Below are 57,671 nucleotides of genomic sequence, written 5' to 3' on the forward strand. Positions count from 1 at the left end.
ATATTTAGCGAGTTTAACAGCAGCTAATGGCATTGGCGAACCACTTGCTGCTTTTGCAAATATAAACAAGATACCGTCTTTTGGCTGTTTATCTATAAGCTCTTTTGCAATGTCGACTGTAACTGCAATAGCACCCGTTGTAGTAACTGGCATAACAGAGCCATCCGTTTGCATTTGCTTCTCTATATCAGCGATACGCTCAGAGATCATGCTATAACGAGAATCATTTTTTTCCATACTCGCAAGTAAAACTTCAAATGCAGCTTTGGCTTGAGGCCAATCTTTACGCTCATAAGCAATGAGTGCTAATAACGAAATTGCATCTAAATTGGTAGGCTCTACTTTTAGTACTTTTGAGAGCATACCTGCCGCACGGGTCATATTAGCTTCGCTGCCTTCTAGTAATAAAACTTGGCTGTAACTAATAAGTACCTGCATATTATCAGGGTTCATACGAAGTGCTTTATCAAATGACTGCTGCGCCATGTCAAATTCATTAAGCGACATAGCAACTCGTCCAAGTAGCATCCAAGCAACTTCGTCATCACCTGAGCGGCTAAGCTTTGTACGAAGTGCTAATGCAAAAGCCTGCAGCTCATTTTGGCTAAGCGGCTCACCTTTTTGCATTACAGCACGCTCGCCGTAATCAGCTAAATTATCCATTGCATCATGCCAAGCCGAAATTTGCTGCTGGCTACCCGTTAAACCATAAAAAACACCTGTTAGAGCAAGAACAAATGCGCCACCAGTTAAAGCAAAAATACGATTATTACCTTTGCTGTTTAGTGATTTTTCTGGTGATAACTCATTCAATAAACGGCGTTTTAATTCAATAATTGATTCTGCATGATTTACGGTATCAATACGCTGATTATCTAAATCGGTTTGTAAATCAACTAAACGCTGCTCATAAATGCTAATTAGCTCAGCATTGGCGTTATGAGTAATTGTTTGAACGCGCTCTTTTTTTAAAAAAGGCAACATCACAAACCCAAGAGCAACCAGTGTGAGTAAAGCAAAACACGCCCACATTAAAATCATTTAACTTTGCTCCTGACGTTTATTTTGTTCAATTAGCTTCGCTAACAGCATTTCGTCGTCACTGCTCCACGTTTGTTTTACTGATGCTTTTCGCTGGCGAATAACAATAAAACCAAAGCCGACTATGACAATTAATACAGGTAATACCCAAAGTACTAAAGTCGCTGGTGTAACTGGTGGGTCGTAATGAACAAAATAGCCAAAGCGGTCAATCATGTAATCAATCACTTCGTCTTTGCTCTTACCTTCTTTAACCAATACGAGCACTTTATCGCGCAAGTCTTTAGCAACAACAGCGTCAGAGTCCGCAATGTTTTGATTTTGACACTTAGGACAGCGCAGCTCTTTAGTTAGCTCTTCAAACAATATCGCTTGTTTGTTGTTATCAAATTGATAGCGATCTTGCTCTGCAAACGCACTGATGCTTACAAAAAGGCTAAGCGTAAGTAGTAACCATTTCATTATTTAAGCTCCTGCATAATTGGCGCAAATTTAGCTCGCCATACTCGCGGGTTTATATCGCCCGTGTGATGCAACAAAATAGTGCCGTTTTTATCGACTAAAAATGTTTCAGGCGCACCCGAAACACCTAAATCCAACGACAAAGTACGATGTAAATCCAAGATATTAAATTGATATGGGTCACCCGCACGTTGCAGCATATCGCTCACTTCTGTTCGAAGTGATTGCATATCAAACGGGCCATCAAAGTCGGCGTCGTAACCTTGTACGTAATAAAGCCCAATAATTTTAACGCCTTGCTCACGTAACTTAGTTAAATAACCAAGTTCAACTAAACATGTTGGGCACCAAGTACCCCATACATTTAGTAAGTAAACTTCGCCTTTTAAAGACTCGTTAGTCCACGGCTTATTGTCTTGCATTAAATCAGGTAAATTAAATGCTGGCATTTCTTGACCTAACCGACCCGTTTGAATTTCACGAGGATTAGCAAAAAGGCCTTGGTATAAAAATACACATACAAAAGCAAATACTAAAAGCGGCGCAATAGCTAAAATTTTACGGTTCATAAAACATTCTCCGATGCAGCTCTACGCGCTGTTTTAGCTGATGTGCGGTAGCGTTTATCAAATAAAATCATAAATCCAGCTAGGGAAATAAGCACACCACCAATCCACATCCAACGAACAAACGGTTTATGATAAATGCGAAGTGACCATGCACCTTGGCTCAACTGCTCACCTAACGCTAAGTATAAATCACGTGTAAAGCCTGCATCTATGGCCGCCTCGGTCATAAACTGCATACCAATATCATACTTACGTTTTTCGGCATGTAAGCGTGTTACTAGCTCATTATTTTTAAGCACCGATACAACACCAGCATGACCACTGTAGTTCGGCCCGCGAATAGTTTTAACACCATCAAAACGGTATTCATACTCGTTAAGCTGAACTGTGTCGCCTTGTTTCATCGATACATCACGCTCAACCGAATACGCCGATGTAAGCGTTACACCTGCAATAACAAACGAAATACCAATATGCCCAAGCACCATAGCCCAGTAACTTACACCTAAGCGTTTTAAACCTTCTTTTAAGGTGCCATGCACAGCAGATTTAGTGTAAATGTCGATCCCAGTTGATATGGCAATCCAAACCGCAAGCGTAGTGGCTAGTAGCGTAAGTGGTTTTACTAAATCGTAACTTGAAAACAACCAAGCACAGGTAATCACTACACTGGCTAATACGCCCATTAATATTTTGTTTTGTAAGAAAGCCCATTTATTTTGCTTCCAGCGTAAAAATGGTCCTATACCCATCAAAATAGCAAATGGTACTAAAATTATTGCAAACATCTTATTAAAAAATGGTTCGCCAATAGAAATACTGCCCAAGCCCATTTCTTTATGAACCATAGGTAATAACGTACCCAGTAATACGATTAATGTAGCAACTACTAAAAATATATTATTGAGCCATAACGCCACTTCGCGTGATACAAACTTGTATCGGCCTTCACTATGTACTTGCGATACACGCAGTGCATATAACGCTAAGCCACCACCTACAACGATGCCTAAAAAGGCGAGTATAAATAAGCCTCTATCAGGGTCTGTTGCAAAAGCATGCACCGATACAATAATACCCGAACGTACAATAAAGGTGCCTAACAAGCTTAATGAAAATGCTGCGATAGCAAGTAGTACGGTCCACGATTTAAATACACCACGTTTTTCGGTTACGCTTAATGAGTGTAGTAATGCTGTTGCAACAAGCCATGGCATTAATGATGCGTTTTCGACTGGATCCCAGAACCACCAGCCGCCCCAGCCAAGCTCTGAATATGCCCACCAGCTACCAATTGTGATTCCTAGCGTTAAAAAGCCCCATGCAGTCATTGTCCACGGACGTGACCACTTAGCCCATGTGTTATCAAGTTTGCCGGTTAACAACGCAGCAATAGCAAAAGAGAAAGCAACTGATAGCCCTACATAACCCATGTACAGTAATGGCGGGTGAATAATCATGCCCGGATCTTGAAGTAACGGATTTAAATCACGCCCTTCAACAGGGAAATAAGGAAGTAGGCGCTCAAACGGGCTTGAAAGTAGTAAGGTGTACATCATAAAACCCACACCTAAAAAGCCAAGTACGCCCAATACGCGAGCACGTAACACCCAAGGCAATGATTTAGAACGCGCAGCGACAACGGCGGTCCAACCTGCTTGCATTACTAACCACAGTAAAATAGCGCCTTCATGGCCGCCCCATGTAGAGGTAATTTTATAATACCAAGGCAGTGTGCTACTTGAATGATATGCCACGTACGATACGGTAAAATCATCCGTTACACTGGCATAGATAAGTGCTGCAAAAGAAATTAATACAAAGGCAAACTGCCCTATTGCTAAAGAGGGAGCCGCACGCATTAAGCGAAGATTACCGGTATGCGCGCCCCAAAGAGGAAAAATACACAGTAAAACGCTTAGCACCATGGCAAGCGTTAAAGAAAAATAACCAATTTCTGGGATCATAGCTAATTACCACTATCTAAGTTGTATTTTGGTTTTTCGTGCTTAATACCTTTAACTGCCTCAGCAACTTCTGCTGGCATATATTCTTCGTCATGCTTTGCGAGCACTTCAAATGCTTCAATAACATTAGGTTCGATTAATACGCCCTGCGCTACAATGCCTTGCCCCTCACGAAACAAGTCTGGCAATATGCCTTGATAACGCACGGTCACTAATGGACCTGTATCAATTAGCTTAAAGCTTACTTGTAAGCTCTGTTCATTACGCTCAACCGTGCCTGGTACAACCATGCCACCAATACGTAGCTTTTGGCCAATGAATGGTTTTTCTTTATTAGGCCCTTTGCCATCAATAAGTTCGCTTGGCGTATAAAAAAGATTAATATTTTCTTGAAGTGCATAAAGCACTAAACCAATTGATCCACCAATACCAAACAGTACGGCAATAATTACCAATAGGCGCTTTTTACGTCTTGGATTCATGAGGCTTGTTCCTGTTTAGCTTTTTTAATTCGCGCTTCACGTATTATTTGCTGCTCAACTGAAGCCATAATACGTTTAGTATCTCTTAAAGAGTTCACTAAAATACCAAGTAAAATAAGAGCGCATGTACCAAAAGAAAGCCAGATATAAAACCCATAGCCTCCCATTGCAATAAAATCAGAAAAAGAGTCAAACTGCATAATTACCCCTTATTTAACAACAAACGCACCCACGGTCGGTGCTTTTCGCGTTGTAAAATTTCATTTTTAAGACGAATTAAAGTCACTGTTCCTACAAAAGCAGCAAAAGCTAAAATATTAACCATAAGTGGCCAAAACATACTTGGGTCTATTGCTTTGGTGTCTAGTTTTGTAATGCTTGCGCCTTGGTGTAGCGTATTCCACCACTCAACAGAGTAATGAATAATAGGTAAATTAATTACGCCCACAATCGCTAAAATAGAAGCCGCACGCCCTGCTGACTTCTTATCTTCAAATGCATGGTAAAGCGAAAGCACGCCAAGATATAAAAATAATAAAATAAGTTCAGACGTTAAACGCGCATCCCATACCCACCAAGCACCCCACATAGGTTTACCCCATGCAGCGCCAGTAATAAGCGCTATAGCAGTAATACAAGCACCAACAGGCGCTATAGCAATAACGGCAAGTTCGGCATTTCGTAGTTGCCATACAAGTGCAACAACAGCTGCAATAGCCATTGATGAGTAAGCCCCCATAGACAAAATGGCAGAAGGAACATGAATAAAGATGATACGGTAGCTGTCTTTTTGTTGGTAATCGGCAGGTGAAAAACCAAGCCCCCATACCCATCCAACAATCATACTAACTACAGTAACTACGGCAAAATAAGGCAGTAACGTATTGCATAACTGGTATGCACGCTCTGCTTTAGCATAGGGATGTAACCACTTCCACATTAACTTACACTCACTTTTAAAGCTGACGATATGGCAATTGGTGCGCTAATAATAGCAATAAGTAACATTGCACCAAGGATGGCAAGCTGCCCACTATAATCCAGCGACATGGTGCTGGTATCGATAGCCGACGTTGCAAAAATCAAAACAGGAATATACAAAGGCAGTACGAGTAAACTCATCAAAATACCCCCTTTTTGTAGCCCCACAGTAAGCCCTGCGCCTATTGCGCCAATAAAGCTCAATAGTGGTGTGCCTAATAATAATGTTAAAACAGTCGCTGTTAACGCCGTACTTTCTAGGTTTAACAACAATGCAAACAGCGGCGTCATTAATACAAGCGGTAAACCTGTTACCACCCAGTGAGCGGCTACTTTAGCAAGTACGGTTAACGATAATGGATAAGAGGACGCAATTAGCTGCTCCAATGAGCCATCGTTAAAATCATCTCTAAACAGTTTATCCAAGCCCAGCATGGTAGAAAGTAATGCGGCAACCCAAATAATTCCCGGTGCCATTCTCGCTAGTAAGCCAGGCTCAGGCCCGATTGCTAACGGAAATAATGAAATTACAATTAAGAAGAACAAAATAGGATTTACAATTTCAGCGCGCTGGCGAAACGCAAGTTTTACATCTTTGGTAAATACCGCACTAAATAGCAACCAATAAGAATGTTGACGAGTCATTAGTGACGATACTCCAGTGTAACCGTTTGCAAGTTACTAAAATGGGTCGTTAAATCTTGGTGGGTCGTTAACAAAATAGCTCCACCGTTTAGTAAGTGCTCGGTAAATCGCTGCTGTAAAAAGGCAACACCGCTTTTATCAAGCGCGGTAAATGGCTCATCAAGTACCCATAATTTAGCATCACTTAACCAAAGCCTAACCAAAGCTACACGTCTTTGTTGTCCAGCAGATAACATTCTAACCGGTACATCTTCAAGTCCAACAAGGCCAAGTTGCGCTAAAATGGGATACAAGTCAGGCTGGTTTATGTAGCCATTAATTTGTAACCAGTGACGAACATTTTCAACTGCACTAAGCTGAGTATTTACACCTGTTTTGTGGCCTATAAAGAGTAGTTCTCTGGCATACTCTTCGTAATACTTAGATATAGGCTGTTCTTGAAATAAAACAGTTCCTTCATCAGGCACAGAAAAGCCTGCGATAATACGCAATAGCGATGTTTTACCAGCCCCATTAGGACCCGCTAATTGCATGATTTGACCGCTATTAAGGCTAAAATTAAGATCCGCAAACAAACAACGATCTTGCTTGATGCAGGTGACGGACTTAATGTGTAACAAGATGACGATTCTCTCTGCCAAAAATTAGGCGTTAGTCTACCATAATGATAGGGTAATACGAATATTGCTTTAAAATCGATTCACTTAAAATAGAGAAAACTTGATTTAAAATAATGAATACGCCAACGCAAATAACATTATCTAATTCATTGGTTATCAATCAATCGACAAACCCTCAAACCAATGAGTTATCGCAATTACCTAATGAGGTGCTTGCGGCTAAAAACATTCAATTTTCGAAAGACTCGATTACGCTTGATGTATTTATTGATAAACATTGGCAAACATTAAGACTTGGCACTACAAGCGCACCTCAAAATTTACAAAAAATAGCCAGTGCTAACATACAACTTAGTCCCGATGGCAAACAGCTCAACATCACGCCAAACACTACAACCCTTACTTTAAATCAACCAGTACAATTACAGCGTTTATTAAATTATGTAAGCACGGGCACTGAGGTACAAAGCAAACCAATGGATTTACAAGTGGTTATGTCCCCTACCCCAAAATTAGTAATTGATAAACTTAACGCCAGTATTGCCATAAATAAAGACGTAGCGCAGTTACTTTTAACTGAGCAGCCTTTAAAAGTAGTTGTTAGTACGACTAACAAAGGCGCACAGCTTAATGTTATTAATCGCTTTGCAGATACAATTCATACGCAACCACTTAGCCAAACTAAACTTACTAAATTACTCGTGGCCTTATTACCTAGTGCGCAACTTCAAGCAACACCTAAACTAGCTATTTTGACTCATCCTCAAAAGTCAGGTTCGTTTACAACGCCTATTACTAATCAACAAGTTAGTGAGCTACCTAGCACGCCCATTAAGGTAAATTTAATAAATCAGGCTGATAAATTACTTATTAAAACCGATACTAATAATATAAAAGTGACGCTTAATAACTCATTTTCTAAACCGTTTAACGAGTTACTTTTAGCTCAAAAAAGCAGTGTCTCTGAAATACATTTTTCTGCGTCCACTATTAAAGCAAGCCCACTGCTTACACCTGATAGCCCAATAAAGTCGTGGCTACAAAATAGCTTTAGTGATTTAAAAACGCGAATTAATGATGCAGTTAAATATTTTGAAAGTAAGCCCTTTGCAGCAGCAAATAAATCTGAGTTAATGCCGCCGTCTGCATCATCTGCGATACAAAGGCCGGGCTTAGTTATGCAATTAACAGTATCACCGTTAAATAGAGTGAACATTACCCAAAATGTAAGTACTGCGTTAAATAGTAATACTAGCAATACTTTACCAGAGCACTTTTCAAGACTCCCACCACTTGTACAATTAACTCAGCAAATAAAAGGAAGTGTTAGTGTTTGGCAATCACCTTCAAACACAGCAACAACCTACACGCCAATAACAAATAGCATTACTCAAAATGAAGTGGCGAGCGCTAAGCTAAGTAATTTAAAAGCAAGCCAATTAAAATCCCTTATTACTAGTGAAAACAGTAAATCGAACACCTTGCTTAACCCTACCAATGAAGTAGTCACTAAAGGACTTACCACCTCCTCAGCACAGCTTGCAATAAACGATAACAATCAAAACAACACAAGCACAGTGAACACTAAAAGCATTACCTTGTTAACTGAGCCGTTATCTAATGCGCCCTCTCGTAGTCAAATGCTACAACCAATAGAAGCAAAACTATTAAGTACATTATTAAAGCTTCCTGATGCCACAACCCCTACAGATAGGCTGGCTTACAATAAACAACTTTTAAGCAGTCAAATTACTGATATTACAAATAAGGCAACAAAAGACACCCCTGATTTAACTCGCTTAATTAATCAAGCATTTAACCGTATGGTTTCAAGTAATAACATAAACCCTGCAACCATACAGCGTGAGATACTTGCTACTTTACAGCCCACTCAACTAGCGGGTGATATGCTGCAAAGTAGTTTCACTAAAGGGCTTGAGCAGGTGGCTGTGAGTATTTTAGCTGCGCCTCTGATTAGCCAATCCGTAACGCCTATCAGTTTTAATAATCAAACTGGCTTAGATGCTCTCTTACAAGTACTTATACCTACTTTTAAAATGGGTAACACGGGAGCAAAAATGCTTGAACAGCTTCAACAAGCTCAAGTACAAGCTTTGGCCAGCGAAATCGTACACGTTAAAAACACACTTACCCAAGTAAGTGTCTCAACACCAAATCAACAGTCAGACACAAACCCGCTTGCACAATTTTTATTACCGATGAGATTACCTCCAGAAGCAGCCCAAACAGAAATAACACTTGGACAGTATAAAAAGCCAAGCGCCGGTAAATTAGAAGATAAAAATGTATGGTTTGTCAGATTAAACTTTGATTATGCCCAACTTGGGCAGCTACAAATTACTGCAGAGTTAATGGATAAAGCACTCGATTGCCAGCTATTAGCCTCGAGCCAAGAAGTAAGTGCAATTGCTCACCCTCACTTAGATAATTTAAGATCAAAACTAGCTAAACATGGCTTACAAGTTGGCGAGCTCAATTTAAGGCGAGGCGATGCCAACAATCAGGCATTCTATAAATCTCACGCAATTATTAATATTAAGGTTTAGCTATGAGTGAAACACCGATTAATAAATCGGCCATTGGGCTTTTGTACGAAGCTGGTAACACACCCACTGTAAGTGTTAAGGGGTTTGGTGAATTAGCTGATGAAATAATAGCTGCGGCTAAACTAAAAGGAATTATGATCCACGAAGATGCAGCACTTGCTAAAACGTTGTCGCATTTAGAGTTAGGAGAAGAAATTCCTAAAGAGCTTTATTATGTTATTGCAGAGCTTATTGCGTTTTCGTATGTATTAAGAGGTCAATTTCCGCCAGGTTGGCAGAATTTTCAAGGTAAGTTAAATATTAAGGCTTGAGCCAATTTATCCGCACATAAAAAAAGGCGCTAAGCACCTTTTTGTTTATGTAATGAAAATAGTAATTCGGCTTCTGCTCGTGGTAGTTCGCACTCGCGTATTACTTCATCAAGGTCTGCACCTAACTCAACCATTTTTACAGCACGAGAGTAAATTTTAGCATCAGGGTCATCGTATTTTTGCGCCGCTTGCTGTTGCATTAAATCTTGGTTTTGTTGTTCGACTTCAAGCACTCGCTTACCAATACTTAAGAGCCCGGTTCTAATCTCCGAAATTTCACTGCGCAAAATATGAGTCTGCTCAGAGCTATCTTTAAGCTGCTGCGATACAGCATTAATTTCATTCGCGTGTTTATTTTTTAATGCAATAATTAACGCCAGCGATATAAGTCCTACCGCTAACGCTGATATAGCTATACTAAGTAACACCATAATTTATTTGGTAAAGCTTATATATCGCTTAACTCATCCCATTCGTCATCACTGAGTAACTTATTTAAATCAACCAAAATCAGTAATTCATTATCGCGATTACAAACACCTTGAATAAACTTAGCGCTTTCTTCAGTACCAACATTTGGCGCACTGTCGATTTCAGAGCTGCGCAAGTAAACTACTTCCGATACGCTGTCGGCTAAAATACCAATAACTTGCTCTTCTGCTTCAATAATTAAGATGCGAGAGTTGTCAGTTGCATCAGCAGCTAGCAAACCAAAACGTGCGCGAGTATCAATAACGGTAACAACGTTGCCGCGTAAGTTAATAATACCAATCACATATGAAGGCGCACCTGGTACAGGAGCTATCTCTGTATAACGAAGTATTTCTTGTACTTGCATTACATTTACGCCGTAGGTTTCTTCCTCTAGCTTAAACGTAACCCACTGTAAAATTTCATCGTTATTATCTGCGTTTTTATTTGCTGACAGTAATTTATCTTGATTCATGCTATTACCCCGTAATGGTCATTACTACTGACGGCTATCTAAGCCTTTCTCTAATAATATATTTAAATTATCTACGTCTATCAAAGCACACATTTTTTCTTTTATAACGCCAGCAAGCCATGGGCGCTTGCTTTTATTTGTACGCCATTTTACATCTTCTTTACTCAATGTAATGTTATTTATCAACTTCTCAGCTAATAAACCCCACTGGCTATCACCTAATGTAATCAAATATTGATAATCTAAAGATGCCTCTAATTTATCATCATATTTTTCTGGCATAACCCAACGCGCAGTATCAACAACATTAAGCTTTTCTTCTCTGTTGAGCATAACGCCTTTAAACCATTTTGGCTTACCAAACAAATGATTTACTTCACCTAATTGATGTATTCCACCTAGTGCTTTTAATGGCACAGCCAAGGTCAAGCCAGCAACTTCAAAAAATAGTGCCTGAAATTCACCATCAAAATAGTCTGATTGGCTAGTAGTTACAATCTCCAGCTCTGGCTTTTCTATAGTAGTAATTGCAGGTGCTATTACTTCCTCGTCAACCACTTCATTAACTTTTTCGGTTTCAAACGCTGGCTCAGCTATTGGCTCAATTTCAACATTGAGCAAGTCATTATCAAATGTGCTCTCTGCTGCTTTTAATTGTTCTTTAGGTTTTGAATGAATATGCTTGTGTTGTGAATCATCAGGGATTTGCTCAAGTAATTTTGCAACTGGCTCAAGGTTATCTACAGGCTCATCTTCACATAACAAAGCCCCGAGGTATTGTTTCATTACTTTTTCATTAGCAAACAATTGCTTACTCATTCATTAACCTTGTTCAATTAAATATTCTAGCAGTGCTTTATATGCGTATACACCGCGTGAGCGAGGACAATACTCTACAGGTACTTTTTGTGCAAAGCTTGCATCTCTAAATTTGGTATCCACCGGTATCACACCTGGCCAGACTTTATCACCATATGTACTTTGCAATGTTTTGTATGCCTCTAACGATGCTTTGGTACGTTTGTCGTACATGGTAGGAATTATAGTATATTGATAATCTTTTGCTTGAGAGGATTGCATCAAATCCATAGTACGCATCATTCTATCAAGCCCTTTGAGTGCTAAAAACTCCGTTTGCACCGGTACTAAAATTCGCTCACTTGCTGCAAGCGCATTGACCATTAACACCCCTAAAACTGGAGGGCAATCTAAAATGGCATAATCGTAATGTTCGCTAATTTTTGCAAGCGCTTTTTTTAGTATTAACCCCATCCCTGTTTTATTACCCATACTTCGATCAAGCGTAGCTATTGCCATAGTTGCAGGTAAAATATCCAGGTTTTGGAGTGTTGATGGACACAAAGCTTGGAGTATCTCTTCACTTTGCATACTTGTTCCACGCGCAAAAATATCGTACACACTGACTTCTAAATCCTCGGAGTCAATGCCAAAGTAATAAGTGAGTGACGCATGAGGGTCTGTATCTATAAGCAATACACGCTTGCCTTGTAATGCCAAAATACCGGCAAGACTCACTGCGGTAGTTGTTTTACCAACCCCCCCTTTTTGATTAGCGACAGTCCAAATTTTCACATTACATCCTAATTACTGTTCATTGCGCGTTGTTATGCGAATACCACCATGAGGCAAACGAATTATTTTTATTGTATCGTCATCTGAAGGAAGCTCAATTTCAGGTTCAACCACTGCAGGCTCATCAGTTTGCTCGTCACTTTTAACCTCTTGTTTTGGCGGTAATCCATACTTAGAAAGTGCGATAACAACTTTACGATTTTCTGCGCGCCCTTGTTCTGTATCGTTACTTACAAAAGGTGAATATTGGCCATAACCTTCTATCGCCATTCTAGCTGAATTAATGCCTAATGCTTCCAGCTCTACTAAAATTGACGTGGCTCTAGCTACCGACAGTTCCCAATTTGAGCGAAATATTTCATTACGAATACTTTCATCATCAGTATAACCTCGTACTCTTACATAGTTATCTACTGGTGCAATAATATCTTTAACAATCTTGACGACCTGTTTTGCTCGAGAGTGTGCAACTGAACTACCACTTGAAAATAACATACCTGAGCTTAGCTCTATAATCAGCCAATCTTGGTTCAGCTCTAAACTGGCTTCTCCATCACGGATTTCATCAATAAGCGCTGACTGTAATTTAATTAATAAACTATCAAGAGGTTTGCCTAAATACTTTTGCTGGATGTTGCTTGTATCACTTTGGCCGTCGAGTAGCTCAGGACCTTGCTCTTCTTTTAATATACTTTCGCCATAAAGAACTTCTTGTTCAGGTGTCACTCTATCTGTCAATATTCCATTACCGTTGACACCTTCACCTTGCTGGGAGTATTGGCGAGCTGACTTATCAAAAACCTGTTCAAGGGAATCTGACAATATTTGGAATTGTTCTTCTTTATTAATCGCTATCGCATACAGAACCACAAAAAAAGCAAACATAATAGTCATATAATCGGCATACGATACAAGCCAACGTTCGGTATGTTGACTTTTAGCAGCAGAGTGACGAAGTCGTCGGCGTAACATGTTATTCGTCCACTAAATTAGGGCGCTCTACACGATAGGCTTCAAGCTTTAATTCTATATTTACTGGGCTTTCACCTATGCTTATTGCAATAACGCCTTCAGCAAGCATTTCATGGTAAAGCATTTTTTGCTCTACACGCTGTTTTAACTTATTTGCCATAGGTAAAAACAATAAATTAGCTAAACCAACACCATAAATGGTCGCAATAAATGCCGTTGCAACGCCGGCGCCAAGCATTTGTGGATCGGTAATAAACGACATTGCCTGTATTAAGCCAAGCACCGCACCTAAAATACCAATGGTAGGGCTGTAACCCCCCATTGCTTCATAAACACGCGCGGCTTCAAGCAAACGATCACGCTCTAGCAGTAAATCAATTTCAAGCGTGTCACGTAGTTTTTGCTCTGAGCAGCCATCGACAAGTAAGCTTAAACCTTTTGCTGCATACGCATCTGGGTGAGCTAAGGCTTCATTCTCAAGCGCTAAGTAACCTTCTTGACGTGCTTTATGAGACCATCGTTTAACTTGCTCTATTGCGTCTTCAATATCGTATTGTGGTGCAACAAAAACCCACGAGCTCATATTTAGCATCTTTTTGAATGTGCTAGCAGAGGTTTGCAACATAACAGCGCCAAGCGTGCCACCTAGTACAATAATAAGCGCAGGGCCATTAAATAAAGCTGAAACAACACCGCCTTCTAAAGAATAACCTAGACCTATTGCACTAAGTGCTACCAATAGTCCAAATATTGAGAGTTTATCCACAACCTACCTCTCTCATTATACGCGCTGCAACATCGCTCAATGCTAAGCTTTCACTTGAAAGCCCCGCATTAGCAATGGCTTGGGGCATTCCATAAACGACACAGCTTTTCTCATCCTGTGCCCAAATAGTTGCCCCCGTTTGTTTTAACATTCTTGCACCATCACGACCATCAGCGCCCATACCTGTTAAAACAATAGCAAGTACATCGCCTTGATACGTTTTAGCTGCACTAGCAAACGTTACATCTACGCTTGGTTTATAACTTATTCTCTCGCTATGATCTTCAAATACGCGCAGCGTTCTATTTGCTCCACGCCCCTCTACCATCATCTGCTGTCCGCCAGGCGCTAAATAAGCAGTTCCTGGTTGTAAACGATCGCCTTGTTGTGCTTCTTTCACTTTTATTTGGCACAAACCGTTTAAGCGCGCTGCAAACGCGGGTGTAAATGCAGCTGGCATGTGCTGTATAAGTAAAATAGGGTGAGGAAAATTAGCAGGCAATTGAGTCAATATAGTTTGCAAAGCAACAGGACCACCTGTAGAAGTACCAATAGCTAAAAGTTGATATTGTTTTCCACTTGCTCGCATTGAGGTAACATTTGAACTTGTCGATGCAGCAGGCGCAGCTCTTTGAAAGCTTCTACCAGGCTGCTTGGTTTGAGTTGTTGATGTGCTTGCTCTTTGCGAAAGTGAACTTGTTGGTTTAGTTGAAATGGCTGGTTTAACTGGTGTTGCCGCTCTAAATGTTCGCGGTAAACGTCTTCGCCCTATATCTTTTACTTTACTTTGCAAAAGCTTAATTGCATCTTCATTATTGCGCGCAATATCTTCAAATTTTTTCGGTAAAAAATCCATTGCGCCAGCATCTAACGCATCAAACGTTGCTGTTGCACCATCACGTGTAAGTGATGAAAACATTAAGATAGGAGTTGGGTTACTCGCCATTATCTCTTTAACTGCGCTAATACCATCAAGCACAGGCATTTCGACATCCATGGTGATCATGTCAGGACGCAATTGAGCTGCTTTCTCAACAGCCTCTCTGCCATTAACAGCAAAGCCTATAACTTGTATATCGCTATCTTGCTCAAGGATTTCGCTTACTCTACGGCGAAAAAAGCTTGAATCATCAACAACTAAAACTTTAACGGCCATTTAGCTCTCTTATTAAATTTATGCGTAGGTATATATTAAATATATACCTACTTTATTATTAGCCTGCGTAATGTTTTAACATGTTTGGAACGTCTAAAATCAGTGCAATGCCACCATCCGAAGTTATTGTAGCCCCTGCCATACCTGGCGTTCCTTGAAGTAACGCATCGAGCGGCTTAATCACTACTTCTTCTTGGCCAATCAATGAGTCAACAACAAAGCCTATTTGTTGCGTACCAATTTGTACAATAACGACGTGACCTTTAGATTTTCGCTGAGAACGATCTGAGCCTTTTACTAACCAATGCTCAAGGTAAAATAACGGTATCGCCTTTTTACGCACAATAATTGTTAATTGCCCATCAACTACATTCGTCTTCGTTAAATCCAAATTGAATATCTCACTAACACCAGCCAGTGGTAACGCAAATGTTTGTGCGCCAACAATGACCATTAATGTCGGTAATATAGCCAAGGTAAGTGGTACTTTTATTTCTAAAATAGTACCGACACCAAGTTCAGACTGAATGCTTACTGAGCCATTAAGTTGCGTGATCTTAGTTTTAACTACGTCCATTCCTACACCACGGCCTGAAATATCAGATATTTCTTCTTTTGTAGAAAAGCCAGGTGCAAAAATCAGGTTATATGCTTCGGTGTCAGAAAGTCGACTCGCTTGGTCATGATCGAGTACGCCTTTACTAATTGCAATTTTTTTCAGTTTTTCAGCATCCATACCTGCACCATCATCTTTGATGGTTAGCAAAATATGGTCGCCCTCTTGAGACGCTGATAAAGTAACATTACCTGTTCTAGACTTACCTGCAGCTTCACGGACAGCGGGCATTTCAATACCATGGTCAACTGAGTTTCTAACTAAATGCACAAGTGGATCTGCAAGTGCTTCAACTAAGTTTTTATCTAGATCGGTTTCTTCACCAATAAGCTTTAAATCAATATCTTTATTTAAGCTACGTGCTAAGTCGCGTACAACGCGAGGGAAGCGACCAAATACTTTCTTAATTGGTTGCATTCGCGTTTGCATAACCGCACCTTGAATATCCGCAGTCACTACATCTAAGTTAGAGATTGCTTTACCCATCGCTTCACTGTCTGAGTTAGTCGCTAAACTAACCAAACGATTTCGTACAAGAACTAACTCACCAACCATATTCATAATTTGATCGAGTCGTTTTGTATCTACGCGAACGGTGGTTTCTGCAGCTGGTGGCGCTGATTTTTTTGGAGCTGCTGCTGGTGGTGCTTTAGCTGCTGGCTTCTCTGGCGCTTTTTCAACTGGTTTTGGAGTAGGAGCTTTAGCTGGCGCAGCTTTTTTTACTGGTTCACTCACTTGTTTAGCTGGCGGTGAAACAGGTTCAGGTTGTTTTGCAGCTGGCGCACTTTCTATCGATTTAGGAGCAGTACCTTTACCATGAAGTTCATCAAGAAGCGCTTCAAATTCGTCATCACTAATTTCATCATCTGATGAATTAACTGTATTTGCCGCTGGTGTAGCTGGTTCTACAGGTGTTTTATTGGCATCATTTTGTTCAGGTTTGCTAGTAACTTCACCAAAACTGCCAACACCATGTAACTCATCTAATAAGCTGTCAAATTCATCATCAGTAATATCACCATTAAAATCACTACTACTACTTGCTACTGGTTTTTCAACTGCAGGACCTTGTCCTTTACCGTGTAGCTCATCAAGTAAGCTTTCAAATTCGTCTTCAGTGATTTCATCTATTTCAGCATCGCTAACCGAAGGCGCTCCGCTAAATAGTTCATCAAATGCAAACGGATCTTCATCATCAGCTACCGGTGTATCCACCACTTCATTATGAGGTTGTTCAACCTCTGTTTGTGAAGAGGCTTCATTGGCTTCGGCTTCTGTTGGAGGTAGACCTAAGATATGAAGAGTATGAAGTAATTCAGGATCTGCAGGTTCAGGCTTGTCTCTGTTTTGGATAGTCGCAAACATCTCATTAATGGTGTCTAGTGCTTGTAAAATAACATCCATTAACTCTGAGTTGACTGTTCGCACGCCTTGACGTAGTAAATCAAATACGTTTTCAGCACCGTGACAAGCATCAACAAGCTCTGTCATAGCTAAAAAGCCTGCACCACCTTTTACAGTGTGAAAACCTCTAAATATAGCGTTTAGTAACTCGGTATCTTCTGGATTATTTTCCAGCTCAACTAACTGTTCAGATAAAAGCTCTAGGATTTCTCCAGCCTCTACAAGAAAGTCTTGTAAAATATCTTCATCGACTTCAAACATGCAGTTACTCTCCTCTTAGAAGCCCAAACTTGATAAAAGATCATCAACTTCATCTTGATCAGATACAACATCATTACGCGATTCTTTATCAATAATAGGGCCTTCAGGACCTGCTAAAGTTTGTGTGGCAACTGGTTCTTTTATTTTTTGTTGTTCTACTTTATTCGCGGTGCTGTTACTGTCGTCTTGTTCAGCAAACGCAGTTAAAAGATGCAGTAAACTTTCTTCTACTTCCCTAACAAGTTCAATAACACGGCGAATAACTTGACCTGTTAAGTCTTGATAGTCTTGAGCCATTAATACATTTGTCATTAAGTTTTGAAGCTCATCAGTCTTATGATGAGAGTTGTTCATAAACTTATCGATGCTATGGCAAAGTTGCTTAAACTCACCAAGCTCAATCTCGCGGCTCATTAAACGATCCCATGTCGGTTTGATATGAGATATTTCGTCCGCTAACTGTTGGGCTATAGGAAGACTCGCTTCCACTGCATCCATTGTTTTATTAGCCGCATTTTCTGTCATTTCTATAACATAATTAAGCCGCTTTTTAGCATCTGGAATCGCATCTGTCGTTATATCAGTTAAGCGAGTATCAAGCTCAAAACTTTTAAGAGCTTCGTGCAGTTGACGAGTCAACTTTCCAACTTCAGCAAATAATTCAGATTGCTCTTTAGAAGCAGCCTCTAAAATCAACTGATTTGCTTTGTCTTGCTCATCATTTTCTAAAAAAACAACGAGCTGACGAGCTTGTTCTAACGTTATTTGAGGCGCAGCTGGTGCTGGCATAAGCCTCTCCCCCATCATTAGCCTAAGCGTTCAAATACTTTTTCTAATTTAGTTTTTAATGTTCCAGCCGTAAATGGCTTAACAATATAACCATTCACGCCAGCTTGCGCCGCAGCTATTATTTGTTCTTTTTTAGCTTCTGCCGTTACCATTAATACAGGGATATGTTTTAACTTCTCGTCTGCACGTATTGCTCTTAAAAGATCAATACCCTGCATTCCAGGCATATTCCAATCCGTAACTACAAAATCAAACACTTGATTTTGCAACATAGGCAAAGCTGTAGACCCATCATCAGCTTCTTGAACGTTAGTGAAACCTAAGTCACGTAACAGGTTTTTTATAATGCGTCTCATCGTTGAAAAATCATCAACTACAAGAATTTTCATGTTTTTATCCAAAACATCCCCCAGTGAGGTATTAACCTTTGTTTACTTACTACTAATTTATCCAGTCATTGATTTTAGCTTTAAGCTTAATCATCGCCTGACCATGTATCTGACTTACACGCGATTCACTTACATCGAGTATATGTCCTATTTCTTTTAAATTCATTTCATCGTTGTAGTACAAAGAAAGCACCATTGCATCACGCTCTGGTAATGACTTAATTGCACTTAGCAAAGACTCATTAAACCTATCATTTTTAACATTATTAAAAGGTTTATCTTGTGCTAAATCTTGGCCTACAGGAGTAATAACATCCTCATCTACACCAAGGTCTTCAATGCCTAATATTTTACTCGTATTCGCATCATTTAAAATATGATGGTACTCATTGAGCGAAATTTCAAGTTTTTCAGCAACTTCTATGTCCGTTGGTTCGCGGTTCAGACTACTTTCGAGCTCAGTAATTGCTTCTGCAACTTGCCTGTTTTTACGGTGAACTGAACGAGGAGCCCAATCACCACGGCGCATTTCATCAAGCATAGCACCGCGAATACGAATACCTGCAAAAGTTTCAAAGCTTGCGCCTTTTGTTGCATCAAAGTTTTTCGAAGCTTCTATTAAGCCTATCATTCCTGATTGAATTAAATCATCAAGTTGAACGCTAGGTGGTAATCGAGCAATTAGATGACATGCCACTTTTTTAACAAGTGATGCATGCTTCTCAACAATCACATTTAAATTTTGTGTTGATTGATATCCCATAGCTCTATTCACCAGTGTTGTCATAATTAACCGTTTACTAGTTTCTCAATGAAAAACTCTAAATGCCCAGATGGTTGGTTGGGTATTGGCCATTTAACTGCTTTTGTTGCCAGCGTTTTAAACGCAAGAGCGGCTGGCGAATTTGGAAAGAGCTCTACTATTACTTTTTGACGACGCGTTGCTTTGCGCATATTTTCGTCATAAGGAACCGTTGCTACTAGCTCCATTGACACATCTAAAAAGCGATCGGTAACTTTAGATAGTTTTGCAAACAATTCAGTACCTTCACGCATACTGCGGACCATATTTGCAACAATTTTGAACTTATAAACACCATGCTCGCGGCTTAATACTTTAATAAGTGCGTAAGCATCGGTTATTGATGTTGGTTCATCGCACACTACAACCATTACATCTTGTGCTGCTCGTGAGAAGCTTAGCACCATGTCTGAAATACCAGCGGCTGTATCTACAATTAAAATATCGAATTCGGTATTCAATTCGCTAAACGCACGAATTAGTCCAGCATGCTCCGATGGTGATAACTCAACCATACTTTGCGAACCCGATGTAGCGGGTACAATTTTAATACCAGCAGGACCTTCAACTAAAATTTCGTCAAGCTCACATTCACCAGACAAAACGTGTGACAAATTACGCTCTACACGTAAACCAAGCATCACATCACAATTTGCCAAACCTAAGTCAGCATCCAGTACTAGTACTCTATTACCTTGCTGCCCTAGTGCTATAGCAGTATTTAGAGAAACATTTGTTTTCCCCACCCCACCTTTACCACCGGTTACAGCGATAACTTTAACGCCGTTGTTATTGTTTTGACTCATTTTGCGCAGGCCGCTTGCTTGATCTAATACTGTGTTAATCATACATCCCTACTGTACTTGGCGCCACTGCTTGATGCCTTGAATGTTGTGCTTTTGTTCTTTTTAAATATAATTGCTCAGCCTTTTTCACTAGTTTTTCAGCATTTGCAACACGAATATCTTCTGGTACTCGTTGTCCATTAGTAAGATACCCTATTGGAAGGCGATTTTGAATCGCAATACTAATAATCTCACCCAAACTTAATGATTCATCCAACTTGGTAAAAATACAACCACTTAACTGTACTTTTTTAAAGTGGCGTACAGTTTCTTGTAGTACATTAATTTGCGCTGTGGCACTGAGTACTAGGTAGTTTCGAATATCCACACGCTGGTTGCGCATTAACGTATTTAACTGCTCAGTTAAGCGTAAATCTCGCTGGCTCATACCTGCCGTATCAATTAACACTAGACGTTTATTTCGTAAATGATATAAAACTTCAGCTAACTCATTAGCATCTTTAACTTGTTTTACACCACAACCAATAATACGACCGTAAGTTGCAAGCTGCTCATAAGCACCAATTCTGTACGTATCAGTGGTTATTAAGGCAACTTTATCGGCGCCATACTTTTGTGCACCTAGAGCTGCAAGCTTAGCAACTGTCGTGGTTTTGCCCACACCTGTTGGACCCACTAACGCATATACACCACCTTGGCGAAGTATTTCGTTATTGGTTGTTTGCATTTGATCTTCAACCATTGTTAGCAATGCTTTCCAGCCTTGTTGACGAGACACATCATCAGGTACAAAACATGCCATTTGCTGTGCTACTTCTTTATCGATACCCATACCGACTAAACGGTCAACCATACAAGCGCGTGTTGGATCGCGACGCGCCATATCTTGCTGCATCAAGCCTGATACTTGGTGCTCAAGTAATTGACGAATTGCGTTCATTTCTTCACGCATTGTTGTCATTTCTTCGCTTTCATTATTAGGTGCTTGTTGGCGAGTGGTTACTGGGCTATCTAAATCATCAAAGTCGCGGTCTAAATCATCAAAACCTAAGCTATCCGCTTGAGTTTGTGGACGAACTGGCGCAGAAGCTTCAGGAGCAAACATATTTTTAGTACGCTGCCCCATATTAGGTTCTTGATAGTTATCAGTAGTATCAATACCCGATTGTGAAAACATAGAAGCAAGTTCAGGGGAGCGAGGACGCGGTGATTGTCGCTCTAGTAATGCTTGTAAGCTGTCAGCAACCTTTGCTTGTGGCTCAGGCTTAGCACGCTGTGGCTCTGGTCTTACAAAGTTATGCATGCTTTGCTGTGGCGCTTGAGCACGAGGCTCAGCATTACGTTGTGGTTGCGCTGCTACTTTAGGGGCTGCTTTGTCATAATCAACTGCCGCTACAATTTCTACACCGTTAGCCAGCTTCTTATTTGACATAATAACCGCATCAACACCTAACTCATCTTTAACTTCTTTAAGTGCTGTGCGCATATCTTTAGCAAAAAAACGTTTAATTTTCATGATTCAACCCCTGTTAAAATCTTATTGTTGGCCTACCGAGCTTACAATTTTGATCTGTCTTTCGTCTGGTACCTCTTGATAAGACATCACTCTCAATCCTGGAATGGTGTACTTAACAAAACGAGATAACACAGTGCGTAACATTCCTGACGTTAGCAATATAGAAGGTTCGCCGGCCATTTCTTGATTTTGATGCGCTTGTGTCAATGACACTTGAAGTCGCTCTGCAAGTCCTGGCTCAATACCGGCACCTTCATCGCCTGCATTTTGTAATGACTGATGCAACATCTGTTCCAACTCAGGCGCCAAGGTTATGACAGGGATTTCTGATGACATTCCCACCGCATCTTGAACAATTAATCTACGCAGTGAAATACGCACTGCAGCCGTTAATACATCAGGGTCTTGACTACGTGGGCCATACTCAACAAGGGTTTGAACAATTGAGCGCATATCGCGAATAGCCACGCCTTCATTTAATAAATTTTGTAGTACTTTTACAATAACAGTTAATGGCAATACATCAGGTACTAGTCCTTCCACTAAGCGAGGATGGCTTTTAGCAAGCATATCAAGTAGGTTTTGAACTTCTTCATGCCCTAGTAATAACGCTGCACTGTTAGTTAATAACTGGCTAATATGAGTGGCAACTACCGTGGCTGAATCTACAACGGTATAACCTAGTGATTGTGCTTCATCTTTTTGATCTGGTTTTATCCATACTGCATCAAGGCCAAACGCAGGATCTTTTGTTTCAACCCCTTTAATTGGACCAAATACTTGTCCTGGGTTAATCGCTAGTTCGTCGCCATGCTTAAGCTCGCTTTCACCGGTTGAAACCCCCATTAGTGTTATTCTGTAAGCGTTAGGGTCAAGCTCTAAGTTGTCGCGTATATGTACCGGCGGCACTAAAAAACCAAGCTCTTGAGAAAGCTTTTTACGCACCCCCTTAATACGATTAAGTAGCTCACCACCTTGTGATTGGTCCACTAACGGAATTAATCTATAACCGACTTCTAAGCCAATTACATCAACCTGCTGAACGTCATCCCAGCCTAGTTCTTTTTGTTCTTGTTTATTAGCAACACCCGTTGCAACGCTTCCGCCATTAGCGGCCTCTTCAGCTTCTGTCGCAGCAGCTTTTAATTTACTTTGCTGTGTGTAGTAAGCTAAGTAACCGAGTAACGCACCTAAACTTAAAAAAGCAATATGCGGCATACCAGGCACTAAGCCCATGATGATCAAAATACCAGATGCAATAAAGAGTGACTTTTCGTTGCCTAGTTGTTTCTTAAATTGGTCCCCCATATTGAGCGACTCATTTTGGCGTGTTACAACAATCGCGGTACCAATTGAAAGCAGTAAAGAAGGGAGTTGAGCAACTAAGCCATCGCCAATGGTAAGTAATGTATATACTTCCATTGCATTGCCAAAACTCAAATTGTGCTGGATCATACCGACAAATAAACCACCAACAATATTGATGATTAGTATAACAATACCTGCAATCGCATCACCTTTTACAAATTTACTCGCACCATCCATTGAGCCGTAAAAATCAGCTTCGCGAGTTACTTCCTCGCGGCGGTCACGCGCTTGTTCTGCGCTGATAAAGCCTGCGTTCAAATCAGCGTCAATGGCCATTTGTTTACCCGGCATTGCATCAAGGGTGAAACGCGCAGATACCTCAGAAATACGACCAGCACCTTTAGTAATTACTACAAAGTTAATAATGATCAGGATTAAAAATACAACCAAACCAACAGCGTAGTTACCACCAATAACAACTGAGCCAAACGCTTCAATTACTTTACCGGCAGAGTCACCACCATTATGGCCTTCAAGTAATACAACTCGAGTACTGGCAACGTTAAGTGCTAAGCGCATAATTGTAGCGATTAGTAATACAGAGGGAAAAATACCAAATTCAACTGGCTTCATCGTGTAAACAGTTACAAGTAAAACCACTAATGCTAGAGCAATATTAAACGAGAAAAGGATATCGAGTAAAAATGGCGGTAGTGGTAAAATCACCATTCCCAAGGCAGCAAGCACAAGCAAAGGTGTACCTACCCCTTTGGCATAGTCTTTTTTATCTCTGTTAAGTTGTTGTAATACCGCTTTAAAACTCATAATTCTACAATTTCAAAAAATTGACACTACGTAGAATTTGCAATAACTATTCCAAGTTACTCAGTTAACGGTTTAATACTTGTAGGCATCGGGGATTGGCAGCTTTTTATTGAGCTTAGTTGGACGTTTACCGCGCCCTTTATTAAAGCGCTTAAGCTGAAATACATACGCTAAAACTTGCGCTACTGCGGTAAATAGCTGATCGGGTATTTGCTCCCCTACTTCAGCCGTATGATAAAGCGCTCGGGTCAACATGGGGGATTCTAATATAGGTACTTCATTCCCTATTGCTACTTTTCGAATTTGCATCGCCATTTCATCAATGCCTTTAGCAAGCACTATAGGAGCACCTGCGCGCTCCGTGTCGTATTTTAATGCTACAGAGTAGTGAGTTGGGTTGGTAACAATAACATCAGCGTCAGGAACATCTTGCATCATGCGGTTTTGCGACATTTGCCTTTGTGTTTGCCTAATGCGCGCTTTTATTTGTGGGTCACCTTCAGAGTTTTTATACTCATCTTTAATTTCTTGCATTGTCATTTTAAGTTGTTTGTTATGGTTGTAACTTTGAAATGGTGCATCAATGGCGGCAATAACAATTAAAGTGCACGAAAGGCCTAAAAACATCCACCCTAAAATCTCTAAGGCATGAATAATATTACCCGGCGCACTTTCTAAACTTAAATGCAGTATTTCATCAAAATAAGTATTAATTAAAAACACTGCAAAACTTGCTACTAAACCAAATTTTAAAAGTGACTTTACAAGCTCAATAGCCGCTTGTGGGCCAAACATCCGCTTAAAGCCTTTCATTGGCGACATTTTACTTGCTTTAGGTGCAGCAGCTTCCCAGCTAAAGTTAAAACCACCGAGTAACGTATTACCAATAAATGCAGCCAAAACGATAATTAACACAAACATAGCCATAGGAAACATCAACGCGTCTGCAACCTCTCCCCACACGGCAAACATTTTAGTGGTATCAAAGGCTTCGTTGCGGTTTAAGCTAAGGGTTCGGCCCATTACATTGTATAAACCTTTACCAATTTCAGGACCATACATCAAAAGCGATATAGCCGAAAAAATAAGTACAAACATGGTACCTAACTCTTTTGAGCGTGCTATTTGGCCTTTCTTTTTAGATTCTTCAAGCTTTTTGGATGTCGGTTCTTCTGTTTTTTCTTGTCCTGAGTCTTCAGACATGACTTTCTCCTAAGGTGAGCAACCAACTAAAGTACACATTAGCTCAACCATTTTTAACCATTGAAACTCAAACTGAGTAACAAAGTTACCTAGTGTCGCCCAAATAATAATAAGTCCCGCTACTAAGGTAAACGGAAAACCAATAGAGAAAATATTTAATTGCGGCGCTGCACGCGTCATAATCCCAAACGACATATTAATAACGAGCATTGCGGTAAGCGGTGCAAGTGAGAGTACCAGTGCTGTAGTAAACATCCAGCCGCCCCAAGTCACTATGTCCCAGTAATGATCTACAGACCACCATGTGCCATCAATGGGTAGCACTTGAAAGCTATGCACCACCATTTGAATCATCATTAAATGACCGTTAAAAGCAAAAAATAGCAAGGTGGCCAAAATAAGGAAAAACTGGCCAACCGCTGGGACGCTTGCGCCATTAGAGGGGTCAATAACCGAAGCAAAACCTAAACCGGTTTGCATCGCAAGTATTTGCCCTGCTAACACAAAAGTATTTAATAAGAGTATAGATGCAAAACCAATAGCAACACCAATCAGCATTTGTTGAATAACGACTAAAATCATCTCAAACGAAAATAAATTAGTGAATGTAGCGGGCGGCAGAACAGGAACGACAAGAAAAGTTACAACAACTGATAACCCCATTTTTATGCGCGTAGGGACATTTTTAGCACCTAAACCAGCCATAATCATAATCATTGAGCTAATGCGTACCAGGGGCAGCAAAAAATCGCTCAACCATTGAATAACAACTGAAAAGGGGTATTCCACGTTTAACCTGCAATTTCAGGAATAAGTAATACTAGGCGAGTAAAAAAATCCATCAGTTCTTGAGTAAGCCAGTGCCCACCTACAATTAGCGCACTAATGGTAATTAATAAACGAGGTAAAAAGCTCAACGTTTGTTCATTGATTGATGTTGCCGCCTGAAATACAGCAACCACTAAACCAATAATTAGGCCTGGGACTACAATTGCAGACACCAATTTAATAACTAAAAACAGCGCGTCACTTAGAATATCAACAAAAATTTCCGGTTCCATGTTGTACTCCTATCGTTGGGTCATGTTAATGCTTTGCATACTAAGTCCCTAAACCAAAGCTTTTAGCTAGAGTCCCCATCACTAAGCTCCAACCATCAACAAGTACAAACAGCATAATTTTAAACGGTAAGGACACTATCATGGGGGAAAGCATCATCATACCCATCGCCATTAATACCGAAGCGACCACTAAATCAACAATTAAAAATGGGATAAAAAACATAAACCCAATTATAAATGCCGTTTGCAGTTCGCTGGTTACAAAGGCCGGTATTAACACTATTAATGGCGTATCTTGTGGCGAATTTAGCTGATCGTAACCGGCAATTTTAGCAAACGTTTCTAAGTCTTTGAGACGCACTTGAGAAAGCATAAATGCTTTCATTGGCTCTTTAGCAAGCTCTAAAGCCTCTACTGATGTAACCTGCTCATTTAAGTAAGGCTCTATAGCTCGCTCGTTTACCTGCTGATAAATAGGCGCCATTATAAAAATACTTAAAAAAAGTGACATGCCTAATAACACTTGGTTTGACGGTGTTTGCTGTAAACCAATTGCTTGGCGCAAAATAGCGAGTACAACAATAATTCGTGTAAATGAGGTCATCATAATTATGGCAGCCGGTATAAAACTCAGCGCCGTCATAATTGCTAAAACTTGTAACGTTACTGAGTAATCTTGTGTGCCATCAGCGTTTGTTGTAATAGTAAGCGCATCAATTCCCTCTGCGCTTACACTTGGTACAAACACCATGGCAAAAATAATAAGCAGCCACTTTGTCATAGGTTTAATTCTTTTTATTTTGGTTTGATTGTGGGTTTAAAAGTTTACCAAATCGTTTAGCGAGTTCAGGCAGTTCTTTTTCACTTAATGGGGTTTCTAACTTGTGTAAATAATTAATACTATGAGGAGTTACACCAAGCAAATGCTGAGCATTATCTATCTCAACAACCATTAAACGCTCACGAGAACCCAAAGGCAGGCTTCTGACTACTTTAAATTCATCGCTGTTTGCTAAATTTGGATTAAGCTTTTTAACAAAAAATGCCAGCACAATAATTAGTACTAGCACCATTACAAGCGACAGCACCATAGAGAGTATATCTCCAGTTGGTGTTGCCACATCTGCTTTTGAAAAAACGGAACTAGTTAAAGCAACTAATAAGCTCATCGTAGTTTTTTGATCCGCTCTACTTGGCTGATCACGTCAGTTAAGCGAATACCAAACTTGTCGTTTACTACAACTACTTCGCCATGAGCTATCAAAGTACCATTAACTAGTACGTCTAGCGGCTCGCCCGCAACACGGTCAAGCTCAACAACAGAGCCTTGGTTGAGTTGCAGTAAGTTACGAATATTAATTTTAGAGCGCCCTACTTCCATTGAAATAGTAACGGGGATATCTAAAATAGTGTCGAGTTTTCGTTTTTCATCGCCACTCATTTCGTGTTTTGAATCACTTAACTCATCAAGCTCTGCAACATGTGCTTCGCTACTATCATCTGGACCTTCGGCTTCTGCTAATGCTGCTGCCCATTCGTCCATTGTATCTTGATCATCGCTCATACTTTTAACCTTTTAATCAATTACCAGTCTAAGTCTACACCGTCAGAGAGGTGTAAATCATCTTCTAGTTCTGCTAATTCTGCATCTGAGTCAATTTTCTTGCCGCCTTTGGTAAATACATGCAGCTCAGATTTAACTGAATCAGGTCGTTTAATTTTTTCACTAATTTGAAGCGCAACATTATCGCGAGAGCGGCCCATCTTGGCTCTAAATGTAGGTAGTTCTTCAACAAACACGGTTATATGCTCAGGCATTTCAACCGGAATAATATCACCTGCTTTTAATTCCATAATTTGCTTTAAGGTCAAATCAACTTCAAGTAACTGAGTCGACATATCAACCTCAACATCCATTATTTCATCGCGAAGTGCTTTGCTCCAACGTAAATCAGTATCTTCAGTATCAGACTGAACACCCGCATCTAAAAGCTCTCGGATTGGCTCAAGCATCGAATACGGAAGTGCAATATGAAAATCGCCACCACCGCCATCAAGCTCAATATGAAAAGAGCTAATAACCACAACCTCTGTTGGACTTACAATATTCGCCATAGCGGGGTTTACTTCTGAATCGAGATATTCAAACGATACATCCATAACCGGAGCCCATGCTTCTTTATAATCTTCAAAGATTATTTTAAGGAGCATTTGCACAATACGACGTTCTGTAGGCGTAAATTCTCGACCTTCAATTTTTGCATGATAACGCCCGTCACCACCAAAAAAGTTATCTACCAAAATAAACACAAGTCGTGCTTCCATGGTAATAAGGCCGGTACCTTTAAGCGGTCTAAAACGCACCATATTTAAGCTGGTTGGAACAAATAGAGTATGGATATACTCACCAAATTTAATCATTTGCACGCCGTTAATAGACACCTCTGCGGTGCGGCGCATCATGTTAAATAGGCTAATTCGCATATGACGAGCAAAGCGTTCATTAACAATTTCCAGTGTCGGCATACGACCACGCACGATCCGATCTTGCGAAGAAAAATCGTACTGAAGCGTACTTCCTCCGCCATCTTCACCGTCGTGTATATCTTCCTCTTCAACGTCATCAACGCCATGTAATAGCGCATCAATTTCGTCTTGGGATAATAAATCGCTCACGCTAACCCCTTATTGCATCACAAAGCCGGTAAACAATACCCGCTCAATAACTTTGCTGCCTTCAACATCAATTAAAGCTTCCTGGACTTTTTCAAGTGCAGAAAAACGAAGTGTTTCTTTACCCGTACTCGTACTTAACTCATCGGCTGTTGTAGTAGAAAACACACTTAATAGAGTACCTTCTATTAATGGAATGTGTTTTTTAGCTGTTTCTTCATTTACTTCACCACGTACTAGTAACTGTACTTTAATTTGCACAATTCTGTCGCGACTTGAGCCAGGTACGTTAAATACAAATGGGCGTGGCATAGAAACATATAAAGCACTGCCTATTTCAGCTGAATCACCAAATCCAGTTGACAGATCTACAGAGATTCCCGCTTCTTCACCTAAGGTTTCGACTGACGCATCCGAGCCCAACATAAAAAAGTAACCTGCAGCACCACCTATTATAAGTAGTACAGCCACTATAATTATTATTAGTTTCTTTTTACTTTTACCGGTTTCTTCAATTTCTAAACTTGCTTCTTCAGCCATCATGATTCCTTTAATTGCAAAGGTACTTGCTTGTTTTAACTATTATAATAGCAGTACTTAGGCATAGTAATCTATTGATGATGAAGTTTGTTGTCGAGAACTTTGTGCAGTGTTATTTGCTTGCTCGTCGTTTTCATCATTAACTGACTTATTATTAGCCAAATTACCTTGAGTTCCAGCTTCACTGTGCTCAGCAGTTTCACCATCAGATTGCCCATAAGAAATAGTGCTTTCACCAAGCTCTAATCCCTGTTGCGCTAACATTTCACGTAAGCGCGGCATTGATTGTTCAAGTGCTTCTTTGGCTTGCTGGTTTTGTACTACAAAGTTTATATGTGCTTGTTCTGCATCGCTACGAATACGTATTTGCATACTGCCCATTTCGGGAGGATCGAGTCGAATTTCTGCTTCTTTATTATTAATGCTCAGCATTGAGCTGACGCGCTCTTGCAATAATTTAGCTGCATCACTTTTAACAATATTAATTGCCTGCATTACGCCAGGATCAATACTTACTTGCTTAACCTGTGACGTGCTTTGTAATTGTTGAGTTTGTATTTGGGTATCAAGTAAGCTCTGCTCGTAACTTAGTGAGTCGTATTGGCTTAATGTGCTCATTTGCTGAGTATTTAAAGCAGCTGTAATTTGCGTAAATACTTGTGCTACGCGTGCAGGTGTTTGTTCTGCAGTTATTTTTTTAAGGCCATCTTTTTGCATCAACTCAGATGACTTTGTGGCGTTTTCATCCTTTATAGAAGCTGTGGCAGCCTTACTTGGTTCAACATTTTCACTTGTCGATATTTTTGAGCTGACTTTTTGCGAGTCATTTACAGCGCTCTGAGTAACTGGCGCTACAAACATTTTTGAATCTGATTTTGCTGTATCGGCCAAACCTATTTCAATTGAAGCCTTTAACTCATTAACTGTTTGCTTAAGCACTGACAGCTGCTCGCCTTTTGGCTGTTCAGCTTTAATATAAGCGTTTAATTGTGTTAACAAGCTTTGTTTTTCAGTGATATTAAGCGTATCAATCTCAGAACTAAAAGACTGTTTAGCTACGCTACCCTGTGCTTCTTCATTATCAGTAATAAATTGCGCAAGCATTTGTTTAAGGTTGGCAGTGCGATTAGTAGTCGAGCTATTAGTCGAGTCGGTATTGTCTAATGTCTTAATTTGCGCATTAAGTTGCGAGCGCTGCTCAGGCGTTAAACTAGCAATGACGTTATTAGCTTTAATTAAGCTCGTATCCTTAGTCATTAAAGTATCTATTGCAGCACTTTTTTCACTTTCAGATGTTTGTGGAGTTGCTGGCGTAGGCACTGGTATTGGCAACACTATATTTTTTGAGCTTTTATCAACGGGTTTGCCTTGAGCTAATTGCTCCTTTAAATCCATTGAAACTAATTTAGCATCATTAACTATAGGGCCAATACTGTCATCAGGCTTTTTATTTATAGGATTTAATGGCTGTTCAATACCTTCGGCAACACCACTTTTATGATTTTTGCCTTCATTTAATGGTAACGAATTTAAAGGTAGTGAGCTTAAGTTATCGCTTTTTGAATCAGTTAATTTAGCCGCTTTAGAGTCTACACTAGTGGCAATCGGATTTTGCACTACACTCGCTTCTTCAGTCGATACTTCAGTCGATACTTCACTGCTTGTATTAGCAGATGCAATTCCTGGTGTGCTTTTTAATTCTGTATTTTCTATTTCTGTGTTTTCTATTTCGGTATTCTCTACCTGTGTAGCTTCTAGCTCTGCATTTTCTGATTCTAAACTGTTAGTTGTATCGAACGGCTTATTGACCGAGGTGCTCATTGCTTGTGCTGAATTAATTTGATCAAGCATCTCAACAGACACAAAAGTAACTTCGCCCGTTGCTATTTCATCTAGCTTTACGCTCAGATTTTCATTTTTTTCTGGCTGTTTATGCTTTGGAATAGCAATCGAATTTTCGGCATCGGGATTTATATTGCCTTTAAGCAAAGGCCCCATAGAGTTATGCGCTTCGTTTAGCTGGCTTAAAAATTCCTCGCCTAAATTTCCTTCGCCATTAGCTAAGCTATTGTCTTTAAAAGCTAACAGTGAATCTTTTTCAGAAGAAACTAAAAACGAAATGTTATTCATCGCCATAAATCACCTAATACCATTACGGCAATATGCCACCGCATACCGCCAAAAGTTGAATTCCACTAAGTAACAAAGCAATTAACGTGCCTGAATTACAAAGCTTTACGACGTTGAAAAAACTGATTAGCCGAAAATTCATCTAACATTTTTTGCTCATTTTTTGCCATTAACGCATTTGCTTTGAGTTTTTGATTTTCGATTAATTTGGCAACTGCTTTAGCTTTAATTTGCTGCTTAAGCCATAGAATTTTACGTTGAGTAACAACTTGCTTAGCGGTATTTACGGTACTTGCTTGTTGGCGAATTGCCTCTTCAATTTTAGCTATAAAAGCATGGTACTGACCAAACCCTGCACTAGATAAACCCGACTTACCTTTTAGGTGTAACTGCTGAGAGTATTCCAGTCTAAAATTGTTTAAACCTTGTAGCTTTTGTTGATTCGATTGCAAGTTTTGATTAGCTTGTAAGTAACTCATGCGCAAACTTTCTTCTTTGTCATTTTCAATTTTGAGCAATAAATCGAGTTTATTTTTAGCCATTATGCTTGTCCTAGTAACTGAGCAAGACCTTGCAGACCATCATCGTAACTAATGACATCTCGCATACCTTGTTGTAAAAATGCATTTACTCTTGGCATCATATTTATGGCTTGGTCGAGCATTTGATCGGTCCCTTTTTGATAAGCACCTAAAGTAATCATATCTTTGTTTTGTTGATACATTGAATAAACTTGCTTAAGTACACGGGCTTGTTGCATGTGTGGTTCAGAAACGACTTGAGGCATAACACGCGAAATCGATTTTTCTATATCTATAGCGGGATAGTGCCCGCTGTCGGCTAAATCACGCGATAATACAATGTGGCCATCTAAAATAGCTCGCGCTGCATCAGCAATAGGGTCTTGCATATCATCGCCTTCACTCAACACCGTAAAAAAGGCGGTAATTGAACCTTGCCCTTCACCGCCATTACCAGCACGTTCCACCAGCGCAGGTAATTTAGCAAACACCGAAGGCGGATAACCCTTTGTAGCAGGCGGCTCGCCTACAGCAAGTGCAATTTCACGTTGCGCCATTGCATAACGCGTTACCGAATCGAGTAACAATAATACGTTTAAACCCTGATCTCTAAAATACTCTGCAATAGTTACGGCGCTCTCACAGCCTTTTAAACGCATAAGTGGTGATGAATCAGCAGGCGCTGCGACAACAACTGAACGTTTGCGCCCTTCTACACCGAGTATTTCTTCAATAAATTCTTTTACTTCGCGGCCACGCTCCCCCACTAAGCCAACCACAATGACATCAGCTTCGCTACCTCGGGTCATCATACCCAGTAGTACTGATTTACCCACACCAGAGCCTGCAAACAAGCCCATACGCTGGCCTTGCCCTACTGTGATAACCGAGTTAATAGCACGCACACCTACATCCATAGGCTTAGTGATTGGTCTTCTTGAAAGCGGGTTTATAGTATTTTGAGCAAACTTTAAATGATGCTCAGCATTAATTTTACCAAGGCCATCTAGCGGTCGCCCTAAACCATCCACCACGCGGCCTAATAAACTCATCCCTACAGGTAAACCTAAATTATTTACTTGAGGAATAACACGCGCACCAGGTAATACACCAGAGATGTGGTCGTTAGGCATTAAGTACAAAGTTTGATCGTTAAAACCGACTATTTCGGCGTCTACAAAGCCGTTCATAGTTTCTATTTTACATTGGCTACCAACGGGTGCACGTAAACCTCTAGCCTCAAGGGTAAGGCCAACAACACGCGTTAAAATACCTGCAACAGCAGGCGCTGGGGTTTTAATATGTTGTTGATATTGAGATAAGCGTTCGCTTAAAGGTGCACGTTGAGTTGACATAACACGCCAATAAAATAGTTAGATACCACTATTATGCAAAAAACTATCCAACGTTTCTTTGACACGTGTTTTTAGAGTCATATCGAGTGACGATTGCGCTGTTTTAACTTCACAGCCACCGCGCTCAAGAGTGGGCTCTGCCATTAACTGCCAGTTATTATCAATAATGGTTTGTTCGCCGTAGCTCTCTTTTATGAGTTCTAAGTCTTCGGGGTTTAAATGGATTCGTACTTTTTCTTGCTCCGCATTAAGTGAATCAATACTTTGCTTTAACGTATGTAAAATCGCATCTGGCGATGTTTTTACTTCTTGATAAATAACAGCTTCCGCTAACATGCTAGCAAGTTGTACTAATTGCTTCTCAGCTTGTTCGTCCACTTTATCTAGCGGTGCAGTTAGCCCCTCTAAAATGGCTTTTAAACTTGTTAACTGCTCTTCAATTAATGGTTTTACATCTTCAAGGCCTTGTGTTTTACCTTGCTCTAACCCTTCTTTGTAACCTGCTTCTTTACCTTCGCCAACGCCTTTTTCAAAGCCGTCTATGTAGCCTTGCTCATGACCTTGCTTGAGGCCTTCTTCGTAGGCGTCTTGCCTAATGCGTTCAAGCTCAACCATAGTAAGCGCAGGCAATTCTGGTTCTTGTGGCTCATCAATTGGCATTTCTTCAGCTAATTCTTTTTTATACAGATCACTAAGCGGTGTGCCGTAAGCCGTAGAGCGATTGCCAAAGCTGCTCTCATCTGGTGCTACATCTGGAATAGCCCAGTTTTTTAATAATTCATCTGCTTCATCAGCCCGAAGTGTGCGCCCTTTGAGTTTGCTCATGGCTTACAAGAACTCCTCGCCACCGCCGCCGCCCAGCTGAATTTCACCTGAGTCAGATAAACGACGCGCTGTTGATAAAATCTCTTTTTGCGCCGCTTCTACTTCACTTATACGGACAGGTGCCATAGCTTCTAAATCATCAGCAAGCATTTCGGCTGCACGCTTAGACATATTGCCCAGTATTTTATCTTTAAGGGCATCGTCGGTGCCTTTAATTGCTTTCATTAATACGTCTTGTTGTACTTCTCGCAGGATTGCTTGAATACCACGGTCTTCAACATCCATTAAGTTTTCAAACACAAACATTAAGTCTTGAATTTGCTGCGACATCTCTTCGTCATGCTCACGAATAGAGTCCATTAACTGCCCTTCTACATTGGTATCTAGGTAATTTAAAATATCTGCTGCAGCCTTCAAACCACCCATTTTAGCAGCTTGTGCACCTGCTTGGCCGGCAAATTGTTTTTCCATTATTTCGTTTAGTTCTTGTAGTGCTGCTGGCTGAACCTCTTCAAGGTTTGCAATCCGCATGGTTAAATCTAAGCGTACTTTTTCAGGAAACTGAGAAATAATTTCAGCTGACTGTTCTGGCTCTAAATATGATAATACAATGGTTTGAATTTGCGGATGCTCATTGCGAATAATACTAGCGACTTGCTTAGAGTCCATCCATTTTAATGAATCCAAGCCTTTAGCGCCTGAGCCCATAACAATTTGGTCAATAAGGCTAGCGGCTTTGTCTTCACCAAGTGCTGCTGTAAGCGCTTTTTTAATGAAGTCTTCTGACTGAAAACCAATGGTACTAAAGCTTTGAATTTGCTCTATAAATAAGTTGTGTACAGCGCTTATTTTAGCTTGTGATAAGTCCTGTAGCCCAGCCATCGCCATACCCACTTTTTGCACCTGCTTAGGCTCTAAGTGTTTAAGGATTTGCGCGGCATCTTCTTCTGATAAACTCAAAAGTAATATAGCGGCTTTATCTACCCCATCAAGCTTATCTACATCAAAGGCTGGCGGGAGTTGTTTTTGTTCTTGATCAGTCATCTTCTGTTAACCACGCTTTCACTACTTGTGATGATAGTTCTGGTTCGTTAGCTACAAGGGCACGGATTGCTTTAAGTAAATCTTCGTCGCCATGTAAATCTGGTAACTGCAGTGTACCATCACTTGAGAAACCAACCGAAGCAGAATCAAAGTCTTTATTTAGCATATCAAGCGTGTTGTCGCCAATATCTACGCCTGAGCTTAGTGCATCTTCGTCGTATTCTTCTAGTGTATCGTCTGGGTAAATTAAGCGTTTAAGCATTGGTTTTACTACAGCCATTATCAATACAATGATAACTAAGGCGCCTAGTACAAGGCGGGCTATTTTCATAAACCAGTCTTGCTCCCACAGTGGCACTTCTATTGCTAAATTTGTTGCTTCACGTACAAACGGCACGGTAACTACTTCAAGTGCATCACCACGTTGCATATCAAAGCCCACACCGCCTTGTAGTAAGCGACGAATATTTGACAATGCTTCAACCGAGCGTGGAGCCATGGTTGTTTCGCCGTTTTCTCCCACTTTAGGAATATAGTCAACAGCAACTGATACGCTTATTCTGCGTATTACACCACTTTGCTGGCGCTTGTGAGAAATAGTTGTATCGAGTTCATAATTACGTGTTGCTTCTTTGTGGCTACGGGTTGGTGACGTAGCTGTGCCTGCGCCGCCTTGCCCAGCAACCTCAGGAATATTTGAATTTAGCGGTGGCTGATTTGTAAGCGCACCTGGAATACCAACAGCTAGGCCGCCAATGTTATTTTCTTCAAATGTGGTTTCGCTTCTAACCGCTGGTAGGTCTGGGTTATAACGCTTTTGAGTTTCCTCAATCGAGCTGAAATCCATACTCAAATCAACTTGAGCTGTATAGTTTGCAAGCCCAACAACCGGTATTAAAATACTGTCTATTTTTTCAAGGTACTCTTGTTCGCGCTTACGCTCTAAATCGTATTCTTTACGAGAGCGTGCTGCTAGTGAGCTTTGCGAACCTGAATTTAATAATCGACCATTTTGATCGGTAACTGTAACACGTGCAGGCTCTAAGCCTTGTACTGCTGAGGCAATCATATCGACAACAGAGTCTACTTCTTCACGGTCAAGTGAGCGCCCACGTTTAAGTGTTAATACAACGGTAGCTGATGGTTTTTTCTCTCTGCGGGCAAATACGTTTTCTTTAGGAATAGCTAATAATACTTTGGCGCGAGTAATGTTGTTAAGCTCTTCAATTGTGCGTGCTAATTGCTGTTCACGACCATGTTTTAGGCGCTCACGCTCCAAGCGTTGGCTTACACCAAAGCCCATATCTTGCATAATAATGTCAGAGCCTGATGCTGGACCTTGCTCTAACCCTTCACGGGTCATTAGTAGCTTAATGTTTTGGTATTCACTTTCATCAACCGATACAACATTGCCATCGAGTTGATATTCAATTTTTTGTGCATCTAAAAAGTCTAATGTTTGAATAAGCTCTTCAGTTTGCATTTTGCCTAACGGCCGCATATCTGGCTGACGAGCCCAAATAATAATGAAAATCGCGATAGCCAAACAAATCGCTAATGCTATTACCAGTGTTACTTGGCGCAATACATCAACACCACTTAAAGCACTTAAGTAGCCTGACTTTTGTTCTTGTTGATCATCACCACCACTTTGGTCGATACCGCCGCCAGCAAGTGCTAGGTCTGTAGATTGGTTAGATTGCGCCACAATAATTCTCCACTACCTAATTAAACAGGCATGTTCATGATTTCTTTATAAGCTTCAACAAGTTTATTACGAACCTGTACTGTAGCCTCAAAAGCAACTGACGATTTTTGAGAAGCAATCATCGCCTCAGCAAGAGATACACTTCGATCACCCATTTCAACCGCTTTTACTTTTTGACCTGCATCTTGCTGTAGACCGTGCACTGTATTTAGTGCATCACTTAGCATGTCGCCAAATTGTGCTGTAGAAGTAGACTGCACCTGAGTTGGCAGTTTATTAGTTTGATTATTACGGCCGGCTTCTAAAGCCATTGATTGCATTTCTTGAAATACAGCACTGTTTTGAATTTTCATAATTTATCTCTGACACGCAGTGAACTCTTATAAGTAATAAAGCACAAAGCATGCCAAATAATTAATCACTAAAATACAATAGGTTAACTTTAATTTGTGTGAGTCAGAGTTTTGACAACCCTAAGTTCGCAGCGCAAACTTAGGGTTTATAGGAGGTTAAGCTGGAAGTGAAATACCTAAATCGCGCATTTGCGCTAGTTTATAACGTAAAGTTCGTGGGCTTATGCCCAACGTTTCGGCAACGTCTTTACGCTTACCTTGGCAACGTGCAAGGGTTTCTAAAATAATGCGATGCTCTTTGTCTTTAAGCTCATCTTTATAGCTACCGGTATCTGCCGCTAGCAAACCTTGTTTAGGCTCATCCTCAGCATGCGACTTTTCATCATAATATGCAGAGCTTAAAGTGCTTTTATCAACACCTTTGTCTGCATGTGCTAATTCTGTTGGCGATACGGTTTGCGCCGGTGCCAATGAAGGCTCCATAACAAAGTTATTAGATACTAAGTTTTCGATAAAAATAGCATGCTCGTTTATTGTATCGCCACTTCGCAATATAAGTGCACGCTGTATAACGTTATCAAGCTCGCGCACATTACCAGGCCACGCGTGAGCCAGTAACTTTTGCTCGGCAGCTTTATCTAAATACGCCATAGGCTCCTTGCTTTTACTTATATGGCGCTCAATTAAATGCTTAGCCAATACAATAATATCGCCAGGGCGTTGGCACAATGGACGCCACATAAGTGGAAAAACATTAAGCCTGTAATATAAATCTTCTCTAAACTGATTATCTACTACGGCTTCTTTTAAATCACGATTACTGGTTGCCAAAATACGTACATCGAGCTGAATTGTTTTACGCCCCCCTAAACGCTCTACTTCACGTTCTTGCAGTACGCGTAAAAGTTTAGCTTGTAGTCCTAAGTCCATTTCAGTAATTTCATCAAGTAAAATAGTACCGCCTTGTGCTTGCTCAAACTTACCCGGACATGCTTGAATCGCCCCCGTAAAAGCCCCTTTTTCGTAACCAAATAACGTGGCTTCGAGCATATTTTCAGGAATAGCCGCGCAGTTAATCGCCACAAATGGCTCATTACAGCGGCTCGACTTATCATGAATATAGCGAGCAAGTACTTCCTTACCTGAACCACTTGGGCCAAGTACCATTACACTTGCATCAGAGCGTGCTACTTTACTCGCAAGCTCCAATAATTGAATACTAATTGGGTCAGCAACAATAGGTCCGTCGGTTTCTTTTGCTTTTTCAGGCAAATAACGGCTCACCATATTTAACAGCACTTCAGGTGCAAATGGTTTAGCCATGTAGTCAATTGCACCTAGGCGCATGGCCTCTACCGCATCGTCAATTGTGGCGTACGCCGTCATCATCAATACAGGTAAATCAGGGTGGTTTAATTTAATACTGCGTAGCAAATCAAGTCCACTCATTGCGCCCATTTGCACGTCGCTTACAACAAGCGAAAATTGATCTTTTTTAAGCAGTAACATTGCTTGCTCAGCACTGCTCGCTGCAATACATTCAATACCCGACATTTCAAGGGTATCGATTAAGGCTTCACGAAGCCCAGCGTCATCTTCGACAACTAAAATAGTGTTACTCATAATGACCCCTCTAATTTAGATGCTGTCTTAATAGGCAGTAACAAGCTAAAGCAGGCACCACCATGCGTATTATTAGTCACATCAACACGGCCTTGGTGTGCATTAGCAACCGAACTCACTACAGCAAGCCCTAAGCCTGTGCCCTGACTTTTAGTAGTAAAAAATGGTTCAAAAATTTTATCGCTTTGGCTTAAATCAACACCTGGGCCATTGTCGCTCACACTAATACGAACCATATCTAAATCTTTTAAATCTCTTTGTGCGCTAATTTTTACTTTTGCACCGCCACCAATAACTTGAATACTATTGTGCACAAGATTTTGAATAGCACTGGCCAATGCCGTTTTATTACCGACTATTTGTATATCGGGTTCTGGTAAGCTTACATCCAGTTCACTTTCATTAAGTGCGACCATCGCATCAGCGCCCGCTTTAACTTCTGTTAAAAGCTGCTGCATTGAAACTTGCTCAACAACTTGCTGATCGCCACTTTTAGCAAATAAAAGCATGTCGTTTACTTGAGTTTCTAAATCTTTTAAACGCGACATTAACTTTGTTTGAAAGTTATCGCGAGATGCTTCGGGTAAGCGCTTTGACCCTAAATTAGCAGCGTAAAGCATAGCGGCTGAGAGCGGCGTACGGACTTGATGCGCTAATGATGCAACCATTTTACCCAGCGCACTTAAGCGCTGCATATGTGCAACACGTTTTTGTAAGCGGCGGGTTTCGGTTAAATCCGTCATTAAAATAAGTTGCCCTGGCTCTGGTGCTAAAGCGGTAATATCGAGCTTTATTAAGCGCCCATCTTTTAAGGACACTTCGTGGCCATCATCTTGATGCGGCCTAAAAGAGCGCTGAATAACATTAAACCAGCGTTCGCCTTCAAGTGGCTCGCCAAGCATATCAATCGCTATTTGATTCGCTTTTGCAATCAACCCTTTGCCATCAAGTACAACCACGCCTGCTGGCATGGTATCAACCAAATGCGAAAGCCAACTTGCTTGCTTGCGCAGATCGCTTAATTCACCAATGTACTCCTCTTGAAGTAAACATGGGTTATACTGATTTGCAGAAAAAAACTGTGGTTTTAGCACGCTAGCAAGGGCCATAATCAAATCTCGAATTGATGTAGATACATGACTAAATGCACGATTTATACCAAAATTTATTTACATACTTATCATTGAGTTACATCAATAATTTGAGCGACATAAAAATGACGCACACAAAAAGGAATAATAATGAGTGAGCAAATAAAGTGCCGTTGCCCGTGGCTCGACACCACTAAACCCGACTACGTTATTTACCATGATGAAGAATGGGGCGTGCCTCTTTATGATGATACAAAGCTGTTTGAATTTATCACGCTAGAATCAGCGCAAGCCGGCTTAAGCTGGTACACAATTTTAAAAAAGCGCAGCGGTTATAAAAAAGCATTTGCTAATTTTGATGTAAAAAAGGTAGCCCAATTCACACAAGATGACATTGAGAGACTAATGCTTGATGAGGGTATTGTGCGCAATCGCTTAAAAATTTCGGCAACTGTTAACAACGCAAAGCGCTTTATAGAAATCCAAAAAGAATTTGGAAGTTTTAGTAACTACCAATGGCAGTTTGTGGGTAATAAGCCGATTATAAGTAATTTAAATAACGCTGAGGACTACCCAGCAATTACAGAGGCATCAACCGCATTTGCTAAAGACTTAAAAAAACGGGGTTTTAAGTTTTTAGGCCCTACAACGGTTTACGCTCATATGCAGGCCTGCGGTATGGTTAACGATCACAGTAATGATTGTTTTAGAAAAGAAGAAATTATTAAGACTTTTAGTGAGTAAGTGATTTATAACCATAAAAGTAATTTGTTCACAAAGAGGTTAAGAGACGCTGTGCTTTAGAGAAGTAACGCGTAGGTTGACTATGGCTTCTCATTTACCCTCGTTTTTTCTCTTTGTGAAATAACGTTTTAATTAAATGATTAAAAGCTACGCTTTTCACGCGAGCAAGCTCAGCGTCTACCGCCAAGGTTTAAGTTTGGGTTATCTTGTAGACGCCAAGCTTGCTTGCGTGACGGGCAAAGCCCGTAAAGTGATTGATCACAAATGAATAATAAATAACGAAAAGTATTTCACCATTTTCGTATTTCTAATCTCTTGAAAGATTATACTTTTTCATTTTCTCAACGAGTGTTGTTCTGCGAACCCCTAATATCTCTGCAGCGCGAGCTACAACGTAATCATAGCGCTCTAACGCTTGGGTAATTAAGCTTATTTCAAGTTCGGCTAAATAATCTTTAAGTTCAATACCATCATCAGGTAATAGCCCACTACCCGTTTGGCTAAACTCAGCGTCTGGCTCACTTTCGTAATCACTAAAGCCTGTGCTAAATATATCGTTAAAGGCGTCTTTTTCCATTAACTCTTCAGGGTATTCTGGCTCGTAGGCTTCAACTTCAATGTAACGATATTTGTTAGGTAAATCAGGAATATCGACCACTTTGTCAGGGAACATAATAACCATACGCTCCACCAAATTAGCAAGCTCACGAATATTACCAGGCCAAGCATGTTCTTTTAAGCTCTCAACTGCGCGCTCTGTAAACTTAGCGGTAGAACCAGTCTGGTCGTTAACACGGCGCATTAACTCTTTTAAAAGCAGCGGTATATCATCAGCACGTTCACTCAGCGATGGGTTTTCGATAGGAAATACATTTAATCGATAGTATAAATCTTCCCTAAAACTCCCCTCTTCAATCATTGTTTCAAGATTACGATGCGTGGCCGCAATAACGCGTACATCAGCTTGGATTGCCTTTGTACCACCAACACGTTCGTAGCTGCGTTCTTGCAATACTCGCAGCAACTTAACTTGCATTTGCAGTGGCATATCGCCTATTTCATCTAAAAATAGCGTCCCACCTTGAGCGAGTTCAAACCGTCCTTTACGAGCCGATATAGCACCAGTAAACGCGCCTTTTTCGTGGCCAAATAGTTCACTTTCGAGCAGCTCCGCTGGAATAGCACCACAGTTAACAGGCACAAACGGTCCATTAATACGCTTTGAAAGCAAGTGTACATTACGGGCAACCACTTCTTTACCTGTGCCTGATTCGCCTAAAATTAAAACATTGGCGTCGGTTTTTGCCACTTGTTCAATTAAAAAGCGAACATCTTTTACGGCCTCTGTTTCACCAACAAGTCCGTCAAAAGTTTTATGTGGTTTAGTATGCTTATGCTCATTTGGCAACATGCGCTGATACTGTTGGCAATCGTGAAGTAACTGCGTTGTCACTTCGTGATTAAATGGCTCGCAAATAAGCCCCACCACATTAGCTATACTTAATAGTGGTTTTAGCGTTTCGCCAATTAATAAAAACGGTAATGTTGGATAGCGTTTAATTAAGCTTTCGTGGTCAAGTGATTGCAACGCTCCTAAAATAATCATGCATTCTTGTTGCTGATATTTTTTGCATTCTTGTTCAAAGCAGTCTTCGTTTAATAGTTGTACAGCTTCACCAATAAAGCCAAGTGAAGCATTTAATCCTATTGCGCGGTTGTTATTATTATCTAAAATCAAGATCATTTTTAGCGAGCCGTACTTTCACTAATTTGTATAATTAGTTAAATTGTAAGCCAGTTCAGCATGGATGCAAGCAATAGCGGCAGTTTTTTGACATTAACGCCAAAAAACAGACGGGCTAGTTAAGTCAATCATACTTAATAGTTAATCATTAAGTATGAGTTGTAGTTTTAACTTAGTTATTACTCAGCGATTACTTAACGATTACCTAAATACAACCTAGCCTTAAAAATTAATTTACTCAGCAATAAAAATGCTATTGTTAGTAAATAAACTCAATTATAAATTTAAGTTGAAGTTAAAAATGCCGATACATAAATAAGCGAAAATGCTTGGCATTAATATTGCTTTATTCTTATAGAAGTATAAAAGCTATATTGATTTTTTATATAAGTTTTTATAATAGCTTTCACATAATTTTATTGCTTTAAATTTTAGGATTTTCCATGGCTCACATCTCAGTAAAAAAATACGGTCAAGTTCGTGCTAGTAGCATTGCCGAAATGACTCCTTACGAACAAATAAACCTTATATTTAGTAATATTATCGGCCGTTTAGCAGCTACAAAAGGGTTTATTGAGCGCAAAGAAATAGCTAAAAAAGGCGAAAACATCTCTGCCTGCATTTTACTATTAGGTGCACTGCAAGATGCGCTTAATTTAAAAGTAGAACAAGACCCGAGTATTTCGGATAATTTATTGGCTCTTTATGATTATTGTCAGCGTCGTTTAACGCAAGCGAACATAAACAACGATATTGAAGCGATTACTGAAGTATCAAGCATTGTTAAAGAAATTAAAGAGGGTTGGGAGGGTATTCCTGCCGACCAACGTATGCCGGCTATTTAATAACTATGCCAAAAAAGTCAACACAAGCCGCAGAGCAAATTAAACAATTACTCTGCGAGCTTCAAGCTCAAGTTAATAGCAACAGGGCCGATGGTGCTGCTAATTCGCTTGAGTTATTAAATAAACACTTAGTAAATTGGTGCGAAAGTACCTCACCGCCCACTGCTGATGAGTTAAGTGTACTGCAAACGCAAATTAATATGATTTTAGCAACCGCAGAAAACCAAAAAGTAGAGTCGTTTAATGCGATACTCAAACATAAAAAGTCGGATAAAGCCATAAACGCTTATAAGTCGACTTAACAGTAAAAGCCAACCCTTAGCATACCATCACCAAGCACACTAAGTGGCACACAATAAAAAGGCCGCTAAGTTAAATACTTAGCGGCCTTTTTAAATCAATAATACATATTATTTAGACTGCCTTACCACACCTGGCATATTGTCTAACTGCGCTTGAATATAGCTACTGGTAGAGTTTAAGCCTGCCACCAATAAATCCATACTATTATACTGCGCATACAAGCGCGACTCTAGTGACTCCATTTTACGCGCAAACGACACGCGCTCGTCATCAATATCGCGCAGCTGCCCTTCTTTACTTTCTATTCTGTTTTGAATTAAACCATCTGACTTAGTATAAAAGTTCATTAACTCATCAAACGATTGGGCAAAACCACCTTCATCAGTATTTTTACCTACAAAAAACTGCTGCACTAAATCAACATCATTTTTTACTTGCTCGTCTAAGCGTTCGCTATCTAAGCTTAACTTACCGTATCTGTCGGCTTCAACACCCAACTGCGATAGCGATAAAGAGTTACCATCGCCCAAGTCAACACTGTTGGTAATTTCTTGCCTTAACTTTGACATAACACCACGTAGCAGAGAATCACCCGCCATTACGCCAGCGCCATCCTCGCCAGATTTACCTAAATTCTTACTTAGCTCTAACAGCTCATTGTAACTTTTAACAAACCCATCGAGTCCAGCTTTAATATTATTATTGTTTTCTTTTACTGTTAATGTACTTACGTCACCATCAATACCTTGGGTTTTTTTAGCCGTAATATCTACGCCATCAATAACACTTTTAAACTCGTTCGTACTACTTGAAGCAATTAAAGTACCATCAATGGTTATTTGAGCATTTTGCGCCGCATTTACCTCAGTTAAATTAGTCGTATGGTTTGCAGGGTCCGCATCAGACACGTCATAGGCTAAGCGAGAGAGCCCGCCTACATCGGTATTGTTACCATCGCTATCTTGTACGGTAATGGTAATGGCGTTTTCTTCACCGGTTTGTTTACTGGTTAAAACCAAATGTTGACCTGCATCACTGGTTACTATCGTTGCTACCACAGAGTCATTAGAGTCAGAGCCAGTGTATGGGCCGTTATTTATTTGGTCTCTTAAATCTTCCAGTGTATTAGTAGGCGACAGCACAGTCGAAAAACTGTTATCTCCAGAGCCAATAGTAATCACACCACCACCAATCGCCTCATCGGCAGCAAATGCAGGAGACGATAACTTATGGGCTTGTGCCAGTGCATCAACTTTTACATTATAACTGCCTGGCTCGGCGTCTTTGTTTGAGCTAAGAGATATAAAATCATCATTACCCGATGCTGTGCGCTTTTGGTAGTTATCGACCTTGCCAAGCGCGGTCATAGATTCTTGCACTTTTACAAGTGCCGCCTTAAGTGTCCCAGCGGCAGAAATATCTGTGGTTAAATTACCCTCTTTTCTATTTAAACGCGATTCAAAAGGGGCTTTTTCGGCATTTACCAATGCACCTACAATTTCTGATACTTGTAAGCCTGAGCCTAACCCTGTAAACGAAATAGCCATATTACCCTCTTTAATAACTATTTAAATGAAAAATTAAGCCACCATTTAGGCGCTATACAGTGTGATCTATCAATAAGCCCGCAGTTTCAGATAACTTAGACACTAAATTTAACACTTCTTCCGATGGATATTGTTTAATAATATCGCCAGTGTCTTTATCTAGCACTTTAATTACATCGCGGCCAGAGTCCTCGTCTACCTGAAACTGTAAGCTACGGTTCATTTCACCCATAAACTCCTGCAATTGCTGCGCCATTTTTTCTAGCTGTTCACGCTCTAACGGCTGAGCAGTTACTTCTTGATTATTTTTTTCGTATTGATTTTGCTGTAATCGTTGCTGATTTTGTGTATCAGCTTGCTTTACATCGTCAACAGCGCGTTCGGTTACCGAACTAGCCGCTTGACCAACTACTTTATCTTCACCCGCAAGCGGAGTTGGTAATGTAACTTCTGCATTGGAATTAATGGTATTCATAACAGATTCCTATTTATTAGTTAATTAAACAATAGCTCAATTAAAACCCTTAAACCACAAAAGGAGGTAGCTAAAGCCACCTCCTTTTTTGTAAAACTAATACTGACTTTATGTACTAGCTAGCTAACCATTAAGCTATAACGTTTAACTTATTAACCTAATAAGCTAAGTGCTGCTTGTGGTAACTGATTCGCTTGCGATAAAATTGACGTACCCGCTTGTTGCAATATTTGGTTTTTAGTCATTTGCGCTGTTTCTGTTGCAAAATCGGTATCTTGAATACGGCTACGTGATGCAGATACATTTTCTTGAATATTAGACAAGTTACTAATAGTATGGCCAAAACGGTTTTGCAGAGCACCCAAATCGGCACGTTGCTCATCTACTTGCTTCAAGGCTTCATCAATTGAAGCTAACGCATTTTGAGCACCAGTACCATCTGAACCACTGATATCAATCGATCCAATGTCAACACCAGACACACTTGAATCAGCATCACCTAGAGAGGCTGTTGAAGCCCCAGAAAGAAAACCTGTAGTTTCACCACTTGCTATTGTAAAACTTGTAACTTCATTCGTTGCACTAAACTCGATAGCTGTACCAGTGTTAGTTAACGTAACCCCCGATGAGCTAAGTGCATCATTAATTTTACTGGTAAATGTATCGGCATCATCTGTTGTGGTTATATCAACAGTGATGTCACTACCACCGCTCACTTTAAATGTTAAAGTTTCATCAACAGCACCTATATTTCCATACACGCTACTCGTAATCGATAAAGTTTTACCTTTTACTTGACCTAAATCTGCGGCCTTAATACTTGAAAGTTCCATACCAATTGTTTCATTAGCATTTGAACCAACTTGGAATTGCTTAGTACCAAAACTACCATCTAAAAGCTTTTGCCCACCAAAAGAGGTGGTATTTGCAATACGCGTTAATTCTTCTTTTAGCGCGCCAACTTCTTTTTGAAGAGATGCTCTATCATCTGAACTATTTGATCCATTTGACGATTGCAGCGCTAACTCTCGCATACGTTGTAAAATATCGGTAGACGATTGCATTGCGCCCTCTGCGGTTTGTGCCATAGAGATACCGTCATTAGCGTTACGTTGTGCAACACCTAAACCGTTAATTTGCGACGTCATTCTATTTGAAATTTGTAAACCTGCCGCGTCATCTTTAGCACTGTTAATACGCATACCTGAAGCTAAACGCTCCATTGATGTCGCTAAGCCTTGGCTTGATTTGTTCAAGTTACGCTGAGCGTTTAAAGAAGATACATTTGTATTTACTGATAAAGCCATGATAAAACTCCTGATTACTTTCGTAATGTTGCTATTTTAATTTAACCAAGAGCTGTCACAAATTGTATGCTCAGCTCCGTACTAATTAACTTAACGGCAGGAGGTAAATTATCTTTAGGAGTATTTTAAAAAAAAATTGGTTTACTTACAAAATAAAACATAACTAATTGTTTTTGATTTAAATAATTCAAATCTATTTTTTGACAAAATAAAAAACGCACTTCAAATTAAAGTGCGTTTATATAAACAGTGACTAGTAAACTAAATAATTAGCCACCTAATAAACTAATTGCTGCTTGTGGAATTTGGTTTGCTTGCGAAAGTATTGATGTGCCTGCCTGCTGCAGTATTTGGTTTTTCGTCATTTGAGCGGTTTCTGTTGCAAAATCTGTATCTTGAATACGGCTACGTGACGCAGATACGTTTTCTTGAATATTCGCAAGGTTACTAATTGTATGACCAAAACGGTTTTGAACCGCACCTAAACCCGCGCGCTGATCATCGATTTGAGCAAGTGCACCATCAATTATAGATATTGCACTTTGTGATCCCTTCTCTGTAGTCAGATCAATATCCCCTACATTGTTTAATTCAGAAGATGCCGCTACTGCTGTTCCAGAACTTGCATCTAAGACGGAAAATGTTTTAGAGGATGATAACAATACTTCTGATGAAGTAATAAGCACAGGATTAGCCGCTGCGGCCGCTGCATTAACTAGTACATCTTCTTTTAGTGCAGTGCTATTACCTTGGGAGTCTGTAAAAGTAGCTGAGTTATCAGCTGCTCCATCAGCATCTGCATAATCTGTAAGAGTAATATCAGCACCAGCGGTACCTCTTAAAGTCAGTTCACCAGTACTACTATCATAAGTTGCTGTGATTCCTGTAGTACTACTTTGAGTATTTATAGCCGTCTCAAGAGCCGACTGATCAGTGGTAGTTACGCCCAGTGCTGTAATCAGTGTACCGTTTAAACGAAAAGATATATCACCATCTATACTTGGAGGGCTAAGCGTGGCTTTAGTTTGAGTTGCTGGAGTCACTACAGTCGCTTCAGAAGTTACATTCTCTATCCCACCTTCGGTTAATGTAGTGTTATTACCTTGGGAGTTTGTGAAAGTAGCTGAATTATTAGTTGCTACATCACTGTTAGCATAATTTGCAAGAGTAATATCCACACCAGCGGTACCTCTTAAAGTCAGTTCACCAGTACTACTATCGTGAGTTGCTGTGATTCCTGTAGTACTACTTTGAGCATTTATAGCAGTCTCAAGAGCAGACTGATCAGTAGTAGCTACGCCCAGTGCTGTAATCGGTGTACCGTTTAAGTTAAAAGATATGTCCCCATCTGCATTAGGAGGTCCTAATATAGCTGTAGTTTGAGTGGTAGGATACTCTTCTACTTCTACCAATGATGCAGTAATCCCATGCTCATTACTGAGTGCATTTATTGCCTCTGCCTTTTCTGTTGCGGTTGCACCAGGCTCAATAGCTACATCTGTGTTAATATCACCTGTAGTAAAGGTAATATTGCCACCAATAACAGTGTCTATTCCAACATTAGTTTGATACTTCCCTATTTTTTCTGCAGCTGTATTACTCAAGCTAATTGAAATAGTTTCATTTGCATTTGCACCAACCTGGAAACTTCTGGTCCCGTATGACCCGTCTAATAATTGCTGACCACCGAACGATGTAGTGTCGGAGATTCGTGTTAATTCTTCTTGTAAGGCAGACACTTCTTTTTGCAGTGCATCACGGTCTTCAGCTGAATTTGAACCATTAGCAGATTGCAGGGCTAGCTCTCGCATACGTTGTAGTATATTAGTCGATTCTTGCATAGCGCCTTCAGCGGTCTGCGCCATTGAAATACCATCGTTTGCGTTACGCTGAGCAACAGCTAAGCCATTTATTTGTGATGTTAAACGGTTAGAAATTTGTAAGCCGGCGGCATCATCTTTAGCGCTATTAATACGCATGCCAGAGGCTAAACGCTCCATTGACGTTGCTAAGCCTTCGCCAGATCTTGTTAAGTTACGTTGTGCGTTTAGTGACGACACATTAGTATTTACTGTTAATGCCATTTTACCATCTCCTAGGTTTAAACAGAGTGTGGTTCAACACGATTTAACAGGAACCACTATTCGATAATTTCTTACAACAATAAAAGCATTTACTGTGCCAACTTTAATTTATTTTTAACTCTTTGTTTTTAAATGTAAAAATTGAGTTTATTGAGTTTAAAAGTAGGGAGTGAGGTTATTTAGAAGGGAGTGACATTTTTTTGTCGCAATTCTTTAACAAGTATTGCCGCTTTAAAGTAGGTAAAGCGGCAAGGTATTTCTGCTTATAATCTGCTTATAAGTAATCGAATAATGAAAGGTTAGTTAAACGGCCAAAAGTGGCTTGTGATGCTTGCAGTGCCGTTTCTTGTTTAGTGAGTTCGCTAATAGCTTCTGCCATATCAACTTCAACTAAGTTAGAGCGATTACTTTTATTTTGAATATCGAGCGCTAAGTTAGAATCGCTTACTCTTTCAAGCGCGTTCATACGACCGCCTAAACTTGATTGGGTAAACACCACTTGCTCACTCGCATTTTGTAATTGCACTAAGCCATCAGCAAGTACTTGCTGAAAGTCATCACCTTCAAGTGCGCCATTATTAAGGCCGGTAATAAGTGATTGCAGTGTATTAAGTACGTTTTCTTTATGTGGTTTTTCAAGGCTAAAATCGAGTTGGCCAGGCGCGCTACCCTCAAATTGAATTTTCATACCTGCAAATTCAATTGTATCATCTGTAACTTCACCAGTTTGAGGCGGGGTAAGCGACACGCCATCTTGTAAAATTTCATATGTATCTGGATCGTTTGTTGTCGCACCAGCGGTTGTAACTACACTAAAAGTATTTGCTGTAGGTGAAACTGGAGTCGTTGGATCGGCATTGTATTGAGCTTGATGGAACTTATCGAACTCGGCTTGGCCATCAACATAAACAGTGCCTTTAGTAATATTATTTGCAGGTGTTGTTGTTGGTATGTCTGCTTTATTATCGAGTACGTTTAATCTGGCATCTGTTTTTTCAAACGTATCAAAGCCGTTATCACTCGCTTTAATTGATACGCCTTCAGCTATAGTTATTTGGTGCTGGCCTTGATCGCCATTATAAGTGTACTCACCCGCTGTAGAATCAAACTGATAAGGCTGCGTGCTGTCTTGGTATCCTGAAAATATGAATTTTCCGTCTTCTGCTCGGGTATTCATTAAGTTAGCTAGCGTTTGTTGAATGCCACTAAGTTCTGATGCAAACGTCTTTAAATCGTCTTTAGTATAAACACCATTACCTGCTTGAATAGTGAGCTCTTGCGCTTGTTGAATATTACTATTTATGCTTTGTAATACGCTTTCTTCAGTTTCTAGGCGGCCATTTAGCTGATCGATATTTTTAGTGTATTGCTCATTAGTTAGTATTTTATTTGAATACAGCATAGCTTGCGAAATAGCAGCTGGCGCTTCTGAGGTAGATAAATACTTTTGCCTAGTATTTACTCGCTCTTGAGCATTTGCAACACCTTGTTGGTTGTCGAGTATTTTATTTATGTTGTTTTGGTACATTAAATTATTTGATAAACGCATAATTACCTCGCCGCATTTAATAAGGTGTCAAAAATTTCTTGAGCTGCTGCTAAAACTTGTGCTGATGCTGAATATGATTGTTGAAAACGCAGTAAATTTGCGGCCTCTTCATCAAGATTTACTCCAGATAACGACTCGTACCATGCCTCAGATTGCTGTGCTAGAGCGTCAAATGCAGCGCCACTTGTGATTGCTTGACCAGTTACAACACCTACATCGCTCACTAATCCTGAATAAGCTTGGTTGAACGTTTTATGGTTGTCGGCCGTTGCTGTTGTTTCTACATTTAAACGGACTAACTCACCATTTTGTAAATCTGCTAATTTTAAACCATTACGGTTATCGTCAAAGCCGCCTTCGTTAAACTCAAGTGTAAAGGTGTCGCCTGTTGCTGGTGTACCTTCTATATCAAAGTCAAAACCATATGAATCATAAGGGGCACCAAGACCTGCTAAAACGTTTTTACCTGGGGGCGCTATAGTTACTGCCACATCAGTGCCACTACCATCGCTAATTAAATAATCATTGGTACCTGTAGCTTTAACAATTTTAATATCACCATTAGCAAGTACTGGTGGATTAACTGGTATAGGCGGTGTAGTGAGAGGTGTTTCTAAAGTAAATCCACCTGAAATAACGCTACTAACTGTACCCACTGAAATAGTTGCAGTACCTGTATTATCTATACTGTTAGATGTACGGATAGGTGAAGCTAATGCTAAATCTTCGCCGCGCCCTGTTGCAAGCGTGATGCTAGAAGCCGAGTCGGAATTAAGTTTAATTTGAAACTGATCTCCCACGTTACCTGTTTTGGTTGTATCTATATTTAATTGTAGTCCGAAGGAGTCTTTTACCGTTGCTAACACTTCTGATGTTGTAGCTGTTGCCGCTTGATAAGGGACTGCATTTCGAATATCGTCTGCATTTATGATCCCATCAGCTGGGATATCTGCAACTGATGGATCACCTAGCGGCTCGCCTTTATTATCTACTGGTTGAATAGAAACCGATGTTGCACTGGTATAAATAATAATAAAGTCACTAGCAGGAAGTTCACTACCTTTACCTGGCTCTACCGTTGCAGTCATACCGGCAGTACCTGTGTTAGCTTGATACGCATAAGCGCCAACGGTAGGTATATTAAAAATATTACCACCTAGCTGACCTGTTGCATCCATACCCAATTTGTTTTGCTCGTTAAATGCATCAGCAATAGCTAAGCCCATTTGACCAATTTGGTTTTGCGCAGGAACTAATATGTCATCTCTAAAAGCAAGTAAGCCGCCAATTTTGCCTTTAAGCTTACTTACATCAACTTCAAGCGGCACTGCTTTGCCACCATTAACGTCAAGCGTGAATTCTTTAAAATTAGGATCAGGATCCCCTGTCATCGAAAATAAGTTAAATGCGCCATTTTGCATAACCACTGCTTCGCCTGTGCCCATAAAAACGAGTTTTTCGCCATTTGGACCATCAAGCGTTTCAATGTCTATTAGCTCTGATAAGTCGCGTATTGCTTTATCGCGTTCGTTATAGGTAGAGCTCGCATCTGCGGCGTTATTAGTGCCATTAACTGCTGCAATATTTTGATTTAGCGTGCTAATACTTTGAATTAGTGAGTTTGCTTCATCTGAAAATATTTCGAGCTGCTCGTTCACTACACTTTTTTGATCAAGCACGATGCCCGAAAGCCTATCCATTTGATCAATTAAGCTTTGCGCATCTGTCATTACTAATGAGCGGGCAACGGTAGATGACGGCTGATTTAGCGCTTCTTGCACGTTATTAAATAAAGAGTTAATTCCAGTCGAAAGGTTGTTCGACTCTTCAGAAAAAATAGTATCAACTCGATTAGCCTCAGTAATAAACTGATCGAAAAACGATTTATTAGAGGTGTCACGATTTAGCTGTGACTGAGCAAACTCGTTTAGTAATCGGTATGTTTCGCCCCGCCCCACTTGGTTATCAACCATAGTGGTAAACTCTGTACGCTCACGTACGTAGCCTACGGTATTTACATTGGCAATATTTTTACTTGTCGTTTGCAATAGCTCCGAGCTTGCTCTAACCCCAGAACTGGCAATGTTTAATAAATTAAACGACATGTTACTCTACTCCTTGGCGGATCACGTTTGCCGCAATGTCTTTTAGCTGACTGCTATTGAGCACATTTTTTATTTTGCTGGCATAATTTGGATCGGTTGCATAACCTGCTTTTTGTAATGAATCTAAAAAGTCATTTGGTTTTGCTGTATTTTGTAATGCTTCTTTGTAGCGTGGGTTTTGCGTTAAAAAATCAACGAAGTCGTTCACGCTATCTTTAATTGAATCGTAGGCTCTAAAGCTGGCTTGTTTTTTAACGGGTGTGCCTTGTTCAAACTCAAGCGTTACTTTGCTTGCTTTGTCGCCTTCCCAGCTTTTATCTGACTTAATATTAAATAAGTTATTTGAGCTGCCACCGTCACTTTTATTAATAATGTGTTTACCCCAACCGGTTTCAAGTGCCGCTTGAGCAACCATTACCGCTGGGTTTAAACCTATTTTTTGCGCTGCAGTTTTAGCGTGTTCCCACACTGAACTTACAAACTCTTCTGCATTTTTAAATGTTGGGCTATCGGTTTTAGACTCTGCAGTATTAACCTTAGGCTCAGCAATATCGGCTTTAGTACTTTTAACGATAAGATCGGGTTGCTTATTTTTTTGCTCATGAGGAAGAGCGGATCCGACTTGCGTATCGCTGAAAATATCGTTAGTTGTTCTAAGCACCGAACCTGGCATAAAGTTTTTAGACTCAGGCGATAACTGCTGAACAATTAAATCGGCAAGGCCTAACGAGCCATTTGATGAAAGCTCTGTTGAAAGTTGCTGATCGTGCATTTCTTCAAAAAACTTTACGCCACTTGAATTAAATGGACTGTCTTTATCTTCAAATGCTTCGTTAGCTTTGCGCATTCCTTTGAGCAACATTTGCGTAAAAATAGCTTCAAATTGTGCGGCCGCTTTTTTGAGCGCAGCTTTGGAAGCATCAGTTGATGCATCGCCACTCGTTAAGGCTTCTTTACGAAGTGAATCTAAGTTGCCTAAATCAAAAAAGTTTTGTTTATCGAGGTGATTAGTTTCCATCGGCTTTTTGACACAAAATGAATAATGCAGTTAAAAATGCAAAAATTGAGCCACTACCGATAAAACGAGGAAGATAAAAATAATAAACTTAAGTTGCTGTAAATAAAAAGCCCTATATCTAGGGCTTAAGTAATACGTTATTTATTGGCTTGAGTTATTTATATAACAACTAACTGCCCGTTAATTGCGCCGGCTTCTTTTAGTGCTTCTAAAATAGCCATTAAGTCACCAGGCGCTGCGCCTACTTCGTTAATTGCGCGAACTAAATCGTCAAGGCTTACACCTGGATTAAATACAAAGGCGCGCGAGTCGTCTTGGTTTACATCAATAATACTTTGCTGTGTGACAACTGTATCACCGTTTGCTAGCGGGTTTGGTTGTGACACATTTTGTTGTTCTGCAATTGTTACTGTTAAGCCACCGTGAGTTATAGCGGCAGGCTGAAGCTTAACGTTTTTACCAATGACAATTGTACCTGTGCGCGAGTTAACTATAATTTTAGCGGCCATATCAGCTGGCTTAAATTCCAAGTTTTCGAGTGTCGATAAGTACGATACACGCTGGGATGCATCGCGTGGTGCTATAACTCGAATAGAAACAGAATCAATTGCTTGCGCACTATTTGGGCCAACTAAGTCATTAATTGTTTTTTCTAGGCGTTTTGCCGTTGTAAAGTCTGGGCGGTTTAGGTTGAAGGTAATGTAATCGCCTTGCATAAATGGGCTTTCTACGGTGCGCTCCACTGTTGCGCCATTTGGTATACGACCAACTGTAGGCGTGTTAATTACAACCTTACTGCCATCAAGACCTTGTGCGCCTAAGCCACCGACAATTAAACTACCTTGTGCAATTGCGTACACGTTACCGTCTACACCTTTTAAAAAAGTTTGTAGTAAAGTACCACCACGCAAGCTGCCTGCACTACCAATAGAAGAAACCGTAATATCTATTGTTTGCCCGGGTTTTCTAAATGCGGGTAGTTCTGCATGCACCGCCACAGCGGCAACATTTTTAATTTTAGGACTTTGAGTTGAAGGTAGCGTAATACCAAAGCTGTTCAACATGCCTCTAAAACTTTGTTTTGTATATGAATTCTGCTCGCCAGTGCCCGGTAAACCAACCACTAAGCCATAACCAACTAGCTGGTTAGAGCGTACGCCTTCAACCATAGACACATCTTTTATGCGCTCAGCACTGGCAGTAAATTGCCAGCCTAATAACACAACTAAACATAAAGCTTTAAGGCTATTCATGTTGTTACCCTCTAAAATGGAAACAGCGAACTGCTAAAGAAACGTGTAAGCCAACCAGGACTTTGCGCTTCTTGCGTTTGCCCTTTACCTGAGTATTGAATACGTGCATTAGCAATACGGTTTGATTCAACCGTATTATCGGCACTTACGTCTTGAGGGCGTACTAGCCCTTCTAAACGAATAAACTCTTCGCCGGTATTAAGCGTTAGCCATTTTTCGCCGCGTATAACTAAATTACCATTAGGTAAAACGCGCATTACATTAACCGAAATATCGCCTACTAAGCTGTTTGACTGGTTTGATTTTGAATCGCCCGTAAACGACGAATCACTACCAATACCAAACTGAATGCTGTCACCACCTATATTTACAGGTAGACCACCTAATCCAATAACGGGATCTAAGCTTGCGTCAGTTTCTTTGTCTGTTTCTGTTTTAGCGGCTTTTGTTGCTTGAGTAGACTCTTGCAATTTAACCGTAATTATATCGCCAGTACGTAGCGCTTTTTTATCAGAATATAAGTCGTTTGATGTATGAGTATTAAACAATGAACCTGTGGCTACCAGCGGCTCTAAAACAGGTTCGGGGTACATAGGTGCGTAGTAAGGGTCGTCCTGCACTACCTCACTATTTTGCGTAGACATACAGCCACTTAAAAATAATGTGCCCGCTGCAAATAAAATAATATTACGCATAATTCCCCCTATTCTATTAAAGCTGTTGATTGATATAACTCATCATTTCGTCAACGGCCGAAATTACTTTTGAGTTCATTTCGTAAATACGCTGAGTTTCGATTAGATTTACCAGCTCTTCAGTTACATTTACGTTAGATGTTTCGAGTGAGCCTTGAATAATGCTACCTAACCCTTCAACACCAGGATTACCTTGTACCGGCGCACCACTTACAGCGGTTTCGGTATAAAGGTTTTGACCAATTGGCTCAAGGCCCGACGGATTAATAAAATCACTAATAGTCAGCTGACCAATGACCACGTTATCGGCTTGGCCTGCAACACGTACAGATACTTCGCCGTCTTGCGAAACCGTAATTGATTGCGCGTCATCTGGTACATTCATTTCTGGCTGAATAACGTAACCTGCGCCCGATGTTACAATTCGTCCATCGCCATCGGTAGTAAACTGGCCGTTGCGCGAGTAAGCAATATTGCCATCTGGTTGCAGTACTTCAAAAAAGCCTTCGCCAGAAATCATCCAATCTAGTGAGTTTTCGGTGGTCAACATGTTGCCTTGCGTAAACTCTTTTTGGTTAGCTACAACTTTAGCACCCGCACCTAACATTAAGCCCGACGGCATTTCGGTATCTTGCGATGAACGACCACCTGGTTGATTAATATTTTGATAAAGTAAATCTTCAAATATAGCGCGGCTTTTTTTGTAACCTACGGTACTCGCATTCGCTAAGTTATTTGAGATAACCGATATATCGGTTTGTTGAGCGTCTAGCCCAGTTTTACTGATCCACAATGCTGGATTCATAATCGTGTCCTCACTTTAAAGTTAAACTATGCGTAATAACTGATCTTGACGCTCGTCAATTTCTTCAGCTGTTTTCATTAATTTCACTTGTAATTCGAATTGGCGCTGGTGGCTTATCATGTCGACCATTTCATGAACAGGGTTCACATTCGACATTTCAAGCGAACCACTTAAAACTTTTACATTGGCAGAGGTATCTACTGTTACATTTGCTTTTGGTCTAAATAAACCATCGTTACCTTTTTCGAGCTGTGAGCTATTTGCTTCAACCACTCTAAGCGTATCTACTTCTTCTAAAAAGTTAGCGGGAGCGCCCTGTGGTCGTACTTGAATAGCGCCATCTTGGCTAAACCCTATTTTTTCGACTGGGACGGGTAAAATAACAGGTCCCCCTTCGCCAATAACTTGACGACCGTGGCTGGTTACGAGCATACCTTGAGCTGTAACGTTCAACGTACCCACTTTTGTGTAAGCTTCATTACCGGAGGCATCTTGCACAGCAAGCCATGCGTTATCGCTCATTGCGATATCTAAGTCGCGCCCGGTTTGAACAATGCCACCCGATACCATGTTTGAACCCGGACGCTCTTGCATTGAAAATACACGTGTAGGCAAACCTTCGCCAAACGCTTGCATAGAACGCGCCTGCGCAAAGTCGGCTTTAAATCCTGTTGTATTTGCATTCGCCAAATTATTGGCTTTAAGCGCAAGCCCTTGTAGGCTTTGCTTAGCGCCAGAGGCCGCAATGTAGACCATTTTGTCCATAGTATCGACTCACATAAAAAATCTCTGAACTTATAAATGCAAAATAGGTGCCAGATTAAATTTGACGCAACATTGAGAGGTATTTAGAAGGGCTTACAAAGAGGACTTATAAAAAAGGCTGCAAAAATGCAGCCTAATATATTCAATGGGGTTTAACTTATCGAATCTGCAAAATACTTTGCTGAATTGTTGAGTTAACTTCAAGCGCACGTGAGTTTGCTTGGTAATTACGCTGTGCAGTAATTAAGTCTACAAGCTCGTTTGTAAGATTAGTATTTGATTGCTCAAGCGCTGATGAATTGATCGATCCTAAAGTACCTGATCCTGGTTCGCCTGCAATTGGATCACCCGATGTTAAACTTTTTTTCCACGCAGTATCGCCAACTTGCTGTAAGCCTTGTGAGTTAGAAAAACGAACCATAGCGACTTGACCTAAAAAAGTTGAGTCACCATTACTGTAAGATGCAACTACTTTACCATCAGTACCAATATCAATACCGGCTAAACGGCC

Annotated in this window: 58 protein-coding genes (2 of these 58 cut by a window edge); 5 read left to right on the plus strand and 53 right to left on the minus strand. The window is 40.3% G+C overall.

Annotation, left to right across the window (positions count from 1 at the left end):
• The 9 genes in view from ccmI to ccmA are tightly spaced (at most 2 nt apart) and all read right to left on the minus strand, a layout consistent with a single transcriptional unit that may run on beyond the window.
• On the minus strand, positions 1-1,041 hold the 5' portion of the coding sequence (gene ccmI, locus GQR53_RS01800; RefSeq protein WP_024606197.1) for a c-type cytochrome biogenesis protein CcmI. It extends 210 nt beyond the left edge of the window; 1,041 of the gene's 1,251 nt are visible here — the first part of the coding sequence; its start codon is at positions 1,039-1,041; its stop codon lies beyond the left edge, outside the window.
• Positions 1,042-1,503, minus strand: coding sequence for a cytochrome c-type biogenesis protein (locus tag GQR53_RS01805; RefSeq protein ID WP_007585854.1), 462 nt, complete (start codon positions 1,501-1,503; stop codon positions 1,042-1,044).
• Positions 1,503-2,072 carry a redoxin family protein gene (locus GQR53_RS01810; RefSeq protein WP_007585852.1) on the minus strand — a complete coding sequence of 190 codons (570 nt, stop codon included), beginning with the start codon at positions 2,070-2,072 and terminating at the stop codon, positions 1,503-1,505. The genes GQR53_RS01805 and GQR53_RS01810 overlap by 1 nt, the downstream gene beginning before the upstream one ends.
• Positions 2,069-4,039, minus strand: coding sequence for a heme lyase CcmF/NrfE family subunit (locus GQR53_RS01815; RefSeq protein ID WP_024589932.1), 1,971 nt, complete (start codon positions 4,037-4,039; stop codon positions 2,069-2,071). Before GQR53_RS01815 ends, GQR53_RS01810 begins: the two co-directional genes overlap by 4 nt.
• A gap of 2 nt (positions 4,040-4,041) precedes the next feature.
• Positions 4,042-4,521, minus strand: a complete 480-nt coding sequence (gene ccmE, locus GQR53_RS01820; RefSeq protein ID WP_007585848.1) for a cytochrome c maturation protein CcmE — start codon at positions 4,519-4,521, stop codon at positions 4,042-4,044.
• Positions 4,518-4,721 (minus strand): heme exporter protein CcmD, encoded by a 204-nt coding sequence (gene ccmD, locus GQR53_RS01825; RefSeq protein WP_007585846.1) that lies wholly within the window; start codon positions 4,719-4,721, stop codon positions 4,518-4,520. The genes ccmE and ccmD overlap by 4 nt, the downstream gene beginning before the upstream one ends.
• A gap of 2 nt (positions 4,722-4,723) precedes the next feature.
• The gene (locus GQR53_RS01830; RefSeq protein WP_024606198.1) at positions 4,724-5,461 is read right to left on the minus strand and encodes a heme ABC transporter permease; all 738 of its coding nucleotides are present in this window, start codon (positions 5,459-5,461) and stop codon (positions 4,724-4,726) included.
• Positions 5,461-6,147, minus strand: coding sequence for a heme exporter protein CcmB (ccmB, locus tag GQR53_RS01835; protein ID WP_002959286.1), 687 nt, complete (start codon positions 6,145-6,147; stop codon positions 5,461-5,463). The genes GQR53_RS01830 and ccmB overlap by 1 nt, the downstream gene beginning before the upstream one ends.
• Positions 6,147-6,767, minus strand: coding sequence for a cytochrome c biogenesis heme-transporting ATPase CcmA (gene ccmA, locus GQR53_RS01840; RefSeq protein ID WP_076915300.1), 621 nt, complete (start codon positions 6,765-6,767; stop codon positions 6,147-6,149). Before ccmA ends, ccmB begins: the two co-directional genes overlap by 1 nt.
• 113 nt (positions 6,768-6,880) lie before the next feature.
• Here ccmA and GQR53_RS01845 point away from each other — a divergent pair, with 113 nt between their 5' ends.
• Both GQR53_RS01845 and GQR53_RS01850 read left to right on the plus strand, forming a co-directional pair.
• Positions 6,881-9,334 carry a flagellar hook-length control protein FliK gene (locus GQR53_RS01845; RefSeq protein ID WP_024606200.1) on the plus strand — a complete coding sequence of 818 codons (2,454 nt, stop codon included), beginning with the start codon at positions 6,881-6,883 and terminating at the stop codon, positions 9,332-9,334.
• Positions 9,335-9,336: 2 nt separating this feature from the next.
• Positions 9,337-9,645 (plus strand): EscU/YscU/HrcU family type III secretion system export apparatus switch protein, encoded by a 309-nt coding sequence (locus GQR53_RS01850; RefSeq protein ID WP_024606201.1) that lies wholly within the window; start codon positions 9,337-9,339, stop codon positions 9,643-9,645.
• A gap of 29 nt (positions 9,646-9,674) precedes the next feature.
• Here GQR53_RS01850 and GQR53_RS01855 read toward each other — a convergent pair whose 3' ends face one another.
• From GQR53_RS01855 to GQR53_RS02005, 31 genes are all read right to left on the minus strand, one after another.
• Complete coding sequence (locus GQR53_RS01855) at positions 9,675-10,076, minus strand: DUF2802 domain-containing protein (protein ID WP_024595394.1); 402 nt, start codon at positions 10,074-10,076, stop codon at positions 9,675-9,677.
• A gap of 17 nt (positions 10,077-10,093) precedes the next feature.
• Entirely contained in the window at positions 10,094-10,591 is a 498-nt protein-coding gene (locus tag GQR53_RS01860) for a chemotaxis protein CheW (RefSeq protein ID WP_002959294.1), read from the minus strand.
• Between the two features lie 24 nt (positions 10,592-10,615).
• A complete protein-coding gene (locus GQR53_RS01865; protein ID WP_024606202.1) occupies positions 10,616-11,410 on the minus strand; it encodes a chemotaxis protein CheW in 795 nt (264 codons plus the stop codon).
• Between the two features lie 3 nt (positions 11,411-11,413).
• The gene (locus GQR53_RS01870) at positions 11,414-12,184 is read right to left on the minus strand and encodes a ParA family protein (RefSeq protein WP_002959298.1); all 771 of its coding nucleotides are present in this window, start codon (positions 12,182-12,184) and stop codon (positions 11,414-11,416) included.
• Positions 12,185-12,196: 12 nt separating this feature from the next.
• Entirely contained in the window at positions 12,197-13,156 is a 960-nt protein-coding gene (locus GQR53_RS01875) for a flagellar motor protein MotB (protein WP_165742702.1), read from the minus strand.
• A 1-nt stretch (position 13,157) separates the two neighbouring features.
• Positions 13,158-13,922 (minus strand): flagellar motor protein, encoded by a 765-nt coding sequence (locus GQR53_RS01880; RefSeq protein WP_024606204.1) that lies wholly within the window; start codon positions 13,920-13,922, stop codon positions 13,158-13,160.
• Positions 13,915-15,078, minus strand: coding sequence for a chemotaxis response regulator protein-glutamate methylesterase (locus GQR53_RS01885; RefSeq protein ID WP_165742703.1), 1,164 nt, complete (start codon positions 15,076-15,078; stop codon positions 13,915-13,917). The genes GQR53_RS01880 and GQR53_RS01885 overlap by 8 nt, the downstream gene beginning before the upstream one ends.
• Positions 15,079-15,136: 58 nt before the next feature.
• Positions 15,137-17,359 carry a chemotaxis protein CheA gene (locus tag GQR53_RS01890; protein ID WP_165742704.1) on the minus strand — a complete coding sequence of 741 codons (2,223 nt, stop codon included), beginning with the start codon at positions 17,357-17,359 and terminating at the stop codon, positions 15,137-15,139.
• Between the two features lie 15 nt (positions 17,360-17,374).
• On the minus strand, positions 17,375-18,148 hold the full coding sequence (locus GQR53_RS01895) for a protein phosphatase CheZ (protein WP_165742705.1): 774 nt from the start codon (positions 18,146-18,148) through the stop codon (positions 17,375-17,377).
• Positions 18,149-18,165: 17 nt separating this feature from the next.
• Entirely contained in the window at positions 18,166-18,549 is a 384-nt protein-coding gene (gene cheY / locus GQR53_RS01900) for a chemotaxis response regulator CheY (protein ID WP_004588308.1), read from the minus strand.
• 40 nt (positions 18,550-18,589) lie between these two features.
• Entirely contained in the window at positions 18,590-19,300 is a 711-nt protein-coding gene (locus GQR53_RS01905) for an RNA polymerase sigma factor FliA (RefSeq protein ID WP_002959310.1), read from the minus strand.
• Positions 19,301-19,326: 26 nt separating this feature from the next.
• A complete protein-coding gene (locus tag GQR53_RS01910) occupies positions 19,327-20,187 on the minus strand; it encodes a MinD/ParA family protein (protein ID WP_002959312.1) in 861 nt (286 codons plus the stop codon).
• A complete protein-coding gene (flhF, locus tag GQR53_RS01915; RefSeq protein ID WP_165742706.1) occupies positions 20,180-21,661 on the minus strand; it encodes a flagellar biosynthesis protein FlhF in 1,482 nt (493 codons plus the stop codon). Before flhF ends, GQR53_RS01910 begins: the two co-directional genes overlap by 8 nt.
• A gap of 21 nt (positions 21,662-21,682) precedes the next feature.
• Positions 21,683-23,794: a flagellar biosynthesis protein FlhA gene (gene flhA, locus GQR53_RS01920; protein ID WP_165742707.1), complete on the minus strand. Its 2,112-nt coding sequence runs from the start codon at positions 23,792-23,794 to the stop codon at positions 21,683-21,685.
• A gap of 72 nt (positions 23,795-23,866) precedes the next feature.
• The gene (gene flhB, locus GQR53_RS01925) at positions 23,867-24,997 is read right to left on the minus strand and encodes a flagellar biosynthesis protein FlhB (RefSeq protein ID WP_024596365.1); all 1,131 of its coding nucleotides are present in this window, start codon (positions 24,995-24,997) and stop codon (positions 23,867-23,869) included.
• Positions 24,998-25,006: 9 nt separating this feature from the next.
• Complete coding sequence (gene fliR, locus GQR53_RS01930) at positions 25,007-25,786, minus strand: flagellar biosynthetic protein FliR (protein WP_024606209.1); 780 nt, start codon at positions 25,784-25,786, stop codon at positions 25,007-25,009.
• Positions 25,787-25,788: 2 nt separating this feature from the next.
• The gene (gene fliQ / locus GQR53_RS01935; protein ID WP_002959325.1) at positions 25,789-26,058 is read right to left on the minus strand and encodes a flagellar biosynthesis protein FliQ; all 270 of its coding nucleotides are present in this window, start codon (positions 26,056-26,058) and stop codon (positions 25,789-25,791) included.
• 40 nt (positions 26,059-26,098) lie between these two features.
• Complete coding sequence (fliP, locus tag GQR53_RS01940) at positions 26,099-26,839, minus strand: flagellar type III secretion system pore protein FliP (protein ID WP_024606210.1); 741 nt, start codon at positions 26,837-26,839, stop codon at positions 26,099-26,101.
• 4 nt (positions 26,840-26,843) lie between these two features.
• The gene (gene fliO / locus GQR53_RS01945; protein ID WP_007377952.1) at positions 26,844-27,227 is read right to left on the minus strand and encodes a flagellar biosynthetic protein FliO; all 384 of its coding nucleotides are present in this window, start codon (positions 27,225-27,227) and stop codon (positions 26,844-26,846) included.
• Entirely contained in the window at positions 27,224-27,622 is a 399-nt protein-coding gene (gene fliN / locus GQR53_RS01950; protein WP_024599211.1) for a flagellar motor switch protein FliN, read from the minus strand. Before fliN ends, fliO begins: the two co-directional genes overlap by 4 nt.
• Before the next feature lie 20 nt (positions 27,623-27,642).
• Positions 27,643-28,734, minus strand: a complete 1,092-nt coding sequence (gene fliM / locus GQR53_RS01955) for a flagellar motor switch protein FliM (protein ID WP_024606211.1) — start codon at positions 28,732-28,734, stop codon at positions 27,643-27,645.
• Positions 28,735-28,743: 9 nt separating this feature from the next.
• Positions 28,744-29,271, minus strand: a complete 528-nt coding sequence (gene fliL, locus GQR53_RS01960) for a flagellar basal body-associated protein FliL (RefSeq protein ID WP_024606212.1) — start codon at positions 29,269-29,271, stop codon at positions 28,744-28,746.
• A 57-nt stretch (positions 29,272-29,328) separates the two neighbouring features.
• Positions 29,329-31,407 (minus strand): flagellar hook-length control protein FliK, encoded by a 2,079-nt coding sequence (locus tag GQR53_RS01965; protein ID WP_165742708.1) that lies wholly within the window; start codon positions 31,405-31,407, stop codon positions 29,329-29,331.
• Between the two features lie 89 nt (positions 31,408-31,496).
• On the minus strand, positions 31,497-31,943 hold the full coding sequence (gene fliJ, locus GQR53_RS01970; RefSeq protein ID WP_165742709.1) for a flagellar export protein FliJ: 447 nt from the start codon (positions 31,941-31,943) through the stop codon (positions 31,497-31,499).
• Entirely contained in the window at positions 31,943-33,277 is a 1,335-nt protein-coding gene (gene fliI, locus GQR53_RS01975; protein ID WP_002959338.1) for a flagellar protein export ATPase FliI, read from the minus strand. The genes fliJ and fliI overlap by 1 nt, the downstream gene beginning before the upstream one ends.
• Positions 33,278-33,295: 18 nt before the next feature.
• Entirely contained in the window at positions 33,296-34,102 is an 807-nt protein-coding gene (gene fliH, locus GQR53_RS01980) for a flagellar assembly protein FliH (protein WP_165742710.1), read from the minus strand.
• Positions 34,103-34,105: 3 nt separating this feature from the next.
• Complete coding sequence (fliG, locus tag GQR53_RS01985; protein ID WP_165742711.1) at positions 34,106-35,146, minus strand: flagellar motor switch protein FliG; 1,041 nt, start codon at positions 35,144-35,146, stop codon at positions 34,106-34,108.
• On the minus strand, positions 35,139-36,854 hold the full coding sequence (gene fliF / locus GQR53_RS01990) for a flagellar basal-body MS-ring/collar protein FliF (RefSeq protein WP_024594884.1): 1,716 nt from the start codon (positions 36,852-36,854) through the stop codon (positions 35,139-35,141). Before fliF ends, fliG begins: the two co-directional genes overlap by 8 nt.
• Before the next feature lie 20 nt (positions 36,855-36,874).
• Positions 36,875-37,207, minus strand: a complete 333-nt coding sequence (gene fliE / locus GQR53_RS01995) for a flagellar hook-basal body complex protein FliE (RefSeq protein ID WP_165742712.1) — start codon at positions 37,205-37,207, stop codon at positions 36,875-36,877.
• Positions 37,208-37,363: 156 nt separating this feature from the next.
• Positions 37,364-38,830, minus strand: a complete 1,467-nt coding sequence (locus GQR53_RS02000; protein WP_165742713.1) for a sigma-54 dependent transcriptional regulator — start codon at positions 38,828-38,830, stop codon at positions 37,364-37,366.
• The gene (locus GQR53_RS02005) at positions 38,827-39,939 is read right to left on the minus strand and encodes an ATP-binding protein (RefSeq protein WP_165742714.1); all 1,113 of its coding nucleotides are present in this window, start codon (positions 39,937-39,939) and stop codon (positions 38,827-38,829) included. The genes GQR53_RS02000 and GQR53_RS02005 overlap by 4 nt, the downstream gene beginning before the upstream one ends.
• Positions 39,940-40,071: 132 nt before the next feature.
• Between GQR53_RS02005 and GQR53_RS02010 the strand changes: the two genes are divergently transcribed.
• Positions 40,072-40,665: a DNA-3-methyladenine glycosylase I gene (locus GQR53_RS02010; protein ID WP_165742715.1), complete on the plus strand. Its 594-nt coding sequence runs from the start codon at positions 40,072-40,074 to the stop codon at positions 40,663-40,665.
• 307 nt (positions 40,666-40,972) lie between these two features.
• Here GQR53_RS02010 and GQR53_RS02015 read toward each other — a convergent pair whose 3' ends face one another.
• The gene (locus GQR53_RS02015) at positions 40,973-42,409 is read right to left on the minus strand and encodes a sigma-54-dependent Fis family transcriptional regulator (protein ID WP_165742716.1); all 1,437 of its coding nucleotides are present in this window, start codon (positions 42,407-42,409) and stop codon (positions 40,973-40,975) included.
• Between the two features lie 443 nt (positions 42,410-42,852).
• Between GQR53_RS02015 and fliS the strand changes: the two genes are divergently transcribed.
• Positions 42,853-43,254, plus strand: coding sequence for a flagellar export chaperone FliS (gene fliS / locus GQR53_RS02020; protein WP_165742717.1), 402 nt, complete (start codon positions 42,853-42,855; stop codon positions 43,252-43,254).
• A 5-nt stretch (positions 43,255-43,259) separates the two neighbouring features.
• The gene (locus GQR53_RS02025) at positions 43,260-43,556 is read left to right on the plus strand and encodes a hypothetical protein (RefSeq protein WP_165742718.1); all 297 of its coding nucleotides are present in this window, start codon (positions 43,260-43,262) and stop codon (positions 43,554-43,556) included.
• Positions 43,557-43,664: 108 nt separating this feature from the next.
• Here the strand turns inward: GQR53_RS02025 and fliD are convergent, their stop codons facing one another.
• From fliD to flgE, 12 genes are all read right to left on the minus strand, one after another.
• Complete coding sequence (gene fliD / locus GQR53_RS02030; protein WP_165742719.1) at positions 43,665-45,104, minus strand: flagellar filament capping protein FliD; 1,440 nt, start codon at positions 45,102-45,104, stop codon at positions 43,665-43,667.
• Positions 45,105-45,156: 52 nt separating this feature from the next.
• Entirely contained in the window at positions 45,157-45,579 is a 423-nt protein-coding gene (locus GQR53_RS02035; RefSeq protein ID WP_165742720.1) for a flagellar protein FlaG, read from the minus strand.
• 152 nt (positions 45,580-45,731) lie between these two features.
• Positions 45,732-46,886, minus strand: coding sequence for a flagellin (locus GQR53_RS02040; RefSeq protein WP_165742721.1), 1,155 nt, complete (start codon positions 46,884-46,886; stop codon positions 45,732-45,734).
• A 269-nt stretch (positions 46,887-47,155) separates the two neighbouring features.
• On the minus strand, positions 47,156-48,970 hold the full coding sequence (locus tag GQR53_RS21690) for a flagellin (protein ID WP_277344619.1): 1,815 nt from the start codon (positions 48,968-48,970) through the stop codon (positions 47,156-47,158).
• Positions 48,971-49,244: 274 nt separating this feature from the next.
• Positions 49,245-50,519: a flagellar hook-associated protein FlgL gene (gene flgL, locus GQR53_RS02050; protein WP_165742722.1), complete on the minus strand. Its 1,275-nt coding sequence runs from the start codon at positions 50,517-50,519 to the stop codon at positions 49,245-49,247.
• A 2-nt stretch (positions 50,520-50,521) separates the two neighbouring features.
• Positions 50,522-52,624, minus strand: a complete 2,103-nt coding sequence (flgK, locus tag GQR53_RS02055) for a flagellar hook-associated protein FlgK (protein ID WP_165742723.1) — start codon at positions 52,622-52,624, stop codon at positions 50,522-50,524.
• Position 52,625: 1 nt separating this feature from the next.
• Positions 52,626-53,642, minus strand: coding sequence for a flagellar assembly peptidoglycan hydrolase FlgJ (gene flgJ / locus GQR53_RS02060; protein ID WP_165742724.1), 1,017 nt, complete (start codon positions 53,640-53,642; stop codon positions 52,626-52,628).
• A gap of 158 nt (positions 53,643-53,800) precedes the next feature.
• Complete coding sequence (locus tag GQR53_RS02065) at positions 53,801-54,895, minus strand: flagellar basal body P-ring protein FlgI (RefSeq protein WP_165742725.1); 1,095 nt, start codon at positions 54,893-54,895, stop codon at positions 53,801-53,803.
• An 11-nt stretch (positions 54,896-54,906) separates the two neighbouring features.
• Positions 54,907-55,590 (minus strand): flagellar basal body L-ring protein FlgH, encoded by a 684-nt coding sequence (flgH, locus tag GQR53_RS02070; protein WP_165742726.1) that lies wholly within the window; start codon positions 55,588-55,590, stop codon positions 54,907-54,909.
• 16 nt (positions 55,591-55,606) lie between these two features.
• Positions 55,607-56,395, minus strand: coding sequence for a flagellar basal-body rod protein FlgG (gene flgG, locus GQR53_RS02075; RefSeq protein WP_002959420.1), 789 nt, complete (start codon positions 56,393-56,395; stop codon positions 55,607-55,609).
• Between the two features lie 21 nt (positions 56,396-56,416).
• Positions 56,417-57,160, minus strand: coding sequence for a flagellar basal body rod protein FlgF (locus GQR53_RS02080; protein WP_165742727.1), 744 nt, complete (start codon positions 57,158-57,160; stop codon positions 56,417-56,419).
• Positions 57,161-57,317: 157 nt separating this feature from the next.
• Positions 57,318-57,671, minus strand: partial view of a flagellar hook protein FlgE gene (flgE, locus tag GQR53_RS02085; protein ID WP_165742728.1) — the 3' end only. Its footprint extends 990 nt past the window's final position; the window shows 354 of its 1,344 coding nt (coding positions 991-1,344); its start codon lies beyond the right edge, outside the window — the gene reads right to left on this strand; it ends in the stop codon at positions 57,318-57,320.

It is taken from the genome of Pseudoalteromonas sp. Z9A6, from assembly GCF_011378805.1.
Taxonomy (GTDB): Bacteria; Pseudomonadota; Gammaproteobacteria; order Enterobacterales; family Alteromonadaceae; genus Pseudoalteromonas; species Pseudoalteromonas distincta.

Bases quoted from the DNA above. Each gene is read 5' to 3' on its own strand.
- GQR53_RS01875 (WP_165742702.1), bottom strand. From the start codon at position 13,156: ATGTTACGCCGACGACTTCGTCACTCTGCTGCTAAAAGTCAACATACC.
- flgJ (WP_165742724.1), bottom strand. From the start codon at position 53,642: ATGGAAACTAATCACCTCGATAAACAAAACTTTTTTGATTTAGGCAAC.
- GQR53_RS02005 (WP_165742714.1), bottom strand. From the start codon at position 39,939: ATGGCCCTTGCTAGCGTGCTAAAACCACAGTTTTTTTCTGCAAATCAG.
- ccmE (WP_007585848.1), bottom strand. From the start codon at position 4,521: ATGAATCCAAGACGTAAAAAGCGCCTATTGGTAATTATTGCCGTACTG.
- fliS (WP_165742717.1), top strand. From the start codon at position 42,853: ATGGCTCACATCTCAGTAAAAAAATACGGTCAAGTTCGTGCTAGTAGC.
- fliH (WP_165742710.1), bottom strand. From the start codon at position 34,102: ATGAGCAAACTCAAAGGGCGCACACTTCGGGCTGATGAAGCAGATGAA.
- fliD (WP_165742719.1), bottom strand. From the start codon at position 45,104: ATGGCTATTTCGTTTACAGGGTTAGGCTCAGGCTTACAAGTATCAGAA.
- flhB (WP_024596365.1), bottom strand. From the start codon at position 24,997: ATGTCTGAAGACTCAGGACAAGAAAAAACAGAAGAACCGACATCCAAA.
- GQR53_RS02010 (WP_165742715.1), top strand. From the start codon at position 40,072: ATGAGTGAGCAAATAAAGTGCCGTTGCCCGTGGCTCGACACCACTAAA.
- GQR53_RS01810 (WP_007585852.1), bottom strand. From the start codon at position 2,072: ATGAACCGTAAAATTTTAGCTATTGCGCCGCTTTTAGTATTTGCTTTT.
- fliP (WP_024606210.1), bottom strand. From the start codon at position 26,839: ATGACAAAGTGGCTGCTTATTATTTTTGCCATGGTGTTTGTACCAAGT.
- fliJ (WP_165742709.1), bottom strand. From the start codon at position 31,943: ATGGCTAAAAATAAACTCGATTTATTGCTCAAAATTGAAAATGACAAA.
- GQR53_RS21690 (WP_277344619.1), bottom strand. From the start codon at position 48,970: ATGGCATTAACAGTAAATACTAATGTGTCGTCACTAAACGCACAACGT.
- GQR53_RS01910 (WP_002959312.1), bottom strand. From the start codon at position 20,187: ATGATTAACACAGTATTAGATCAAGCAAGCGGCCTGCGCAAAATGAGT.
- fliE (WP_165742712.1), bottom strand. From the start codon at position 37,207: ATGAAAATTCAAAACAGTGCTGTATTTCAAGAAATGCAATCAATGGCT.
- GQR53_RS02000 (WP_165742713.1), bottom strand. From the start codon at position 38,830: ATGAGTAACACTATTTTAGTTGTCGAAGATGACGCTGGGCTTCGTGAA.
- GQR53_RS01860 (WP_002959294.1), bottom strand. From the start codon at position 10,591: ATGAATCAAGATAAATTACTGTCAGCAAATAAAAACGCAGATAATAAC.
- GQR53_RS01850 (WP_024606201.1), top strand. From the start codon at position 9,337: ATGAGTGAAACACCGATTAATAAATCGGCCATTGGGCTTTTGTACGAA.
- fliQ (WP_002959325.1), bottom strand. From the start codon at position 26,058: ATGGAACCGGAAATTTTTGTTGATATTCTAAGTGACGCGCTGTTTTTA.
- GQR53_RS01885 (WP_165742703.1), bottom strand. From the start codon at position 15,078: ATGGCCGTTAAAGTTTTAGTTGTTGATGATTCAAGCTTTTTTCGCCGT.
- GQR53_RS01965 (WP_165742708.1), bottom strand. From the start codon at position 31,407: ATGGCGATGAATAACATTTCGTTTTTAGTTTCTTCTGAAAAAGATTCA.
- GQR53_RS02065 (WP_165742725.1), bottom strand. From the start codon at position 54,895: ATGAATAGCCTTAAAGCTTTATGTTTAGTTGTGTTATTAGGCTGGCAA.
- flgK (WP_165742723.1), bottom strand. From the start codon at position 52,624: ATGTCGTTTAATTTATTAAACATTGCCAGTTCTGGGGTTAGAGCAAGC.
- GQR53_RS01865 (WP_024606202.1), bottom strand. From the start codon at position 11,410: ATGAGTAAGCAATTGTTTGCTAATGAAAAAGTAATGAAACAATACCTC.
- fliG (WP_165742711.1), bottom strand. From the start codon at position 35,146: ATGACTGATCAAGAACAAAAACAACTCCCGCCAGCCTTTGATGTAGAT.
- GQR53_RS01845 (WP_024606200.1), top strand. From the start codon at position 6,881: ATGAATACGCCAACGCAAATAACATTATCTAATTCATTGGTTATCAAT.
- GQR53_RS02035 (WP_165742720.1), bottom strand. From the start codon at position 45,579: ATGAATACCATTAATTCCAATGCAGAAGTTACATTACCAACTCCGCTT.
- flhA (WP_165742707.1), bottom strand. From the start codon at position 23,794: ATGAGTTTTAAAGCGGTATTACAACAACTTAACAGAGATAAAAAAGAC.
- ccmD (WP_007585846.1), bottom strand. From the start codon at position 4,721: ATGCAGTTTGACTCTTTTTCTGATTTTATTGCAATGGGAGGCTATGGG.
- flgH (WP_165742726.1), bottom strand. From the start codon at position 55,590: ATGCGTAATATTATTTTATTTGCAGCGGGCACATTATTTTTAAGTGGC.
- flgL (WP_165742722.1), bottom strand. From the start codon at position 50,519: ATGCGTTTATCAAATAATTTAATGTACCAAAACAACATAAATAAAATA.
- GQR53_RS02040 (WP_165742721.1), bottom strand. From the start codon at position 46,886: ATGGCTTTATCAGTAAATACAAATGTATCTTCTTTAAACGCTCAGCGT.
- GQR53_RS01830 (WP_024606198.1), bottom strand. From the start codon at position 5,461: ATGTGGAAGTGGTTACATCCCTATGCTAAAGCAGAGCGTGCATACCAG.
- fliI (WP_002959338.1), bottom strand. From the start codon at position 33,277: ATGTCAACTCAACGTGCACCTTTAAGCGAACGCTTATCTCAATATCAA.
- GQR53_RS01815 (WP_024589932.1), bottom strand. From the start codon at position 4,039: ATGATCCCAGAAATTGGTTATTTTTCTTTAACGCTTGCCATGGTGCTA.
- fliN (WP_024599211.1), bottom strand. From the start codon at position 27,622: ATGAGCGATGATCAAGATACAATGGACGAATGGGCAGCAGCATTAGCA.
- GQR53_RS02080 (WP_165742727.1), bottom strand. From the start codon at position 57,160: ATGGACAAAATGGTCTACATTGCGGCCTCTGGCGCTAAGCAAAGCCTA.
- flhF (WP_165742706.1), bottom strand. From the start codon at position 21,661: ATGAAAATTAAACGTTTTTTTGCTAAAGATATGCGCACAGCACTTAAA.
- fliO (WP_007377952.1), bottom strand. From the start codon at position 27,227: ATGAGCTTATTAGTTGCTTTAACTAGTTCCGTTTTTTCAAAAGCAGAT.
- GQR53_RS01905 (WP_002959310.1), bottom strand. From the start codon at position 19,300: ATGGGATATCAATCAACACAAAATTTAAATGTGATTGTTGAGAAGCAT.
- GQR53_RS01805 (WP_007585854.1), bottom strand. From the start codon at position 1,503: ATGAAATGGTTACTACTTACGCTTAGCCTTTTTGTAAGCATCAGTGCG.
- ccmB (WP_002959286.1), bottom strand. From the start codon at position 6,147: ATGACTCGTCAACATTCTTATTGGTTGCTATTTAGTGCGGTATTTACC.
- GQR53_RS01855 (WP_024595394.1), bottom strand. From the start codon at position 10,076: ATGGTGTTACTTAGTATAGCTATATCAGCGTTAGCGGTAGGACTTATA.
- GQR53_RS02025 (WP_165742718.1), top strand. From the start codon at position 43,260: ATGCCAAAAAAGTCAACACAAGCCGCAGAGCAAATTAAACAATTACTC.
- GQR53_RS01895 (WP_165742705.1), bottom strand. From the start codon at position 18,148: ATGCCAGCACCAGCTGCGCCTCAAATAACGTTAGAACAAGCTCGTCAG.
- GQR53_RS01890 (WP_165742704.1), bottom strand. From the start codon at position 17,359: ATGTTTGAAGTCGATGAAGATATTTTACAAGACTTTCTTGTAGAGGCT.
- fliL (WP_024606212.1), bottom strand. From the start codon at position 29,271: ATGGCTGAAGAAGCAAGTTTAGAAATTGAAGAAACCGGTAAAAGTAAA.
- flgG (WP_002959420.1), bottom strand. From the start codon at position 56,395: ATGAATCCAGCATTGTGGATCAGTAAAACTGGGCTAGACGCTCAACAA.
- GQR53_RS02015 (WP_165742716.1), bottom strand. From the start codon at position 42,409: ATGATCTTGATTTTAGATAATAATAACAACCGCGCAATAGGATTAAAT.